The following is a 57,285-nucleotide window of genomic DNA, read 5'->3' on the forward strand; positions in this document are numbered from 1 at the left end:
TTCTTTTTATCTTTTCTTCAGCCTCTTCGTCTCTGCCTTGATTCATTTTATAGATGTATTTTTCTTTTTCTTTCGTAAAAGATTTTAATTTATCATAGCACACCTCATACGCCTCCTTTAGCTGCTCCTTAGTCGGAGCATTAGGGAGATCGTATTTTATAAAGACGTCAAGCATGGGCTCGTAGTTTTCGTAGTTGCCTAGATATGCCCAGCCGCTTTGTTCTAACGGCCTGTTTTTCTCTTCTTCTTTTATGCCTTGCAGTCCGATGCCCATTTCAAATTTTTTAGGTTTATACCCCGTGCTTAGCATTATCTCTGCCATTTGGGGTAGATTTCTATTTACTACGTAGAAAAACGGATCCGATTTATATCTAGTGCTAGACTCTACGCATTGAGGATCATTTAAGTCCGTCTCTGGACGCCCCTGATCGTATTTGTAGCGTATTGTTATGTTATTCTCGCCGTTTATGATTATGGATTCAAACCTGGAAGAATCATAATCTGTTTGTATAAATATGCGGCGATACATACTCCACCTCTTCAAATTTAACCCCTTTATCTAGTAATATCTTAGCCGTATCAACGGAGTTTAACATAATTGCATAAGCCATAGGAGATAGGCCGAATCTATCTTTAGCCCTTATATCGGCTCCTAAATTTATCAAAGCATTTGAAGTATCTACGTCGTTTCTAAAAGAGCTGTACATCAAGGGGGTTCTTTTATCTCTCATACTCACGTCTACGCTTAGGTTGTTATCTTTTATAAATTTAACTACGAAGTCCGTATCTTTTCTATCAAGAGCGGCCCTTAAAGGCACGAGCGTAGTGTTTTTCTCCTCGTCGCAAACGATATCTCTAACTCCAAATCCAAACGCCTCTATCTCCTCTTGCGTTACGTACTTAGCTAGCTCGGAGTTTGGGTCTATCTTGGTATCCGGAGTAATAGTAAAACCCGTCGGCATAGAGCTTGATCCAAATTTAACTCCCAAAAACGAAAGATAAAAGAGGACGGCGGCAAAGGCGGCGAGGGTGAATAGAAATTTAAAAAAGCTTTGCAAATTCGATCCTTTTGCTTATGACTAAATTTACGAAATCTTAGCCAAAGGGCGGTTAAATTTGAGTGAATTTGGGGGCGGGGATTTGAAAAAGCGGAAGTAAATTCGGGCGGGTTAAAATAGGGCTAAAATAAATTCATACCGAAAACGGACGGGTTTATCTAACTAAATTTAAAGCGCAAATTTGCCTGCCGGCGCGAGCCTAGCAAGCAAATTTAAGCGCGCAATCCTCAGTCGTCGAACTCTTGCGAGATAACGGGCGAGAACTCCTCCCAGCGGAGTTTGGTTTTGGCCGTAGGCATCTTGCTTTGAAACGGCTCTTTTTTCATCGAGGCTACCGCCGCGCTGTCGCCGATCGGCGCCGCAGGAGCCTCCACGCCTAGCACCGCGCGCTCAAGATCGATAAAATCGCGCAAGATAATCGCGTAAGAGGCGAAAAAGTCAGCATTTTTGTGAGCGGATAAAAATTTGATAAATTCGTCGATAAATTTGTTCGTAACGTCCGTAAATAGCTTGCTGCTGATATTTGCCGCGCCCGCTACTTCGTCGCGCAAAAAGGTGGCCGTGGCTAAAAATATAAATCCGACGTAGTCCTCGCTGTCTTTGCAGGCCTCTTTGTCTCTGCGGTACGGGCTTAGCTTCAGACACTCGATCACGCGCAGCCTAGCCGCGCCGTCGTCGCGCCCGTCCTCGTAAAATGAAGCGTTTAGCGGGATGTTTGAGTAAGAAAAGTCAAAAAGCACGTCGTTTTGCTCTCTGGCGAATTTCTCAAAGTCGAATTTGGCTAAATTTGCAAACGCAGCCTCGCTCTGAGGCGTAACTGGACTGGTCGCTAGGTAGGCTAGCTGCTCGCGCCAGCGGTCAAATTTACCGCCGTGCTTGTGAAAAAACAGCGGATAGGCCAAAAACTCGTAAAAATACGCGCGCGCCTTGGTTAAGTTATTATCCATTTAAAACCTCTTCTCTCATTTGATCCATTTGCGCTTTTATCATTACTTTGGCTTTGCAGTCCGAGCAGCAATAAAGCGTCTTTAGCTTGGCTTTGTCGCCGTTAAATTTAGGCGCCATGATCGAGGCGATCTTCTCGACGGCCTTTTTGGTCGCAAACTCTTTGCCGCACTCGATACAGGCGAAAAGCTCGTCTCTAGCTAGCTCGCTAAAGGTAAAGAAGCTAGGCTCCAGATCGATCTTGCCCGGGCGTAAAAATATCGTGTCTTTTTCCGCGCAGCTAAGCTCGCAGTATCCGCACGCGGTGCAGACGCTCGGGTTAAAGACGATGGAATTTGTCTTTTTATCGGCGACTAGAGCGGCGACGTTGCACGCTCCCACGCAGCTTAGGCATAGCGTGCAGGTGTCTTGATTTATCTCGACGCGGCCGTATCTGATGAGCTCGGTGGTGCTAACGGAGCCTAAATTTTGATCTCCGACTAGCCATTCTAGGCGTTTGGCGAAAATCTCGCGCTTAGGCAGGGCGTACTCTGCGATGGAGTGCTGCGAGCCCTCGATAAATTTAGCCTGAGATAGGGCGCTTTTTAGCTTGTCTTCGTTCCCTGCGACTAGGACGGCTTTTTCGTTAAATTTAAGCTCGTAAATTTGATTTAAAATATCCACCGCGTCTTTGGTGCCTTTGCCGATATTTTGCTCGTAGATCACGACCTGCGCGCCGCTTTCTTGAAGTAGCGTGAGCAGATGCGTCTCGCTCAAAAATCTCTCGCCGTTCACGGCAAAAGGCAGCACGTTTGCGGGTAAATTTACGCTTAGGTTTTCTAAATTCGCCTTTGCAGGCACGACTAGCGCGATCTTGCCGCGGTATAGTTTGGCTATCTGGGCAAACGAATTTCTTGGCATATCGGAGTAGTCAAGCGCGCCGCTAGGGCAGACGCTCACGCAACCGCCGCAGTTTACGCAGTCGATGTGAGAGAAAACTAGGTGCTTGGTTTCGTCCTCTTTTAGGATCGCTACCGTAGGGCAGGCCTCGACGCATCTGCCGCAGATCTCGTGTCTGCGCTCGTGGTACTGGCAGATCGTGGAGTCGTAGTGGACGTGGCTTTTAAATTTAAATTTCGGGCTTTGCGCCTCTAGCTGCGCGGCGATCTCGTCGTCGCTTTTACCCGCGATCTCGTAGCAGCCGCTTTGCTTTAGCATGTATTCGCGCGCGTTTTCTACGAGGAAAAAGTCGCAGTCCACCTCAAACTCGCCGTCCGGGCGCAGTACTAGCACGCTTAGCTCGCCTGCTGCTCCGTAGATAAATTTTATCTCAAAATGCGTCAACTCGATGGCTTTAAAGCCTTTAACTTTAAGCAAATTCGCCAAATTTTCGCGGCCGCCGTTGCTAACGATAACGACGTTTTTGCCGACGGGTTTTTCGTAGTCGATGTCGCGCGCTAGGTCAAAGGCGCTAGCTCTTGCCTCATAAAGCAAAAGCGTGTTTTTAGCCTTATCCAGCACCGAGTCCGCGGTGTTTTTTAGATAAAAATTTATCTCAGGCGCTACGACGCTTGATTTTAGTTTGGGCGAATTTGATACGAGATAGTCGCCTTCGCCGTTTATCTCGATCTGCTCGTTTAGCATCAAATTCTCGTCAAAATCGTTGTAAAAACCGAATTCTTTCATGATTTTCTCCCCCGCGCTACGCGTTATCAAAATTGAGCGCATTTTAATACTAAAGGCATTAATAGGCTCTGAATTTTTATATTTATTTTTTTTAATAAGATTAGATTTATCCAAATTTATGCTAAAATCGCGCTCGGTAACACAAATTTACTAGGAGCAAATTTGAACGAACTACGAAAACTTCCGCAGATAGATAAATTTATAAAAAACGAGCGATTTTCCGGGCTTGATATTAGCTTGTTAACCAAAGTCGCTAGGTGCGAGCTAGAGAGCCTCCGCGCTCAAATTTTAGGCGGCGGGAACTGCCCCGAGCTTGACGCCATCGTCCAAAACACGCTTGCAAGATACGAAAAGGCGTTAAATTTGAGCCTGCGTAGCCTGATAAACGCAACCGGCGTCATCATTCATACCAACCTCGGCCGTAGCGCGATCGATCCAGAAATTTTACGCCGAGCCCAGCCCGTGATTACGGGGTATTCAAATTTAGAATACAGCGTCGAAAAGGGCGGCCGCTCAAACCGCTACGACTACGTGGGCGGGCTGCTGGCGGAGCTTTTTGGCTTTGAGGACGCCATCGTCGTAAATAACAACGCAAGCGCCGTATTTTTGGTGCTAAACACCTTTTCAAAAGGCGGCGAAGTCATCATTAGCAGAGGCGAGCTAGTCGAGATCGGCGGGAGCTTTCGCGTGCCGGAAGTCATGGCAAACTCGGGCGCGATCCTGCGCGAAGTGGGCACGACGAATAAAACCAATCTGCGCGACTACGAGGAAGCGATAAACGAAAACTCCAAGCTGATTTTAAAGGTGCATCGCTCAAATTTCGACATCGTGGGCTTTAGCGAGGAAGTAGCGATGCCAGATCTTAGCGCACTGGCAAGAGAGCGAAATCTCATCGATTATTTTGATCTTGGCGGCGGATTTTACGGCGAGCTGCCTTACGGTCTGGAGCGCAACGAGCCGAATCTAAAAAATCTAAAAGAGGCCTCGCTCGTTAGCTTTAGCGGCGATAAGCTCTTTGGCTCCGTGCAGTGCGGCATAATCCTGGGTAAACGCGAGCTCATCGCAAAACTAAAGAAAAATCAGCTGCTAAGAATGCTGCGCGTAGATAAGGTGATCATCTCGCTATTGGCTGAAAGCGCGAAAGCCTACGCAAACCGCGAATTTGAGCTTATCACGACGATAAAGCAACTGTATAAAAGCGTAGAGGAGCTGGAAAACACGGCAAATTTCATAAACTCGCGGCTAAAAAATCCGCTTGAAGTCGTGCGCACTACGACCTATGTGGGCGGCGGCACGATGCCCAACAAACGCATACCTAGCGTCGCGCTGGCCGTCAAAGGAAACGCGAACGAAAGCGAGGCTAAATTTAGGAAAAATCTCGTGATCGGGCGCATCGAGGAGGGTAAATTTTTACTCGATCTTCGCAGCGTGCTAGACGCGGACGTGCAAAATTTGATAGAAAAAATCAACGAAACGGATGAAAAATGAGCTTAATAATAGGAACAGCCGGACACATCGACCACGGCAAAACGGCACTGATAGAGGAACTAAACGGCTTTGAGGGCGACAAGCTAGAGGAGGAGCAAAAGCGCGGGATCACGATCGATCTTAGTTTTTCAAATTTGAGCAAAAACGGCGAAAATATCGCATTTATCGACGTGCCGGGGCATGAAAATTTGATCAAAACGATGATCAGCGGCGCGTATGGATTTGACGCGTGCCTATTCGTCGTGGCGGCAAACGACGGGCTGATGCCGCAGTCTTTGGAGCATTTGGAGGTTTTAAATATCCTTGGCGTTCGCTCGCTCGTCGTCGCGCTAACTAAATGCGACCTAGCAAGCGCGGAGTTAATAGAACAGCGAAAAAACGAAATTTACGCCGCCGCGCAAAACTACAAAAATCTGCAAATTTTAGAGATTTTCCCGGTTAGCATTAAAGATAGCGCGAGTATCGACGAACTGCGAAATTATCTTTTCACGCTAAAGGCGGCTAACCGCGAGCAAGAGGGCGTTTTTAGATACTACATCGACCGCGTTTTTAGTCTAAAAGGTATCGGAAACGTAGTCACGGGCACCGTGATAGAGGGCACCGTGAGCAAAAACGAGAAGCTGTTTAACTATGACGCGGGCAAAGAAGTTCAGGTGCGAAGCGTGCAGAGCCACGATAAATTCGTCGACCGCGCGGGAGTTAGCAGCCGCGTGGCGCTAAATTTGACGGGTATTGAACTAAATGATCTAAAAAAGGGCCAATTGCTTAGTAAAAAGGGCTTTTTTAGGGGATTTCGCGAGATAGACGCGATCGTTTTTGCTCGCGAGCTAACGCACGGGCAGAATGTAACGTTTTGCGTCGGCGCAAAGGCCGCGCCTGCAAAAGCGCTCGTTCTTAGCGAAAAAGATGGCGGGATATTTGCGACGTTTAAATTTGAAAGGGATATGTTTTTAAAATTTGACGAGCCGTTCGTGCTCATCGCAAACGGCCGCGTCATAGGCGGCGGCAGGGTGCTAAACGCCGTGAGCGAACCGATGAAAAAATCAAGCAAAATTTCGTTTTTAAACGCGCTACTCAAAAAAGATTTCGTAAGCGCCTTTGCGATGCTAAAAGATACGCATAAAAACGGCTTTGGCATCATCTCGGCCTATCAGCGCTTCGGGCTAAATCACGAGGAGGCCGTAGCAATAGCAAAACAAACGCCAAACGTATTCGTCGATGAAAAAGCGCTAAATATCTACGATCTAAGCGCGGTCGATCGGATAAAAAGCGCGGTCAAATTTATGATAGAAAAGAACGAATTTGCGGTATTTTCGGCTACGAGCATCAGCCTAAAGCTCTCATGGGCTAGCGAAAGCATCGCTCAAAAGGCGCTTGACGAGCTAGAAAGCACGGGCGCGATAACCAAAAACGAGGGCGTCTACACCAAAACTGGCGTCGATATGAGCAAGCTAAAAATCAGGCTCGAGGAGAAAATTTACGAGATTTTGCAAAGCGGAAATTTAGCCCCCCTGGCGCCTTATAACATCTACGACGAGCTTGAGATAGACCGAGTTAGCGGCGATAACGCGCTAAAAAAGCTAACCGGAATCGGACGCGTGGTGAGGCTCGCGCATAATCTTTTCGTAACGTCAAAAGCCCTAAACGAAGCGCTTGCGAAGCTAAAAGCTATCATCGCCGCGCAAGGGTTCGTAAACGTAACGAACGCGAAAGAGGCGTTAAATTTGAGCCGAAAATACATAATCGCCTACCTCGAGCAGCTCGATCTGGATCCAAATATCGTAAAAAACGGCATGGACCGAGTTTTAAAAGCGTGATTTTTTATCTGTTTAAAAAAAGCAAATATAATCCGCGCAAATTTTTAAAAAGGAATGAAATGAAAAAAATAGTTTTGTCGCTAATGGCGGCCTCTGCGATGTTTGCGGCGTCAAACGAGCAAGTAGTCGGTTTTTACTCGCAGATGGTCGGCGAGGGCGTGAAAGTAAACGTAACCGAGCGTAAACCGATAGCCGACGGCATCGAAGCGGTCGTGGTAAATTTGAGTAACGGCCAAGTCAGCCAAGACGAGGTTATCTTTACTAAAGGCGACCTGCTTTTCCCCGACATCATCGACTTAAAGGCGCAAAAAGCCTACATGCAAGAGATAAAAAAGGAAATAGCGGCGAAAAACATCTCAAAAGTATATAAAAGCGAGCAAAAAGAAAACATCATCACTCTAGGAAACGACTCTAAAAAGCCGACTATCGTGATGTTTTCGGATCCTGAGTGCCCATACTGCCGCCTAGAGCTTGAAAAGATCGAAGCGACGCTAAAAGAAAGTAACGTAAAGCTAATCTTAACTCCTGTTCACGACGTTTCGTCTTTGCAAAAGAGCTTTTTGATATATAAAGACGCAGCAAGCGCGAAAACCGATAGCGACAAGATCAAAATTTTACGAAAATATTTCGCGGACGACTATAAGGTAGCAGATGGCGCCGTTAGCGACGCGGACGTAAAAGCGATGGATAATTTAAGACAAAAATACTCCGCCGCCGGCGTTCGCTCCGTGCCTTTTATAGTAAATTTAAGCGATCTACAAAAATAATCTCTAGCGCAAATTTGAGCTAAATTTGATAAATTTAGCTCAAAAGCCCTAAATTTTCATAAAATATACTTTTATAACTTGATATGTAGTATTGAAATTTAAGCTAAATTTTAGGTTTCCTTAACTATTTATTAAGTTTCATAATTAATCTAATATTTTTACTTCGTTTATTCTCAAAATATGCTAAATTTGCATAGTGATATTTTAAAATATGCAAGTGCCCTAAAATACGCGCCTGTAAGGCGCACTACGCCTAGGAAATATGCAAAATTTGAACAATATCTTTCTAAAAACGTCTCAAAAATTTCAAATTTGGGATTAATAAGGAGAAAACATGCAAGGATCAAGACGAGATTTTCTCAAAAAATCTCTGAAGGTCGGCGCGGTAGGCGGAACCGTATTGGCCGCTGCAGCTATCGCAAAACCGACTAGCGACGAGCTTGCTCCTGACGACAACGGCGTAGTTGTCGGCAAGTCGAGCAAAAAAGAGGTGCTTTACAAAAAAAGCAAAGAGTGGGAATACTACTATAAGATCGCTTACTAAGGGAGAAAACCATGAGTGATTCACGCATAGGAAGACGCTCGTTTTTGAAGCTTGCCGCTCTTGGTGCCGGTAGCACGATGGCATTTGGCGAAAACGAGACGTTTAGAAAGGCAACCAACGAGGAGATAAAAAATCCTTACGAAGGTTCAAAAAAGGTTAGAACGATTTGTTCTATTTGTTCGGCGGGCTGCGGTATCGAAGCCGAGGTAAAAGACGGAGTATGGGTACGCCAAGATATGGCTATGTATCACCCTATCTCTCAGGGTTCGCACTGCTCTAAGGGAATCGATCAGATCGACCTTACGAAATCAAAACAACGCATCAAATTTCCGATGAAAAAAGTAAACGGAAAATGGGAACGCATCAGCTGGGAACAAGCCGTAAACGAAATCGGCGATAAGATGCTACAAATCCGTAAAGAAGACGGTCCTGATAGCGTAGTTTTCTTGGGTTCGGCCAAATTTAACAACGAGCAAAGTTATTATTTCCGCAAATTTGCGGCGTTTTGGGGTACAAACAGCAACGATCACGTAGCACGCATTTGACATAGCGCAACAGTCGCCGGTGTGGCGAATACTTGGGGTTATGGCGCGATGACGAATCACTTCGGAGATATGACGGCAAATTCAAAAGCGATCTTTTGTATCGGTGCGAATTCGGCTGTAGCAAATCCCGTCGGCGGCATGAAGCATATGTTGCAAGCCAAAGATAGAAACAACGCAAAATTAATCGTAGCGGATCCGAATTTTACTAAAACGGCTGCGCACGCGGATCTTTACTTGCGTCAGCGTTCAGGAACGGACGTAGCTCTTATTTACGGACTTATTCACATTATCCTTAAAAACGGCTGGGAAGATAAAGAATTTTTAGAAAACAGAACCTACGGTATCGAAGAGGTTAGAAAAGAGGCCGAACACTGGACTCCTGAGCTAACTTCGGACGTTACGGGCGTACCGGTAGATAGACTCATAGAGGCTGCTAACATAATGGCGCATACGAAACCGGGAACGGTTATCTGGGCTCTAGGTATCACTCAACACTCGGTAGGAACGTCAAATACCAGAATTTTACCTATCCTTCAACTAATCCTAGGCAATATGGGTAAACCGGGCGGCGGCTGTAACATCATCCGCGGTCACGATAACGTTCAGGGCTCTACCGATATGGGTAACCTTTCAGACACTCTTCCTATGTATTACGGACTAGGAGACGCCTCGTGGAAATACTACTGCAAAGGCTGGGGCGTTGATTACGACGAGTTTATCAAACGATTTGCGGTTTCGACAAAAGAGCCGAAACAAGGCGGCGCTCCGGTAAAAAATACCGTATTTGAAGAGTATTTTTATCACGATCCGCAAAATCCGGAAGATAGAAACTGGAGAAACGAAAAAGGCTGGTCGCTATCAAAATGGTGGCAAGGCGTTCTAAAAGAGGAAAAGACTTTTACTAGCGGCAAACTTCGCGTTCTTTGGGTTCAAGGAACCGGTATCACCTCTATGGCTCACCTTACAAAAATTCAGCAAGCCGTAGATAAGCTAGATATGCTAGTAGTTGCGGAGCCGTTCGTAAACGAGGTTGCTATCCTTTCAGATAGAAAAGACGGAATTTACGTACTTCCGGTGGCTACTGCGTTTGAAAACGAAGGTCATATAAGCTCGACTAACCGCTCTGGTCAGTGGAGAACAAAAGTCGTTGAACCGCTTTACGAGAGTAAAGCCGACCACGAGGTTATGTTCTTATTTGCTAAAAAATTCGGCTTTTACGACGAGTACGTAAAAGGTATGAAGATGGCGACCGTAAATAACGAGCCAAAACAAGTTAAAGACGACTTCGTATGGCCTGACGACGCTACAAACGAGATAGCTCGCATGGGTAAATCTATCGGCTACACCGGTAGAACGGCCGAGATGTTTAGAAGACATCAGGCTAACTGGCAAAATTTCGACCCTGATACGCTAATGGGTATCGGCGGCGACGTAAAAGGCGAATACTACGGTAAGCCTTGGCCGGCATGGGACGAAAAACACCCTGGTACGCCGATACTTTATGATATGAGCAAGTCTTATGCAGAGGGCGGTTGCGGATTTAGAAATCGTTTCGGCTTAGAGCATAATGGCGTTAGTCAGCTAGCTAGCGAGGATACGACCTTGGTAGGATCGGACGTAAAAGGCGGCTATCCGCAAATTACCAAAGAAAATATCGAAAAAGTCCTAGGCATAACCTTAACCGAAGAAGAAAAAAGACTGATGGGAGCTACTTGGAGTACGGATCACAGCGGACTTATCTTAGAAAAATGCCGCGAAAAAGGCGTAGTGCCGTTTGGTAACGCAAGGGCTAGAATGATCGTTTGGGAATTCCTAGATCCGATCCCTAAACACCGCGAGCCTATCCACTCTCCGCGCTGGGATTTGGTACAAAAATACCCGACTTTCGACGATCAGGCTAGAAACTTCCGCGTCGAGACGAAATATAAATCCGAGCAGCAAGCAAAAGACTGGAGTAAGGAATTCCCTATCGTATTTAGTACATTGCGCCTAGTAAACCTAAGCGGCGCTGGTATGATAGAGAGAACGAGTAAGTATCTAGCGGCGATCACGCCTGAGATGTTTGCTAACGTTCACCCTGAGCTTGCTCTAAAATACGGTATCCAAGATCGCGATATGATGTGGATCCACTCTCCGCAAGGTACTAAGATCAAGGTTCGTTGCTACCATACTCAGATGGTTACGCCGGATAGAATTTGTATGCCGTATAACTTCGCGGGCGTTATGCAAGGCGTGAGCTTAGAGGATCGCTATCCTGAGGGCACTAAGCCTTATACGATCGGCGAAAGCTTTAATACCGTAACAAACTACGGCTTTGACCCGGTTACTCAAATTTCGGAATTTAACGCCGGGCTTTGCAGGATAGAAAAAGCGGACGGAGAGGGCTTTAACACCTTCTTCCACGAATACGGCGAAAATAGAGTCTAAGGAGTAAGAGATGGCAAGAATGAAATTTTTCGTAGATACAAACAGATGTATCAGCTGCTTTGGATGCCAGGTCGCTTGCTCTTCGGCTCACGAGCTCCCGGTGGGGCTCTACCGCCGCAAGGTGATCACGCTAAACGACGGTATAGAGGGCAAGGAAGTATCGACTACGATAGCCTGCCAACACTGCACCGACGCTCCTTGCGAGCAGGTGTGTCCGGTGGATTGTTTTTACATCAGAGCCGACGGTATCGTGCTTCACGATAAAAACAAATGCATCGGCTGCGGATACTGCCTATACGCATGTCCGTTCGGCGCGCCGCAGTTCCCTAGAGACGGGGCATTCGGCATAAAAGGCGCTATGGATAAGTGCACCATGTGCGCCGGAGGCCCTGAGGAGACGAACTCTCACGAGGAGCTTCATATGTACGGTCAAAACCGCATCTCAGAGGGCAAAGTCCCTATGTGCGCCGCCGTTTGCGCTACAAACGCGCTACTAGTCGGTGACGCCGCAGACGTGTCAAACGTATATCGCAAACGCGTTATGCTAAGACAAGCGGGCACTACTATCTAACTCAAATTCGGGGGCGACTCGCTCCCGAAATTTATCTCAAATTTTACCTCTTAAATTTACTCAAATTTCAAAGTCGGATCAATCTGATAATCAAAAAATATAGCTTCTTGATAAGGCTTATACTTGATAGCCGTTTTTATTTTCGCTAAAGTTTTTTAATGATAGAATGCGCGCGAGAAAAATATTTTTTTGGAGTTTTTATGACTAAAATTTTGAGATTTATATTCGCTTTATTTATCCCGTTTGTTCTAAATGCAGCGGATACGGACTACACGCCTGAGATACAGAGCATAAAAGATTCATTCGTAAGCATCATGCAGCAGTATAAAGAGGGCAAGATAGATGAAGCCAAAACCGCCACGCAAAATGCATACTTTGGACATTTCGAAAATATCGAAGCGGCGATCAGGGTAAATTTGGGGCAGAAAAAAGCCTACTCGATGGAGTCTAAATTCGGCAAAATCCGCAAAGCTATCATCGCCAAAAAACCGGTAGAAGAGATACAAGCTATAATGGACGATTTAAATAAAGAAATGGATGAGGTTTTGCCGGTTATAAATACCGGTCACAAGCTAGTCGGCGAGTACTCCGATCCTAAAAACGCAGACGCCGCGCAGACAGCTAAAGCACCCGAAGCTAGCCAAGCTACGGCTCAGCCTGCAAGCACCGCCGCTATAGAGCCGCACTGGCAGGTGGTTTATAGCGACATAAAAACAGCCCTTAGCGCTGCGGGCGCGGCTTACGAAAAGGGCGACAAAGACGCAGCAAAACAGCAGATAAACAACAAAGCCAAATTTGAGCTATATCGCAACACAAAGCTAGAAGAGGCTATCCGTAGATTTATAAACGGCGGTCAGGGTATTGACGGCGACATCCAAAAACGCATGGGTTCGGCGATAATAGCGATAAACAACGACGTAGCCGCCGACGTACTAAAGTCAAATTTGGAAGAGCTTGACGCGCTGATATACGAAAACGTCGCCAAGCTACCTATGGACTCGGGCTCGCTAGCTACCAACGTAGTTTTACCTGATAATGCCGAGGATGAAGCGGCTACTGATTTTGCGCCGGTGGTTGCAAACATAAAGGCAAAAATCGCCGACGCGATCAAACTTTACGCCGCAAAAGACGTAGCTAAAGCTATGAGCGATGCGCAGGATATTTACTTCGACGAGTTCGAAGGTAGCGGCATGGAAAATAAAGTAGGCGCGATAGACGTCGGTCTAAAAACTAAGATAGAAGGAAATTTCGGCGAAGTGGTCGCGCTGATGAAAGCGGGCGTGAGCGTCGAGAGACTCCAGCAAGCGGCCGATAACCTAGGCGCAAATTTAGACGCCGCGCTAGAAAAAACAAGCGGTAGTAGCTCGCCTTGGGCGCTATTTCTTTACGCGCTTACGATCATACTTCGCGAGGGATTTGAGGCGCTCATCATCGTAGCGGCCGTCGTGGCGTATCTACTAAAAACCGGCAACGAAAAGCGCATGAGTATCGTTTACAGCTCGCTTGGCGTAGCGGTCGTTTTAAGCTTTGTTATGGCGTGGATTATGAATTTGATATTTGCCGACGCTGCTGGTCAAAAAAGAGAGGTGATGGAGGGCGCGGTGATGCTTATCGCCGTGGGACTGCTCTTTTACGTCGGTTTTTGGCTGCTCTCAAACGCGGGTGCGAAAAAATGGAGCAAGTATATCCAAAGCCACGTCAGCGAGTCGATATCGGCGGGCTCTGCCAAAGCGCTTTGGTGGACGGTATTTTTAGCCGTATTTAGAGAGGGCGCGGAGACCGTGCTTTTCTATCAGGCGCTGATTTTCGACGCTAAAGATAGTGCGGGCTACTCGATGATAGCGCTGGGATTTGTAGTGGGGCTAGTCGTCTTGCTCGTTACTTACTACGTGTTTAAAATTTTTGCTATTAAAATTCCTATCAAGCCGTTTTTCTTGGCTACTTCGGCGATCATTTTTTATATGTCGATCGTGTTTGTGGGCAAGGGGCTTATGGAGTTCGTCGAGGGTAAAATTTTCGTTCCGACTAAGATCGAAGGCTTCCCGACTATCGAGTGGCTAGGCATTTATCCGTATTACGAGAGCTTGGTGCCGCAGGCTATCATGATAGCGGCGCTGATCATCGGCGTAATCATAATGAAAAATAAGCAAGCCAAAGAGGCTTAAATTTGACGTTTCTAGCTTTCGCGGGTTGCCGCGAAGCTTAAAAATAAATTTACAAACCAATTAAAGGAGAGAACATGAACAAATTTGTTAAAACAGCTTTGGCATTCAGCCTTGCTGCTTCAGTTGCCGTAGCAGGCGAGTTTCCTATCGGCGATCCGGTAGAAATCAACGGTATGGAGATAGCTGCGGTTTATCTAGAGCCGATCGACATGGAGCCAAAAGGCATCGACCTAGCTCCAAGTAAAGCCGACATCCACCTAGAGGCCGACATCCACGCTATCGAGGGAAACAAAAACGGCTTTGCGGCTGGCGAGTGGATCCCTTATCTAAAAGTTAATTACGAGCTAAAAAACCTAGATAACGGCAAAGTTAAAAAAGGCACATTTATGCCTATGGTCGCTCAAGACGGCCCTCACTACGGCGCTAACCTAAAAATGGACGCTGGCGTGGGCAACTACGAGTTAAAATTTCATATAGAAAATCCTGAAAAACAAGGCTTCGGTCGTCACGCAGACAAAGAAACAGGCGTAGGTAAATGGTTTGAGCCGTTCACCACGACTTATAAATTCCAATATACCGGAGCGCCTGCTAAATAGTTCGGGCTTAGAGCGGCTAAGTCCGCTCTAAATTTCACTTAAATTCTCAAATTTTAGGGCTAATCATGTCTATATATTTCGTCCAAGTTATCTCATCGTTACTAGGATTTGTCTTTTTTGCAGCGTTAAACAACGACAAAAAGAGCCTAAAAGCGCTGTTTTTACCCTCGGTTTTGGGTATCGCAGCGGGCATAGTCGTTTTTAAGATCGCTAGACTCACACTTCACGACGCCGGCGTGAAAATGGTATTTGACGCGGCTACTTTGGTATTTTTGCTAGTTAGCGCGCTTTGGATTTTTATCAAATTTAACCCTGCAAAGATGATAACGTTTTTCGCCTTGGGTGCAGGCTACGGCCTCACGTACGCTCACGCTGGCGCAAATTTTCCGGTATTTGCCGGCGAGCTACTCGATACGCAGTCTATCATCAGCCTATTTTTGATGATATTTGCGTTTTTGCTTTTGCTGATTTTGTTTTTCGTCGTTTCAAATTTAAAAGAATGCCTATGCAAACACGTCTTATGGACGTTTTCGCTTCTTTCGCTTGCGGTTTTGATAGTGCAGGCTCTTTCAAATACGGGGCTTGAGTTTATGCGAGCGGGCATGATACCTACATATCCGTGGGCGCTCTCGCTCGTGGCCAAGGGCATTTACTATACGACGTTTTCGCAGTATTTTTTCATCTTTTTAGTTTTAGTTTTGGCGGTTATAAATTTCAAAAAACGTCCGGCTCCGCTCTTAAAATCGGTCGTGGGTTCAAACAAATTTAGATTTAACAACGCGGCTAGAAATTTCATGGCGGCAAACTCAAAAAGCAGTATAGCTATCGTCGTTACGGCTCTGATTTTTGGGCTTTATTACGACCTGCATGCGTCAAAACCGCCCGAGATCTCAGATCCTATCGTCGTAGAACCCGTAAACAACGAGTTTAAATTCGACGTCCAAGAGCTAGCCGACAACGAACTACACCGCTACGCATACATAAACGACGAAGGCAGGGAGATAAGATTTTTTCTTTTAAACCGCTTTTCCGACCGCGCTTCGCCGATCATCGTCTTTGACGCGTGCGCGATATGCGGCGACATGGGCTACGTCAAAAAAGGCGGCGATCTTATATGCATCTCGTGCAACGTACGCATTTTCTTGCCGTCGGTCGGCAAAGAGGGCGGATGCAACCCGATACCTATGCCGTTTGAATTTGACGGCAAATTTATAACCGTTACGCTTGATACCATCCAAAGCGGCGCGAACTACTTCTCAAAAGTCGTCGAAAAAATGGTACTAGATCCGGTAAGCCGCAAAAAAGTAAGCAACATCGGCTCAAAATCTTATTTATACTACAACAGGACGTATTTCTTTGAAAACGAAAAAACTCAGGCGGAATTTGAAGCCAACCCTGAAAAATACGTCGATATAAACGGGACTTTAAAATGAAAAATATGCAACTAAGGCTCATAAAAAGCTCGATCACCGGCTCGAAGGTGCAAAAAGGAATGGCCTTTATCACCATACTTTTGGCGACGGTTTTGATCGCTTGTATGCTAAATATCACGCTAAAAATCGGCGATCAGATCGCTAGCGAGCTACGCGGCTACGGCTCAAACATCGTCGTCCTGCCAAAGGGCGAAGCGTTAGCTATCGAGATCGAGGGTAAAAATTTTACCCCGCTAAAATCGCAAAACTATCTAAACGAAGAGGATTTGCATAAGGTAAAGGAAATTTTTTGGCGAAACAACATCGTGGCGTTTGCGCCGTTTTTAAACGGCGAGGTAAAAGACGCTAGCGGCGAAAAATACCAAATCACGGGCACTTGGTTTGATAAATTTGCAAACGTAGCCGACGAGTCCGAGTTTAAAACGGGCGTGAAAACGCTGTTTGGCTTTTGGGCGGTCGATGGCAAATGGATAGAAGACGACGATACGCAAAACGTGCTCGTAGGCGAAAATTTAGCCGCGAAGCGAAATTTGAGCGTCGGCGGCGAGCTAAATTTAAACAGTCGTAGCGTAAAAATCGCGGGCGTGCTAAAAGGAGCCGGCGAAGAAAGCTATAAAATCGTAACCTCGCTAAAGCTCGCCCAAGAGCTTCTAAATAAGCCCGGCCAATACTCAAAAGCCGAGGTTTCAGCGATGACGATCCCAGAAAATGATCTATCCGTTAAGGCCAGGCGAAATTTAGATAATCTAGACAGCGCCGAATACGATATGTGGTACTGCTCGGCCTACGTTAGCTCCATAGCCTATCAGATCGAGGAGAACTACGCGGGCGTAGCGGCCAAGGCGATGATGCAGGTAAGTGACGCCGAGAGTAACATCGTGAAAAAAATCCAAAGCCTGATGGGTATCGTTAGCATCATCGCGCTTGCGGTCTCCTCTATCGGCATTACGTCGCTGATGACAAGCGAAATTTATAGACGTAAAAAAGAGATCGGCCTGCTAAAAGCCATAGGCGCGAGCAACTTTGAAATTTACGCACTTTTTGCGAGCGAAAGCCTAGTCGTGGCGTTTTTTGCGGGCATTTTGGGTGCGTTTTTGGGCTACGCGCTAAGCTACATAATCGCTTACAGTATCTTTGGCTACGGTATCGGCATCGCGTGGATCGTGCTTCCGCTTAGTATCGCTTTTGCGCTTCTTATCTCGATCGCGGGCTCGCTCGTGCCGATGAGAAGCGTCGTCAAACTCTTGCCTGCGGAGGTGCTATATGATCGCAAATAAGGGCTTTTTTTATAACGTTATCTTTAAAAGCCTGCGCTTTGGCGCGGCTAGAGTGGGCGTCATCATCGTCTCTATCCTGCTTGGCGCGTGCGTGACGGCGGCGTTTGTAAACGTATATCTGGATATCGACTCAAAAGTAACGAAGGAGCTAAAAAGCTACGGCGCAAACGTGGTTTTCGCTCCCGCAGACCCGGTTAGCGACGCGGTAAACGAGGCTAAATTTAACGAAAAGATCGCCAAAATCCCAGGCGACAAGCTAATCGGACAGAGTGGATATCTTTTCACTCAGGTAAATATCGGTCCGACGACCGCGATAGCCATGGGTGTCAAATTTAGCGATCTAACGCGGGTTAAGCCGTTTTTGGAGGTTAAAGAGGGGCAGGGCATAACGCTTGATTTTGACGAGAGAAACGCGCTAATCGGCACCGATCTAGCCAAACAAAGCGGCTTTAAGGTTGGCGACACGATCGAAGTAAGACAAATCGGCGCGAATTCGGGCGAAAAGGTAAAAATCCGCGGTATCGTGCAAGACGGCGACAAGGAGGACTCGCTGCTCATCATCTCGCTACCTCTAGCTCAAAAGATAGCAAACGAGCCAAATACGTTAAACTACGCCGAGGCCGTAGTAACGGGCAAATTTGACTACATAAGCGAGCTTGGTAAAAGCCTTAGCGACGAGCAAATTTCCGTCAAACCCGTGGCTAAAATTTCAAAATCAGAGGGCCTAATTTTGGATAAGATTAAGCTTTTGATGGCGCTTGTTAGCTTTGTTATCTTGCTCATCACTTCTATGTGCGTAAACACGACGCTAAGCGCGATTTTATTCTCGCGCTCAAAGGAGATCGCGCTGCTTAGAGCGCTTGGAGCTAGCAAGAAAAACGTGTTAAATTTATTTGGCGTCGAGACCTTCGTCACGGCATTTGCGGCGGCTTTGGCGGGCGCTATTTTAGGCTACGGCTTAGCGCAAATTTTAGGCTACGCGATTTTTGATTCGAGCATAGATTTTAGATTTATGAGTATACCGATAGCGATGGTTATCTCGCTCGTTTTTGCAGGCGTGGCCTCGATCTATCCGATCAAACGGGCGCTAGAAAACAAGATGGCCGATATTTTAAGAGGAGAATAATATGCAGTACGCGATAAGATTAAACGGGATAGAGAAAAGATTCGGCGAAGTAAGAGCGCTAGAGAGCATTACCTTTGACGTAAACGCCGGCGAGTGGGTTAGCATAATGGGTCCAAGCGGTAGCGGCAAAAGTACGCTGGTAAATATACTCTCGCTGATGGACGAGCCAACCGCAGGCACGTACATGCTAGGCGGGGACGACGCTAGTAGGCTTAGCGACGAGGAGACGCTCAAATTTCGCCGCGAAAAGATCGGGCTGATATTTCAGCAGTTTCACCTCATCCCCTACCTAAACTGCGTCGAAAATGTGATGATAGCGCAGTACTATCACAGCAGCGTGGACGAAGAGGACGCTAAAAAGGCGCTCGAGCGAGTGGGGCTTGGACACAGGCTAGATCACCGTCCGAGTCAGCTTAGCGGCGGCGAGCAGCAGCGTCTGTGCATCGCGCGCGCCCTGATCAACGATCCTGATATCTTGATAGCCGACGAGCCGACGGGCAACCTAGATGAAGCAAACGAGCGCGTAGTTTTGGAGCTGTTTCAAAAGCTGCGAAGCGAGGGCAAAACGATCCTGCTCATCACGCACAACCCCGATCTTGGGCAGTTTGGCGATAAGATCGTCTATCTAAGGCACGGCAAGATGGAAAACATCCACTACGTGAGCGACGGCGAGCGCGCGGAGGCATGCGAGAGACTAGCAAGCGAGCCAAAGGGTCAAAGCGCCTTTGCGACGGTTTAAATTTGGGAGAATTATGATAAAAAAATATATATTATTAGTCTTTGCGGCGGCGATGATAGCGGGCTGCGGAAATAGCGGCTTTGACAAGCACCACATCAGCCTAAACTCGCCAAAAGGCGTTGATACGCACTATTTTCCCGAGGGCAGGCGACTTAAAACGGACGGCAAGCCCTATATGCTCTTTTTCTTCGGGACTTCCTGCGGCGCCTGCGTAGCGCAAGCTCCGATCGTAAATGAAATTTACTCCGAATTTAAAGACAAATTCGGCGTTTACGGGATATTTGGACCCAGCCTTGGCTTTGATAAAGATATCGACATGGTAAAGCAGCACCATATCGACTACGACGTGATTAGCGACAAAGTTTCGGTTGATTATTTTAGCAAAGCAGTCGGCGGCGTGATGGGTGTGCCCGCGATCTTCGTCTTTGACGGCGAGGGCAACCTCAAAAAGCGCTTCATTGGACTCACTCCAAAAGCCACTCTAGAAAACGAGATCAAGCTGGTATTATAAATTTACTCAAACGTAAAGATTTAGTAGTAAAATACGCTTAAATTTGATCCTAAATTTGACCCGTCCGCGTTAAATTTGCGGCGGTCAAATTTGAGCGAGGAGACGCGAAATGAAACTAAAAATTTTCTCTATTTTGCTATTTGCGATTTGTTTCGTAGGCTGCGGCGAGCCCCGCACGCCCGAACTTTACGCTAGAAGCACGATGCCTATTTTTATAACAAACGGCGACGTAAAAAAAGCCTCGCGCAGCGTCTATGTTTACTTTAAAAACTCCTGCGGCTACGCAAATACGCTAGAAAACACCGTGCGAAACAAGCTACTGCAAAACGGCTTTACCCAAAGCATGGATCAAAAGAGCGCCGATATCGTGATAATGGGCGATTTTGCGAGCTTGCAGCGCTTTGAGCGACGCGAACGCCCGCGCGCGTATATGAGCATGGGCTACGGCTGGGGCGGCTATGGATACAGGCGTAGCATGGGCTTTGGCATGCTTTTTGGCGACCCGTTTGACGACGATTTTTACGACAGGACGGATTATTATCTTTACAGAGCCTTTATCAGCGTGATGATCCGCGCAAACGGCAGCGAACAAAGAACCAATCTTGAGATCGAAAGCGGCCAGAATCTTTATTCGCCAAGTTACATAATCCCATACATAGAAGAAAAGGCGGCGACGCAGATACTTAGTTTCTTTTATCCTTAGCGGCTTGTCTCGCGAGCGCTTTTGAGAGAGATTTGAAATTTTAAGTCTGCGGCAGACTACTTGTCTAGCCTTGACTTAAAATTTCTACACAACTCTCAAAATCATCTCACGATACTTTGCCTTGATTTTTTTGCATTCAAATTTGGAGTCAAATTTGTAAATTTCGGCTTCAAATTTTACCCACCGAGACCTGCACCCTGAAAATATTAATTCGAGTTTTTAAATTTGACGCATTGATTCAGGCTGTCTCTTTTCATGATTAAATTTAAAGCACCGGAACTAAGATTAAATTTGATACGAGCCTCTTTGTCTAAAATTTACATTTATCAAATATAACTTCGCTAGCGTCAAATTTGCCGCCGTCTACAAACAAAACCGTGCGAAATTTATAAATCTTATCTTAACGAAAATCAAGAAATACTCAAATATTTTTCTATATAATTATGATACAAAAAATCAAAATTATCATAAAGGATGCTAAATGAGATTAGTTATCAGTTTGTTTGCGGCTGTGACGACGCTGCTCGCAAATGGTGCAAATCCTGACGCCATAAAGCCGATAAAGGATTTTACGCCTCCGCCACCGTATACACCAAACATCGCTCAAAGCGCGTTTGCTGAAAATCAATTTGACCGCACGCCCAGGGATGATTATTTTTTCGTGACGGATTTGCTCGATAGTTCGATGGATAAATTTCACGTCGCGGGCGGCTTTTACGGCAGGACGTTTTACGGTTCGGGACTTTTTAAATACCGCGGCGCAAATTTCTACACGATTTTAAACGCGAACTTTTCTAAAGCTAACCGCTACAAAGACGGCGGCGGCAGGACGTGGAACTACGGCTACGCCAGGCAGGGGCAAAGCGCGGTCGTGGGTTTCGTGCCTAGCGAGCTAAGCGAGTTTAGATTTACGCTCGTGCACGATAACATCGACGACGACAAGCAGCCTCACCACCTCATGGATGCCGTCAAGACCGAGCGATACGTTGGTAAATTTAACGCTCGTATCGGCGCGGAGGATCTATCAAATACGCTAAATTTCGAGTTGATGCTGCGCGATGTGAGCAGAAACGCCGATAACTACCGCCTAAGAAGCACGTCGCCAACGGTCAAGGTCGAACTGGATAGAAAAATCGTGGACGCCGAGCTAAAATACGACGCGGACTTGGGCGACTTTCACAATCTAGCTGGCATCAGCTATCAGCATGATAATCACGAAGGCAAAAGGTACGTAAAACAGCCTAGCGGCTGGGTTTTTAACGGCTATAGGTTTGCCGACGTGACAAATAAGCGAACGAGGATTTTTGATACGCTGAGTTATAAATTTAGCGACGCTCACAAGCTTAGCCTTGCGCTAAACTACGACTGGATGAAGTCAAATTTAAAGGGATTAAACGAGCCTTATTTTGCGCCCGCTGCACCGCTTAGGACGGTAAAAGGGCTTATCCGTAGCGTTTATGGATATGATTTTGACGGTAGCGTCAAGCAAGACGGCCTAAGCGCCAGTCTAAAATACGATTTTACGCCAAACGAGCTAGATAGCTACTACGCGGCGCTTGAGAGCCTGCAGCGCATACCCGGCAACATGGAGCGATTTAACACGCTTTACGGTCCGATGAATAACGGCTGGGTGAGCAACCCGCTGCTAAAGCCCGAGCGCCACAACCGCGTAAATTTGGGTTTTACTTACAAGAGTGAATTTTATAAAGATTACTTAAGCTCGCGTCAGGGCGAGGATAGCTTTAGCGTGGGCGGGTACTTTATTGCAGACGACGCGCAGGATCTAGTTATCTACGATCGCCGTCACTCGGCCGCGGCCGCACCAATAAATAAAAACGCCGTCATCACGCGCAACGTCGATGCTAGAATTTACAGCGTAAATTTGCGCGGCGAGTATAATTTTGCGCGAAATTTCGGGCTAAAAACATCGTTATTTTACAACTACGGACAAAACAAAACCGACGGCAGACCGCTCTATCAGATTCGCCCGTTTGAGGCAAATTTAGCCTTTGATTACAAAGACTACGCGAGCTTTGGCAGCTACAACATCGGCACGGCGGTGCGCTACGTAGCAAAGCAAAATAGAGGCGACTTCGATAAATCCACTGGCTTTGGTATCGACAAGCGCGAAGCGGCTAGGAGCTTTACGACGATGGACGTTTACGGCGGATTTGAGTTTAAAAACAGCTGGGGCGTGAGGCTTGGCGTGACGAATATCTTTGATAAAGATTACGCCGAGTTTATCAGCGGCGATCACGTAGGAGCGCTAGATCCAGATCCGGTGGTGCGTGCGCCGGGGAGGGCTGTGTTTGTTAGCTTTCACTCTAGCTTTTAAAATTTGAGCGGCGGCTCGTATCGTGAGCGTCTTTAACGGAGCTAGAAATTTTCTCTCTCGATGAACTATATGTTCTATCTTCGATCGAAAATTTCTTCGCAACCCTTAAATCCATCTCACGATACTTCGCCTTATCGTTTTATGTTCAAATTTGAAGTCAAATTTACAAATTTGGGCCGCCGAGGCCCGTACCGCAAAAACGTAAATTTAAATTTGCGACGCTTTGCGTCAGCAAAGCTATGTCGCCACCTCTCACGTGCAGTGGGGTTGGTGGGGGTTTGGGGGCGGAAGGGGACGCTCTACTTCGCTTCGCTCGTAGCTGCAAGCAGACCGTAAGTAGAAACCCCTTCCGCCACCCAAGAAAAAAATAAATTTGAGAGCTTAAATTTAATGAACCAAGTCAATAAAAAACCAAGATTTAAATCAAGGTTTTATATTTAAATCTTGGATATAATTATCAAAAATAAGTTGAGGTGAGCTCAAATTTGCCTCGAGTAAATTTAGCATTTTCGCGGTACGGGTCTGGGTGGGTCAAATTTAGCCGTCAAATTTTACGATCAAATTTGACGCCTAGGGGCGAGCCGCGAAGCGAAACGAAATAAAATTTAAAATCTTAATACAAGGAGAAAGTTATGAACAGACGAGGATTTTTAGGACTCGGCGCGGCGCTGGGCGCGACTACGATGGCTCCTAGCCTTTTTGCGAAGGAAAACTTTACGATGTGGGGCGCGCCTGCGATCCCTAGCGTGGTAATGGCAGTAGCAAGCATGCAAGGCGAACTAGCTAAGACGCACGACGTAAAGCTGCGCATCTGGAACACTCCGGACGTCCTGCGCGCTGGCGTGGCTAGCGGCGATATAAAGGTCACTATGTCGCCCTCAAACGTCGCGGCGAACCTGCGAAACCAGGGGTTAAATTTCTCGATGTTAAATTTACTAACGCTTGGCGTTATGAACGCGATGATAAAGGACGAGAGCATAAAGACGCTCGAGGACTTCGTCGGCAAAAAAATCATAATGCCGTTTAAAAACGATATGCCCGACCTCGTGCTACGCGCGCTTTGCAAGAAACGCGGCATAGACGCGAGTAAGCTTGATATTACGTACACCCAGACGCCGCCTGAAGCGGTGGGGCTGTTTATCCAAAAGGACTACGACGTGCTTATCGTGCCGCAGCCTCTTAGCGAAGCGACGATTTTGCGCGGTAAAAAAGCGGGCGTGGCGGTGCATTACGGGCTTGATTTTCCTAAAACTTGGGGCGAGAGCTTTAATGCCAAGCCATACATCCCGATGGCGGGAATCATCGTAAACGTGGACTACTACGAGGCAAATCGCGCGCTTTTTGAAACGCTGCACGCCGATCTAACAAGCGCGCTAAAATGGATCCTAGAAAACAAACAAAGCGCGGCTAAAATCGGCGCCGAGTATCTGCCGGCTCCAGAGCCTGCGCTAGCCGGGGCTTTTGATAAGGCAAATTTGACCGTAACAAAAGCGCATGAGTTGCAAGACGACGTAATGGCGTTTTTTGAGCAAATTTTTGAGTTTAATCCAAAGCTGCTCGGCGGAAAAATGCCCGATAAGAGCCTATTTTTATGATACTTATAGATAACGTCAAAAAAGACCGCGGCGCGTTTTTAAAGGTCGCGGACTATCTTTGGGGCGGCTTTAGCGGGCTTGCGACGATAGCGCTTATTATCGCGCTTTGGCAAATCGGCAGCGAGCTGGGAGGGGAGTTTTTACTCCCCGCGCCTGGGGCGGTTTTCGTGCGGGCTTACGAGCTTTTGGCGGATTATAAAAACAGCGAGATAAATATCACTCTCGTGCGCTCGCTAGTCGGAGTCGGTACGGCCTGTGCTATCGGCATCACGCTGGGGTTAGTTGCGGGCGCGTACAGAAGCTTTGCCGCGTTTTTAAAGCCCGTGATCACGACGCTGCTTTCTATGCCGCCTATTATTTGGATCGTTTTAGCTATATTTTGGTTCGGGTTTGGAAACGCGAGCACTATCTTTACGATCATTATCACGGTTTTGCCGCTAACCTTTGCTAGCTCGATGGTCGGCATGATGAGCGTTAGCGAGGAGCTAAAGGAGATGTTTGACGCATATAAACTAGGCATTTGCAAAAAGATTCGCCACCTATACGTTCCGCACCTAACCAGCCATATCATCAGCTCTCTAAGCGTCGCCGTGGGCATGGGCGTAAAGATCGTCATAATGGGCGAGCTGCTAGGTGCAAACGACGGTATGGGCGCTAAGATCGCGAGCGCTAGAGTGATGCTAGATACCACCGAAGTGATGGCCTACGTCGTGCTTACTATCGCTATCATTATGCTTTTTGAGTATCTGGTTATCGAGCCGCTAAAGATCACGCTAATGCCGTGGAAAAGGTAGTTTGATATGCTGGAACTTCAAAATTTAGAATACGAAATTTTACGCGACAAGGTCGTGCGCGATTTTAGTTTAAAGGTCGGCGCGGGCGAAGTAGTGACGCTATTTGGCGCGAGCGGCTGCGGTAAAACCACGATCCTGCGCCTGATCTCGGGCCTCATCGATCCGCGCAAAGGCAAGATAATCAATAAATTTAATAAAACGACCTATCTCTTTCAGGAAAATCGCCTGCTCGAGTGGAAAAACGCGCTTGATAACGTGCTGCTCGTGATGGACGAGCCTAACGAAAAGGCCGTGCTAGAGCTCTTTGTTAGACTAGGACTAACGGAAAAAGACGCGCTAAAGTACCCTGACGAGCTAAGCGGCGGTATGCGCCAAAGAGTTGCTTTCGTGCGGGCGATCGTGACAAAGCCTGATTTGCTGCTGATGGACGAGCCGTTTTCGGGACTTGATTATGATATGAAAGAAATCTTGATAGACATCGTCACGCGCCGCGTAGAGGAGGGCATGAGCGTAGTGCTGGTAACTCACGATAGGATGGAGGCGGCCAGGATGTCTAGTAAAATTTGCTTTTTATCGAGCAAGGGCGCGGTGATCGAGCGCGAGCTGGAGCTTGACCGCGCCTTTTCGCAGCGAGATTTTGCCTACGCTAGCGGCGTGATAGACGAAAATTTTAAAGGAAAAATTTATTATGATTAACGACTTTTTTACCTATCCGATGAGAATTTTTTTCCTTACGAGCGCGGTTTGCGCGGTGCTAGGCGGGGCGATATTTTTTACGCCCGTAGATTTCGTTAGCTGGCATAAATTTATCTTTTTGCACCTGGTTGCAGCGCTTGCGTACGCGGGATTTTTGCTAACGGGGCTAACTGATTGGACGAATTTTGGCGGAGGGTTAAAAAAGCACGCTTGCGTTATGTTTTCGTTTTTTGCGGCGAGTTTTGTTAGCGCGTTTTTTAGCCTATTTGCGGCTCATTTTTTTATGGCGCTTTTTTGGGCGTATCTGGCCGGGCTTTGCGTTTATATGATCTGGCTTGATAGAAACGACGATCAGCTGGGCGTTTTGGCATTTTTACTCGGCATTTTGGGCTTTGAGATTTACTATCTGCTTAGCGGCGAGGAGAAATTTTTAAATTTACAAATCCACCTACACGTTATCGCCATTTTACTTATATCTTTTCGCGTTAGCGTCGTGCTTGGCAAAGAGGCGCTAAACCGCGAGTCAGGTATGCAAGATGCGGCCTTTGTGCCGAATTTCGTCTATAAAAACATCGCGATCGTTAGCGTTTGCGCGTTTTTGTTAGTTAGCCTGTTTTTTGAAGGTAGCAAGGCGGTAAATTTCGCTGCGATAGCCTGCGGTAGCGCGATTTTAGCTAAGCTAAAAGAGTGGCACTACAAGGAGCTTTTGCGTCATAGCTTCGTGATTTACTACTACTTGATGCAGCTTTTGCTGGCCGCAGCATATATTATTTACGGTGCGAGCGGGATTTTAGGGCTGGGGCTAGAGACAAATATGCTGCACGTCATCGCGCTAAACGGCATTATTTTTAGCATTATGCTTATCTTTAACATCGCGGGTCTGCGCCACAGCGGGCAGGAGCTTGAGTTTTTACGCCTTAGCAAGATCGCCTTCGCGCTTGTTATTATTGCTGGTGTTTGCAGGGGCTTTTTGGCTTACGTTTGGAGCGGATTTTACATCCATCTGCCCGCAACTCTCATCGCCGTAGCTTTCGCGCTTTGGTTTATCGATTTTTATAAAATTTTTAGAGATAACGAGTTTAGCGACGATCCGGAGTAGGCGGCTAATCCAGCGTCCTTTTATACCTAGCGAGCGATATGGCCGTGCTAACGCATAAAAACGCCAAAATCGCGGCTAGATCGTAGTAAAAATCGCTAAGCTCGGCGCTTTTTAGCCATACGCCTCTAATGATACGCAAAAAATGCGTCAGCGGAAAGCACTCGCCGATAAATCGCGCCCACGCGGGCATCCCGTAAAAAGGAAACATAAACCCCGATAGCAGCATCGAAGGCAAAAAGAAAAAATAAGTCATCTGCATCGCCTGCAGCTGGCTGCGAGCTAGCGTGCTAAAGGTAAAACCCACGCCCAAATTTGCAAGCATTAGCAAGGTGCAAGCCGTAAAAAGCGCTACCCAGTCGCCGATAGCGGGCAGTCCAAACAGCAGCCTAGCTATAAGCAAAAGCGCGCCTACTTGTAGGTAGGCTATGAGTAGGTAGGGTAAAATTTTGCCTATCATCACCTCGGCCGGGCGTAGAGGGGCGGCGAGGAGATTTTCCATCGTGCCGCGCTCAAATTCCCTCGTTACCGAGATGCTTGTTAGCAGGATCGTCGTTAGCGTGAGCAAGATACCCATGAGTCCCGGGATGATCTGGTAGCGCGTGAGTAGCTCCGGGTTGTAGCGGGAGTGCGCGCGTAGTTCAAATTCCGCCCTAGGCTGCGCGTAGCCGAGTTTATCTCTAGCTAGAGCTTGCTCAAATGCTATTTGCAGCGCGGCTGCGGCGCCCGAGTTTGCCGAGGGGTCGGTAGCGTCGGTAGCGATTAAAATTTTAGGCGTTTGGCCTCGTATGAGGTCGCGTTCTAAATTCGGCGGAAAATAGATAATAAACTGCGCCTCGCCGCTTTGCATCATGGCTTCGGCCCCGTCCGCGTCTGCGCCGACGTGTTTGACGTCGAAAAACTCCGTATTTTTCATCGCGCTAACTAGCGAGCGAGTGAGCTTGCCGCCGCCCTCTGTGATCACTACGGCTGAGGGCAGGTGGCGCGGGTTGTTGTTTATCGCGTAACCAAAAAGCAGCATCAGCATCAGCGGCATCGCGATGATCATAGCTAGCGTCGCGCGGTCTCTTAAAATTTGACGAAATTCCTTAACGACCATCGCCGCGGTACGTGAAAACGAGATAAATTTCATCGCCGCTCCTAAAATCGCTCGTCTTTATGAAGCTCTAGTAGGTGGATGAAAACATCCTCTAGGCTCGCTTTTATCGGTCTTAGGCTTAACTCGCCTTGCGGTATAGCAAGGCCTCTAACCGCCTCTTGCAGCGCGGCCCCGTCCTTTGCCGTTACGTGATAGCCGTTACCGAAAGCCGAAACGCTAAGCGCGGAGTTTGATACTAGTCGCCCGGCCGCCCGCCCGGCCGCGTCTCCGCTTAGCTCCCAGACGTTTAGATCGTAGCTAGCGATGATGTCTGACTGCGTGCCGCGGGCTAGGATCTTGCCGTAGGCGATGTAGATGAGCTCGCGGCAGCGCTCGGCCTCGTCCATGTAGTGCGTGGAGACTAGCACCGTGATGCCGTCCCGGGCTAACTCGTGGATGATATCCCAAAACTCGCGTCTAGCCTTTGGATCTACGCCCGCCGTGGGCTCGTCGAGCAAAAGTAGCTCCGGGCCGTGCACGAGGCACATCGCAAGTGCTAGCCGCTGCTTCCAGCCGCCCGATAAGCTGCCTGCTAGGTGGTTCTGACGCGGGGCGAGATCTAGGCGGTCTAGGATTTGATTTACGGCGGCTTTTTGGTTTTTGACCGCGAAGAGCCTAGCGATAAATTCCAAATTTTCCCTCACGCTAAGGTCGTCGTACCAACCGAATTTCTGCGTCATATAGCCTGTTTTTAGGCGTATGGCTTCGCTTTGGCTGCGAAAATCGTACCCTAGACAGCTACCGCTACCGCCGTCTGGTTTTAAAAGGCCGCAAAGCATGCGTATGGTAGTCGTCTTGCCGCTGCCGTTGGGGCCTAAAAATCCGCACACGCTACCCTTTTTGACTCTGATATCTACGCCGTCCGTGATGATCTTTTTGCCAAATTTTTTGGTGAGGCCTCTAACGTCGATGGCGTAGTCGCCGCTCTGCGGTCTTGGGCTTAAATTTGGAGTCAAATTTGAGCTACGGTTTGTGGTTAAATTTGCTGCGTTTGTCAAATTTGAGGGTAAATTTGCTCTACTAAAATTTACGCGAGAATTTTTACGAAGGCTAAATTTGGCTTTGACCTCGTTTGCTAAATTTAACCCGCTCAAATTTGAAATTTTTCCGGCCGATGGTGGAGCTTTGTCTATGCCGTAAATTTTACCGCCGCGTGCGTTTAAATTTTGCCCCGGCGAAATTTTGTCCAAATTTAAACGCCGAATTTGAGCGGCGATATTTTGCGCGTTCACGGCTCTAGCCTCGCTTTTATCGGTAGCGACGGGTGCAGGGCGGTTGCGTCGTTTTCGGGCACGGCTTCGACTAGATAAACAAGCGTGCTTTGCGAGGTTTGGTTGTAGATGACGGGCGGGGCGTACTCGGGAGTGGACGCGATCTTTACGATACGAGCGCTAAAGTCAGCGCATCCCTCGCAGCTAATGCGCGCTTTTTGTCCCTCGCGCAGGCTAGGCAGCCCGCCTGCGGGCACGAAAAACCTGATCTTGACCTCGCCCGGCAGCAGCAGAGATAGCACAGGCTGCGAGCTTTGGACGAACTCGCCAGTTTTATAAAATATGTCCTCGACAAGTCCGGATCTCGGCGCTAGGACGGCGGTTTGCTCTAGCCTCCACCGCGCGGCGCGTTCCTGCGCTTCGGCCGCTTTTATTTTTGCTTTTAGGCTTGTTATTTGTTCGCTTCTAGCGGGCAAATTTGCGATTTTTAGCGCGGCGTTTAGCTCGCTAACTAGGGCGTTTGCGCGGTCAAATTCCGCCTTTGCGGCGTCAAATTCTTTTTGCGAAACGGCATTTTTAGCCAGCAGCGACTTTGCGCGTTCGTAGTTGGCCTCCGCGATCCAAAGTGCAGACTTAGCTTGTTTTAGCTCGGCATTTATCCGCTCGATCTCCTCCGGGCGCTTGCCTGTGCTAAGGTCGGCTAGCTCGGCCTCTAGCGCGTCTACGTTAGCTTTTGCTGCGTCTAAATTTGCTAGCGCTTCGGCACTCTCGATCTCAAAAAGCGGCTCGCCCTCTTGTACGACGGCGCCCTCTTTGACGCTTAAATTTACGATCCGTCCGCTAACGCTAGGCGCCACGTAAAGATAATCTCCCTCGACGTAGCCGTTAAAAAACGCGCTCCGGCTTTCGTCCGCGCAGCCTGCAAAAATCAGGATAAAAAAGGCAAAAAACGCGTAAAATTTGCTCAAATTTAAACTCATTTCGCCTCCTTAAAGCCGCTGTCTCATTAGCATTATACTCCGCTTTGGTTAAATTTGGCTACATTTTAGGATGCCGCGCGGTACTCGGGAGGGAAATACTATCGGAGCGTAGGCTTCGGATAGTGCAGCAGAAGTGGTGGTTTTTTATCTCTTTTTATGAAAGAATAATTTAAATTTGGAGCAAATCTATGCGACAATTTAGTATTTTTCGAGTTTGAAATTTTCCAGATGCGCTTTATAAGCACTATAAAAACGGCAACTCAAAAAAAGAGGATAAAAAATATCCGCTTTAAGCTTTCTTTGAAGAGCAAGATTATATAATTCCCATTTTAACGATAGTAGTTATTAATATTAAATATTGAGGAGAAGAAATGAAAAAAATCATTTCAGGTGCGCTAGCCACGTCATTGCTGGCTGCTTCGGCATTTGCTTTTAGTGTAGATGGCAACCCTAGCGTCAAATTCGTTGGTTATAAGTTAGCTAACAAAACAGCCGTCGAGGGTACGTTTAAAGATCTTGGCTTTAAAAGCGCGGAAAACGCAATTTTTGCTGATTTTCTAAAAACCTTTGAGTTTAGTATCGATCCTAAAAATATCGATACAAAGTTGCCCGATCGCGACAAACGTATCGGTATGATCTTTGACGGCAACGCAATAATGGCTAAAATTGTATCCGTAAGCGGCGACGAAAAAGCGGGCGAAGCTGAAGTCGAAGTTAGCGTAAAAGGAAACTCAAAGTCTTACAAAACGCAGTATACGGTGGAAGATGGTAAACTAAAGGCTAAAATCGGCATTGATTTGTTGGCTGATTTGAAACTCAATGAGACATTTGAAAAATACGCGGCTTCAGCCAAGCCTTTTCACGGTGGCAAAAGCTATCCGGATGTAGAAATCTCACTCGAAGCTAAAATAAAATAATCCTTAAATTCGGCGCTTAAAGATCTGCTTGCGCCGAATTTTCTGCTTTATTATTATTTTTTATTCCGTAATGCCGAAAAATCGCCGACTTAAGATATAATGGGACTAAAAATTTAATCCAAGGCAAAATATGACGACTAAAGAAAATAAAAAAGGGGCGATGAGCGCGCTATTTTTGGCGTTTGCACTCTTTGCGGCGGGCTGCGCGGGATATTTTTATTACGGGATAGGCGGAACCGGCATTTTTACGATGGCCGTTGCCGTGATCTGCGCCGTTTTTTGCGTGAAAAAGATATTTCAGGTTAGCTTTCTAAGCATCGATGACGACGGGTTTTTGGTGCAAAAGGGCGGCAAGAACGCCAAATTTTACTTTAAGGATATCGAAGAGATCGGCGTTCGCATGGTCGACGCCAAGCGCAAAATCGACGTTTTAAACGTAAGATTTAAACGAGGGAAACTAGACCGCGACGCAGCTGATGGGCTCATGCAGCCTATCGGCGACGATGACGCCGTGATATACGACAAATACGAGCTATCCAAGCACGAGGTTTTTAAAATTTTAAAGCAGAAATTTGAGGCGTTAAACGCGCAAAAAAGCGAAAATAAGAAAAAGTAAAATTTGGCTAGGCCCGCTGGAGTCAAATTTGATTTTTGGCTTTGGCGACTGAAAAACTGAATAAATTTAAATACAAGATTAAAAGGCGAAAAATTTTTCGCTTAGACGAGTCGAAATTTCTACTTCGCTTCGCTTGTAGCTGCAAGCAGAAGATTTTTAAGTGGAGCGTGTATATTTAAATTTAAATACCACAAACCCGCAGGCGAAGTATCGCGAGATGATTTTAAATGTTTTGAAGTGAATTTCGTCCCAAGACTAGACATATAGTCTGTCGCAGGGCGAAATTTACGAAATCATTTAAAAGCGCTCGCGAGACAAGCCCAAATTTAGACTTCATACCTCTCGCCCGGTTTCATCTCGATAATCTCCCACGGTAAGCCCTGCTTATTTAGCTCGTCCATGAAAGGCTTAGCGTCGAAATTCTCCATATTAAATACGCCCTTGCCGCTCCAGATGCCCTTTGCCACCATCATCGAGCCGATCATTGCAGGCACGCCCGTCGTGTAGCTCACCGCTTGCGCGCCCGTCTCGGCGTAGCAAGCCTCGTGGTCGCAGACGTTGTAGATGTAGACTTGGCGCTCTTTACCGTCTTTTAAGCCACGTATCACGCAGCCGATGTTGGTTTTGCCCTTCGTGCGAGGGCCGAGGCTTGCAGGATCCGGCAGCAAGGTCTTTAGAAACTGTATCGGCACGATCTTTACGCCGTTGTGCTCGACCTCGTCGATGCGAAGCATGCCGACGTTTTCTAGGCATTTCATGTGAGTTAGGTAGCTTTGTCCAAAGGTCATGAAAAAGCGGATTCGTTTTAGCCCTTTGATGTTTTTTACTAAGCTTTCTAACTCCTCGTGATAGAGCAGGTAGCTATCCTTGACGCCTACTTTCGGGTAGTCCCATTTGAACATTATCTCCATCGGTTCGGTCTCTTTCCACTCGCCGCGCTCCCAGTAGCGGCCCTTTGCGCTCACTTCGCGAAGGTTGATTTCGGGGTTAAAATTCGTCGCGAACGCATAGCCGTGATCGCCTGCGTTGCAGTCTAGGATGTCGATCTCGTGAATCTCGTCAAAGAGATTTTGCTGTGCGTAGGCGCAAAATACGTTCGTCACGCCCGGATCAAAGCCGCTTCCTAGCAGCGCCATCGTGTTTGCGGCTTTAAACTCGCCGTCCTTCGCCCACTGCAGCTTATATTCAAATTTGGCGGTGTCGGGGTGCTCGTAGTTTGCGGTGTCGATGTATGGGATGCCAGCGCGAGAGCACGCGTCCATCAGCGTTAGGTCCTGGTACGGCAGCGCCACATTTAAAAGCAAATCGGCGCCCGTTTTTTTGATGAGCGCGACTACGGCGTCGGTATCGTCCGCATCGATCTGGGCGGTATCGATCTGCACGCCTAGGCGCTCTTTGATAAACTTAGCGATCGCGTCGCACTTGCTTTTGGTGCGGCTTGCAAGGGTGATTTTTGTAAAAACGTCCGCGTTCATCGCGCATTTTACGGTCGCGACTTGGCTTACGCCGCCCGCGCCTATGATTAAGATATTTGACATTTTGGCTCCTTTAAATTTTAGTGATTTTATCCAAAGCTTATATAAAATTTGCTTTTAGCCGTTACAATAGCGCGAAATTTTAAAGGAATTTTATGCGTAAAATTTTAATTTTTCTGCTACCGATTTGGCTACTTGGGACGAGCTGCGAGGAGGCGATAGAGCTTAGTGCCGAAGAGTTCATTAAGCCCGACCGCAACGCTACGGCTACTGCGCTAGTGAGTGAAAAGGCGGCGCAAATTTGCCTGGCTGAGTACGGCGAAGAGCATGAGAACACGATCATAGCATTAAACAACTCGGGCAGCTTTTTTATGTTTGCGGGCGAGCCGCAAAAGGCGCTCGCAGCTTATGAGCGGTCGCTAAAAATTTTACAAAAAGGGCTAGGCAAAGAGCATAAAGCGCTAGCAAAGCCCTATCACGGCGTAGCTATCGCACAGTCGGCATTGGGGAGATACGATGAGGCGATAGCGAATTTCGGCTTGGCGATCAGATGCTACGAGCTTGGCGGCGAGAAGATGCAAAAAGATCTGATGAGCTGCTACGCGGGGTTTGGCGATACGCTCTATAAAATGGGCGATTTTAACGGCGCATACGTAAAACACGCCGTTGCGTTTAGAATTTACGAATATGTTTTCGGCGCTGATAGCGTAAATTTACTGCGAGCCAAGTACTATGCGCTGATGGCTGGCGATCTGGCGGGACTCAGTAATAAAACGGAGGCGCTGCAAAACTACGAAAAAGCCCTTGAAGTCGTGAATAAAATTTTAGAAAAAAGTAACGATAAACATGCAAAAAGCCTAAAAGCAGAGGTGGAGGCAAAGATAAAAGAGTTGTAAATTTAGCGATTAAATCTTGAGGCGGGCTAAATTTACGCCTCAAATTTGACTAAGCCGCTGCACTACTCGGCGTTTAATCGCTTTGCTAAATTTGCCGCGCAAGCGAAGGCAAAATGCAGGTTGTACCCGCCGAGCATCCCCGTTACGTTTAAGACTTCGCCGATAAAGTAAAGCCCGCTAGTGCCGCTACGGCCGCAGTTTGCGTCTAGCGCGTCCGTGTCTACGCCGCCTTTTGTGACTTCGGCTCGCTCGAAGCCAAACGTCCCCGCAGGCGCAAATTCGTAAGCAAAGAGCCGCGAGATTTTCGCCGCCTCGTCCGCCTTGTACTCGCCGTAAGGCTTGTCGCTAAGCCCCGCCGCGCGTAAAAACTCGAGCGTAAATCGCCTAGGTAGCGGTAGGATAGTGCTGAGCTGTTTTTTGCTTTTTTGCGCGTTTTCGATGCTAAAATTCGGGCAAAAATTTATGGCGATCAAGCCTTTTTGCCAAAAAAGCGAAGCGTTTAGCACGGCCGGTCCGCTTATGCCTTTGTGCGTGAAAAGTATGTCGCCTGCAAATTTGCGCGGCTTTTTTTGCTCGCGGTTTGCGGCGTTTTGGGCGGCGTCTTTACCTGTGCAGCCTACGCGGATGCGGGCTGGGAAGCAAACTCCGCTTAGATTTTTGAACCAAAACTCGTCTTTTTGCACGGTAAGTCCCACGAGCGCGGGCGCGGGCGGTATGACTTTGATGCCGAAGCTTTGCGCTATTTCGTAGCCGATGTCGCTAGCGCCTAGGCTTTTGTAGCTTAGTCCGCCGCTAGCTACGACGAGGTTTTTGGCGTAAAATTTATCTTCGTTTTCGGCGAGCACTTCAAAAACTTCAGTCTGTTTGAATTTGAAATCTTGCAAATTTTCGCTATCAAATTTTGCTTCTTCGGCAAAAGAGGCTTCCAAAATTTTGCCGTTTTCATCTATCGAAATTTTCCTCGCGCCTTTTACGCAAACGCCGCAAAATATTTGCGCTCCGCTTTGTCTAGCGCGCTTTAAAAGCACGCCCAAAACGTCTTTTGCGCCGCTTTCGCAGAAAAATTGACTCTGCTTTTGCTCGTTAAATTTCAGCTCGCCCAAAAATTTTAAAACGTCTTTGAAGTCTAGATTTTTTAGGATATTTTTGACGAAATTTGCGTCGCCGAGGTAGTTTGACGCGTCTATGCGGCGGTTTGTGACGTTACACCTGCCGCCGCCGCTAGCTAGGATTTTCTTGCCGGGAGTTGCGTTTTTCTCGAGTACGGCGACGCTTTTACCGCGTAAATTCGCCGCCAAAAATAGCCCTGCCGCGCCCGCTCCGATTATCAAAACGTCGTAAATTTTGCAAATTTTAGCCATCATAAAACCTTAAAATTTACGCGCGGCAAAGCTAGCTAAAATCAAAAGCTATTTTTTAGCGCTAGGAATTTTTGCTCTTGCGCTTCGTCTAGTTTCATTTTTTCGTTGCGATTTACGAAAAGCTTAAAGATCACGTTGTGATCCGCGTCGTAAAAGTGCAGGCTGTGTCCGAGAAATCCCATAAATTTAGTACTCACAAAGCCGATACTTGCGATAGATTCTTCTTTGAGGTGACCGCCCAAAAAGCCTGTTTTATCGGTGAAATTTAAAAACCCTTTCGCCTTTTTAGGCATAGGCACGCTAACCTTGATCTCGATGATAAACTCGGGCGTATTTTTGATAAAAAGCATCTCGCCCCAAGTGCTGACTTCTTCGAAAATTTTCATCAAATTTTCTGCGCCGACCTCCTTAAATTCGTCATCGCCGCGGTACTGCAAGATATCGTATTCGCGTACGTTTAGCTGTTTGGCCGCGTCGTAAACGGACATCTTTTTGTCCTCGAAAAGCTCGTCGATTTGTTTTTTTAGATCGCTCATTTTTGTCCTTTTTTGAAATTAGATTTTGATAATAATATTTAAAAATAGCTAAAAATCGGCTAAATTTACGCGCTCGGCGTCGTTGCGTTATCAAACGGCGCGCAAGCCGAAGTTTCGGCGTTTTGCGCGGGACGGATTTAGCAAATTCGCTCCGTCCGCAAAGACCCCTAAACGCCTAAAATCTGCTTTATTTCCGCCTCGTTAGTGAGCTTGGAGTTGTATTTCACGACGAGATTTTGCGCGTTTTTGTAGCACTCCACGACGCCTTTTTGCTTCTCGACCTCGGCTAGATCGGCATCCGTGTCAGACGGCAGATAGATATTTTTAAAGATATTGGGGTTATCTAGCCATTTTAGCGCGATCAGCCACACGACGCAAAGCACCGTCACGACGGCGGAAAGCGCGCTAAGGCCGTAAAATTTAAGCAAAGTACCGCCGCCTATGCCGCCGATAAAGCTTCCCATGTAGCCAAAGGCGTTAAAGATGCCTAAAACCGCGCCTTTTTGGCTTACTTTGCTAAATTTGGACGCCATGGATTGCAGGATCGGTTCGTGCAGGTTAAAGCCGATAAAAAATATAATCACGCCCGCGTAAAACAGCGGCTTGTGTCCGAGCGAGAGCGCGAAAAGTCCGTAGCAAACGACGAAAAGCGAGACGCCGATGACTAAAATTTGCTTTGTGATTCGCTTTGTTTCGCCGATCGCGCCGCCGATACCCATCGCGATAAAGCCAAACACCGTCGCGACCGAGTAGATGCCGCTGAGGTCCTTTTTGTCCATGCCAAAATACTTCACGATAGCGATCGGAATCACGATAAAGGCCGCCGACATCAGCATTTTTTGCATGAAGTTGCTGATGTTCATGAGTAGTAAATTTCTGTTTGATAGTAGCTTCACGGCCGGCATTTTGGCCTGTGAGTGCGTAAATTTAGGCTCCTCGCCAACAGCCGTGTATAAAAGCACAATACAAACGACCGTAACTGCGATCGAAAGGTAAAAAAGGCTTGAAAGGCCGTATTTGGCGCTAAGTATCGGCGAAAGTATCATAGAAAGCGTAAAGCTAATGCCGATAAACGCGCCCATCATCGCCATCGCGTGTCCGCGCACTTCTTCTTTGGTCATATCGCTCATAAGCGCGATCGCCACTGCTCCTATCGCACCCGCGCCCTGGATAAATCTACCAAAAATCATCATATAGATATCAGTCGCCACGGCGCAGATCGCAGCTCCCACGATGAAAACCAACAGCCCGATCAGCATAGAGTTTTTACGCCCGAAGCGGTCCGAGACGTAGCCGAAAACCACCTGAAACGTGATCTGCGACATCGCGTAAACGCCGATAAGAACGCCGACTAGAAACTCGGTCGCCCCTTCAAGCTCGAGCGCGTAGACGCTGATAACGGGCAAAATGATAAAGAGTCCGAAAAACCTGCTGCCGATGATAAAAGATAACGGTAATGCGCTTTTTACTATCATAAATTTCCCTTTTAAAGGAGTGATTTTACCCGAATTTTGATAATACGTAAATTAAAGCCGAATTTGATAAAATGCGCGGATTAAAAAATAGCATAGCGAAGTATTTTTGGATTATTTTTACGGTTGCGTAGATGAAATTTTGCGTAGGCTAGGCACGTAGCCTGCCGAGCGAAATTTTAGCAAGCTACGTAAAAAGAACCAAAAAGACAAGCTAGAAAAAGGAAAAATTTTGAAAATAGTTTTAGCAACGTCAAACTCCGACAAAGTACGCGAAATAAAAGATTTTTTAAAAGGTTACGAAATTTACGCACTACGCGAAATTTGCGAGCCCTTTGAGATCGCCGAGGACGGCGCGACTTTCGCCGCAAACGCGCTAATCAAAGCTCGCGCCGTGCAGGCAAAACTGCGCGAGCTAAATTTGGCGGGCGAGTTTATCGCGCTAAGCGACGATAGCGGCATCAGCGTGGAGGCTCTTGGCGGCAGGCCCGGGATTTATTCGGCGAGATTTAGCGATATGAACGAGCGCGGGCAGATAACGGGCAAAAACGCGACCGATGCTAGCAACCGCGCAAAGCTGATCTCGGAGCTAAAGGCGCTAAATTTGACTAGCTCGCCCGCGTTTTACACCGCTTGTATCGCGGTTAGCTCAAAGCTTGGCGACTTTACGGCGCACGGCTTTATGCACGGCACTGCGATAAACGAGGAACGCGGCAGCAACGGCTTTGGCTACGACAGCCTCTTTATTCCGCGCGGCTTTACGCAGACTCTGGGCGAGCTAGATGAGGGCACAAAGCTAAAAATCTCGCACCGCTCAAAAGGGCTGGAGCTCATAAAATACGTGCTAAAGAGCCTTGAGAGGAAATTTGGGCGCTAAGCTCGGAGCGCAAAAGAGAAAGTAAATTTGCGGGGCAAAAGTCCGGCTAAATTTGCCGTCCCTTAACGCTAGCGCTGTATAATCGCGCAAATTTGAAATTTGAGATAAAGATGAATCTGGTTTTATTTGACTTTGACGGGACGATCACGCGCGACGACTCGCTGCTGGAGTTTATCGCTTACGTCGTGGGATTTAAGAAATTTTTTCGGGGGATTTTTTGGCTTTCGCCCGTTTTGATCAGCTATAAGCTAAAAATTTGCAGCAACAACTACACTCGCAGGCGACTGATGACGCACTTTTTCGCGGGTATGAGCGCGGATAAATTCGCTCAAATTTGCAAAAAATACTCAAACACGCACATCGAGGATATCGTGAAATTTTCCGCGATGGCAAAGATCGCCGAGTATAAAGCAAACGGCGACAAGGTCGTGATCGTGACGGCGTCGCTCGAGGACTGGCTAGCTCCGTGGTGTCAGGCGCAGGGGCTAGAGCTACTGGGCACTCGCATCAAGAAAAAGGGCGGCGTGATAACGGGCGAGATAGACGGCGCCAACTGCTACGGCGCGGAGAAGGTGCGCCGCGTGCGCGAGGCGTATGACACGGACGCCTTTGAGCGCGTGATCGCATACGGCGACAGCAGGGGCGACAAGGAGATGTTGGAGTTTGCCGACGAGGCGCATTATAGGGTGTTTGAGTGAGCGGGTTAGCGACCAAGAAAACTGCAAATTAGTCGTAAATTTAGAAGCTTTAAATTTGAGAATTTGCATGGCAAAATTTAGCTCTAGCGTATTTTTGCGGCGCGGCAAATCGGCGCGCGCGGGCTGAAATTTGGCGCCGGAATGTTTGAGCCGAATTTGCTAGGCGCTTTTTAGCTAAGCTTAAATTTGTTCGTCCTTGCCGTAACGGCTCATATAAATTTGACCCGGCACACGTTTAAACCGTGTCAGCGTAAATAAAAATAGCAAACTCGGCGCTATTTGTTTTAGCTTAAATTTAGGCCGATTTACGGCCTTTTCTTTGTGAAAATGCGCTACTCTTGTAGCTCAAATTTGAGCGTTAAATTTACCCGCGACCGCAAAGCCGGGCTCAAATTTAACCCCAAATTTAAACCATTTTCAGCACTTCGACTATCTCGCCCTTTGCGATAAATTCGGTCTCTTTTGGGATGATTAAAAGCGCGGCATCGTTTGTGAGATTGTTTACGATCGCCGAGCTGCCGAGCTTCTTGCCGTCTAAATTTACATAAATTTTTCCGTCACGATTTACTAAATTTACCGCCGTAAACTCCAAAAACGGCGAGCGCTTTTTGTAGTCCTCGTCCATGATCGCCGTGATTTTGGGCTCGCTAGCGCCAAACCACGCGTTTAGTAGCACGCGCACGTAGAGCACGCACATCACCATCGCCGAGTACGGGAAGCCCGGCAGCGCAAAAATGTATTTTTCGCCAGCTTTTGCGACCTTGATGTGGCGGCCCGGTTTGATTGCGGCGCCGTCTATTATGATGTCGAAATTTTCGCCCAGCGCGCCCTTGACGAAGTCGTAGTCGCCCATGCTGATGCCGCCCGTGGTGACGAGCACGTCGGCTGATTTTAGCGCGCGGACAATGGCGTCTTTTACGAGCTCGGCGCGATCGCGAACTATCTCGCACAGTACGGGTTCGCCGCCCATTTTGCGCACCATGGCCGCGATTCCTACGTGGTTTGAGCTGTGGATCTGCGCGGCGTTTTCTAGCGGTTCTCCGAGGTCTTTTATCTCGCTTCCCGTCGCTAGCACCGCGACTCGCGGCCGCACGAATACGCTAACGTTAAAGATCCCAAGCTCGGCTAGCAGCGCAGTCTCGGCGTAGCCTATCGTCGCGCCTTTTTTGATTAGGATTTCGCCTTTTTTGTAGCTTTCGCCCACTTCGCGCACGGCAAAGCCCCTCGGCACGGGCTTTTTAATCACGACCTTGCTACCTACGACCTCGACGTTTTCGACCGGGATTAGCGTGTCGGTGCCTTCGCTCATCAGCGAGCCGGTGAATGTTTTGACGCATTTTACGCCCTCGACCTTTAGGCCTTTATCGCTACCTGCGGGTAGGTCGGTAATGAGCTCAAGCTCGCTTAGGTTCTCTTGCCACGCAAACGCGTAGCCGTCCATCGCCGAGACGGGACGCTCCGGGTAGTTATCCTGCGCCGCGATATCTACGGCGATACGGCGATCAAGTGCTTGCGTGAGAGTGACCTTTTCTACGCGGTCCCAGGGAGCCAGCGTCGAGTGCAAAATTTCAAGAGAGGATGCGTAACTCATAAATTCTTTCATTTTTTATCCTTTTTTGATTCCCCGGCTCGGCTGGATTTCAAATAGTTTTCGGCTAGGATACTCTGGTCACGGACGACCGGTCCGCTCCCGTCGTATCCGCCGCAAACTATTTAAACTACACACAATCCGTCTGGAATATTTCTGCCGATTTTACTAAATTTAATCGTAAATTATGCTAATAAAGCATAGAAGTTTAAAAACGCGCGAAGTTTAATATGTATGTGCAAGCCGAGGCAAAGCCGCTCCCGTCTAAAAAACGTAAATTTGAAAAGCCGAAAATATTAGCCAAACGTGCCGGCTTGGGTAAATTTTAAAATTCGGCCGAAATTTAAAGTTCGCGATTAATCTCCCGTCAAATTTTATTAATTTTTTATTTTAACATCAGTAAAATACAGCTTAAGAAATCGGGTCGATTTTACCTTTTCAAAGGACACTTCATGAATTTTTCAAATTCAAAATGGTTTATCGTTTCAGGTGCGGCGCTCGGTGCTTTAGGCGCGCTACTTGTGTATTTCGGCAACCCCGGCAACATGGGCGTTTGCGCGGCTTGCTTTTTACGCGATACGGCGGGAGCGCTCGGCTTTCACCGCGCAGGAGTCGTGCAGTACGTGCGCCCGGAGATCATCGGGCTTATTTTGGGCGGCTTTTTAGCTAGCGTGCTTTGGACGAAGGAGTTTAGCGCGACTACTGGCTCGTCGCCTTTCGTGCGCTTTTTTCTAGGATTTTTCGCGATGATCGGTTGCCTCGTGTTTTTGGGCTGCCCGTGGAGGGCGTTTTTGCGTGTGGGCGGCGGCGATATGACGGCGATTGCGGGAGTCGTCGGTATTTTTGCGGGCGTGTGCGCGGGCGTATTTTTCAAAAAGCTCGGCTACGGACTCACGCACGAGACTAAAACTCAGGCCGCGATAGGCGTTTTGCCGACGGTTATCGGTATTTTGCTGCTTGCCGCGCTTGCGTTTGGACTAAAGCTCGGCGAAAACGGCGCGCTTTTTAGCTCCGCAAAAGGCCCGGGCTCCATGCACGCTCCTATCCTGATCTCGCTTGGTTTTAGTATCGTCGTGGGCGCGCTAATGCACAAAAGCAAATTTTGCAGCGTCGGGGCGTTTGGCAGGCTTTTTAAAAAGGATTTCTCGATGTTTATGGGGATCATCAGCATCGTGGTCTTTGCTAGTATCGTAAATTTAGCTCTCGGGCAGTATAAATTCGGCTTTGAAGGCCAGCCTATCGCGCACAACGACGTGCTTTGGAACTTCCTTAGCATGACGCTAGCAGGGCTTTGCTTTAGCCTGAGCGAAGGCTGCCCAGGCAAGCATCTCGTGCAAATGGGTACGGGCAATCTAAGCTCGGTAATCTTCGTCATCGGTATGGCGGCGGGGGCGGCGGTAGCGCATAACTTCTTGCTCGCCAGCTCTCCGAGCGCCATAACGGCGGCGGCTCCGTGGGCGGTGGCGATAGGGTTTGTTTTTGCGGTTTATGTGGGATTTTTTCACAAAAAGGCCGCTTGATCCCATAAATGAACGGATTTTAGAATAAGTTTTTCTATACCCGCTTCGGTTACGGACGACGAGTCCGCGCCCTTGCGGGTAAGAAAAAATTATTTAAACTACGCCTATTCCGTCTTGAATATTTGTAGCACATCTTGCTAAATTTGTAAGTTTTGACATTTTCGCGGTGTGGGTCTGGGTGGGTCAAATTTAGCTTAAATTTAAAATCAACCACAAGACAAAAATACGAATAAAATATTAAATTTTGCAAGTTTCTCTATGTGACCAAAAGCAAAAAAACTAGGATAATATCGATTTTATAGATATTTAATGCGCCTCGGCGTAAAATAGATTTAAAATTTATTTTAGGGAAAAAGAAAATGAAAAAAGTAATTTTTTGTTTGGTTGCGGCGTATTCTTTGGTCTCTGCCGCTTCGTTTAACGAGGCGCAGATACGTGAATTTGAGCAAAAGTGCGAGGTCGGAGACGCTATTATATGCGGTAGCGTCGGGATATCGTACTATATGGGCGATAACGGTTTTATGAAAGATTACGAAAAAGCCGCGAAATTTTTTGCGAAAGCTTGCGACGGAAATAACTACAAAACCTGCTCGAATCTCGGGTTTATGTATTCTACCGGCCAAGGCGTCGTTATAGACCCTGATAAAGCCGCGGAGTTATACGTCAAGGCTTGTGAGGGCGGAGACGTTTTTGGTTGTCAAAACGTAGGAGCCATGTATCTTAAGGGCGAGGGCGTAAAAGCAGACGCCGTAAAAGGGCTAGGCTATATAAAAATAGCTTGCGATAAAGGACTTTGGGGTGCTTGCTCAAATTTTGCGCTTGCTAACGAGCTTATCGGTCAAAAAAACAAGTCGGAAGTATCTTTTAAAACAGCCAAAGAATACTTCAAAAAAGCGTGCGATCTGGGCAAAAACGACCGCAGCGCGCAGGTTATTGAGGAGCAAAAGAAGATATGGCTACAGGCGTGCGAGAAATACGAGACTCTAAAGTGATTTCAGGTTTGCAAATTGAGCTTAAAGGTATTGGTAAAAGCGCATTTTGTCACTACCTGAGTGTCGTTTCAAACTAAAATTTAATCAAATTTACGAGTCTACATAAAACTAATAAAAAGCGGCGCTACGCTAAAAGTCCGGCACCTTTGATCGCTTGGCTGCGCTCTTTTGCGTAGATGCGTTCGCCTCCTATGATGTCGTATTTCCAGATCGGCGCGTTAGCCTTAAAGTCCTCTACAAACTCGTTTATCAGCCGCAAGGCGACCTTTCTTTGCGGGCTAACGACGCCTGCGACGTAGGAGCTCTCGTGCACCGGCACGTCACCTCGCGAATGCGCAAAAAGCACGTATGCGCCCAGATCCTTTGCTTTTTGCTCCCAGCCCGCTAGCCATTTGCGCAGGATCGGCTCGTAGATATCAAAGCTAAGCGCGCTTATGCCGCTTTCCTCGCGCACGATGCCCGTAAACGTGATGAGCGCGCCGCAGTTTTTGTCCTTAAACTCGTCGTACCAGGCGTTTGTGATCGCCTTGGCGTCGAGGCTTCCTTCAAAAATCTGCATCTCAGCCTCCGCAAACCGGCGGTAAAATGGAAATTTTATCCCCGTCTTTTAGCGGCGCGTCAAGAGAGCTCGCTATCTCGTCGTTTACGGCGACGGCGCAGATTTTTAGCCACTCGCCGAGCTGTGCGTATTCGCCTAGTTTTTCTTTTACTTCGCTTAAATTTGCCGCTTCCAGCTTTAAATTATGCATCTTTATCGGGCCCAAAAACTCGATTTCTACCATAAATTCGCCTTTAAAATTAAATTTTTTTCTTGATTTTACTTAAAAAAATATTTAGATATACTTACGCGAAAATTTAAATGAAAGAGCCGTAATGAACGAAATATTAAGCAAAATAAAAACACCCGCCTACGTCTGCGAAGAGGCCAAGGTGCGCGGGAATCTCGAAATTTTAAAACGCGTCAAGGATGAAAGCGGCGCGAAGGTGCTAGTCGCCCTAAAAGGCTTTGCATTTAGCGGCGTGATGGGGCTTGTCGGCGAATACCTAGACGGTGCGACGTGCAGCGGCCTGCACGAGGCTAAATTTGCCGCAAAATACGCTCGAGGCGAGATACACACGTATTCTCCCGCTTTTAAAGACGAGGACATAGATGAGGTGCTCGCGCTCTCAAAGCACGTGGTTTTTAACTCCTTTGCACAGTGGGCGAAATTTAAGCAAAAGGCCCTAGCTGCGGGCGTTACCTGCGGCCTTCGCGTAAATCCGGAACTCTCCGTCGCGCCGACTGACGCTTATAACCCGTGCGGCAGGTATAGCCGCCTAGGCATCACTCGTTTAAATTTTGACGCAGACGCGCTTGAGGGTATCACGGGGCTACATTTTCACGCGCTTTGCGAGGAGAGCGCGCAGAGTCTGGAGACCGTGCTGATGGCGTTTGAGGAGAAATTCGGCGAGTTTATCCCGCGCATGAAGTGGATAAATTTCGGCGGCGGACATCACGTGACAAAAGAGGGCTACGACGTGGATCTGCTCATAAATTTGATCAAAAGCTTCCGCGCAAAATACGGCGTCGAGGTCTACATAGAGCCCGGCGAGGCGGTGGGCTGGCAGACGGGATTTTTGGCAGCTTCGGTGCTTGATTTCGTGCAAAACGAAAAAACCATAGCCATCCTAGACGTCTCGGCCGAGGCGCATATGCCTGACACCGTGCTGATGCCGTACCGACCGGCGGTGCGAGGCGAGAGCAAAGGCGGTAAATTTATCTACCGTTTCGGCGGAAATACCTGTCTAGCAGGCGATATCGTGGGGCTTGACGCTGGCGAGCCGGATTATAAATTCGACGCGCCGCTAAGCGTGGGCGATAAGATAATCTTTGAGGATCAGATCCACTACACGATCGTAAAAAACACGACCTTTAACGGCATTAAGCTGCCTGATTTGCTGCTTTTAAAAGAAAACGGCGAGCTTGTAACCGTGCGGGAATTCGGCTTTGAAGAGTACGAGAGGCGAAACTAAATTTGACGCCAGGAACAGTGTCCTTTGGGGTGTAAATTTGATATTTTGAGGCGCCGTTTTTGGCGATAAATTTAATCAAATTTTGCGGCGATCTTTTATTTGGCTTGCGCCTAGTGTGCGGCTCCATAAATCTGTGCCTTTTTAGCGCCAAATTTAAAATTTGTATTATCGCTTGCCAAATTTGTCGCAAATTTAATCACAAACGAAGTTAAATTTAAGATAAATAAAATCTAGCTTATATAAATGAATTAATATAGCGGATTATAAATTTGACCCCGATTTTGATAAAAATGCGCCATAACCGCCTAAAAAAGCGATGTTTCGGCGCTAAGCTTGCATTACGTTATTTTTTGATATAATTTCACGAAAATCCGCGAAAATTTAGCCTTTGGCTGGATGCCGACCACGACGAGCTTTTTAAGGCGGAAAACAAAACCAAAGGGAGATAGCATGACGAGAATTTTTAGTTTGCTTTCGGTTTTCGCCTGTTGGGCCTTCGCTATCGAGGCGAGTCCTAGCACGAACCAATACCAGAGCAATATCTGGGCTGCCGGTAGAATCGAAAACATTAAGCCTTACGAAGACGGTTTGGGGCCGATTTTCACGTTTATTCAGGGCAACGACTACTTCGCGATAGCGGCTTTGTCGCTTATTTTGGCTGTTATCGGCGCGTTCGTTCTGCACTTTTTGATCATCGGACCGAAACACTTCAGCCACGACGGCAAAAAAGTCTATGCGTTTAATATGATAGAGCGCGTATCTCACGGCGCTGCGGCGATCGCATGGATAGTGCTCATACCGACCGGCGTCATCATGATGTGGGGTGCGGAGCTTGGCGGCGGTGCGTTTGTTAGATTTTGCAAGGATATCCACGGACTGGCTACTATTTTATTTGCCGTTTCGGTGCCTCCGATGTTGATAGCTTGGACCGTGAGGATGCTGCCTGCGGTTTATGATATCAGATGGATGCTGATCATCGGCGGATATCTCTCAAAAGTTAAACGTCCCGTACCTGCTGGCAAATTTAATGCCGGCCAAAAGGCGTGGTACTGGGTAGCTATCCCTGGTGGTATCGTGATGATACTAACCGGCGCAGCGATGTTTTTCCTTGACTTTAGAACCCCAGACGTTGCAACCTGGCTAGGCGTATCTCAGATCGAAGTTTTAAGAGCTTCTGCGCTAGTTCATAATGTTCTTGGTATCGTTTGCGCGGTATTTTTCCTAGTACACATCTACATGGCGGCTATCGCGATACACGGCGCTATCTGGTCGATGATAACGGGCTATAAAGAAGAAGAAGAGGTTTACGTACTCCACCACTACTGGTACCAAGAGCTCATCTCTAAAAACAAAATCCCGGTATCTGAATACGAAAAAACTTATCCAAAATTAAAATAATAAAAAAGGAGAAATTTTTCTCCTTTTTGCCTCAGAGGCGAGTTTGCAAGCCTCTTTTTTATACGAAATTTAAAATCTTTTAGATAAAATTCCCACTAGACTTCAGGTTGAAGAGTAATAAATTTAAGGAAAAATCATGCAAATCGATTGTAGAAATTTAGCTTGCCCTGAGCCGGTCATCAGAACCAAAAACGCGCTTGAAGGCTTAAAAAACGGCGAAAAGCTTGAGATTTTAGTAAATTCCATCGCTCCTAAAGAAAATATCAGCCGCTTTTTAAAAAACCAAAACGTCGAATTTAACGTTGAGCAAAACGGCACCGAGACAAAAATCACCGCCGTTAAGGGCGAATCCAAACTTGAGCTAACGAATTTTGACGAATTTGTCTGCGAAATCACGCCAAAAACCAAAAAAACGGTCGTTTATCTAAACGAAGAATACGCCGGAAGCGGTAACGTGGGCGTTAGCTTGCTATCTAAATTTTTAGGCGCGCTTTTGCAGGTGGAAAAACCGGAGTACGTCATTTGCGTAAATAACGCCATCAAAATGACGACGAACCGCGCTCATCCGAGCTTTAAACCGCTTAAAGATTTAGAAGCTGCGGGCGTCAAAATTTTAAGTTGCGGCAGCTGCCTAGAGGCGTACAAACTCGTAAGCGACCTAAGCGTCGGCGAGATGTCAAACGCCTACGAAGTCATGCAAATTTTAACTACGCACGAGCAAATCAAACTATGATTTATAACGACAAACGTCTCACGAAATTCGTCCGAGCGGCGGGTTGAGCAGCCAAGCTTGACCCGTCGGGTCTAAACAAAACTATCGGCGATTTAAATTTAGCTCACCCAAATTTGCTCTCAAACATCGGCACGAACGAGGATGCGAGCGTCTTTAAGATCACTGACGACATCGCGCTCGTGCAGACGCTGGACTTTATCACGCCGGTGGCGGACGATCCGTTTATATTCGGTCAGATCGCGGCCGCAAACAGCTTAAGCGACGTGTTTGCTATGGGCGGCAAGGTGCTAAACGCGCTAAATATCGTCGGTTTTGACAGCTGCAACCTAAGCGGCGAAATTTTGGGCGAAATTTTGCGCGGCGGACAGGATAAAGTCGCCGAGTGCGGCGGCGTGATCGTGGGCGGACACACGATAGAGACGCAGCAGATGTATTACGGACTTAGCGTCACGGGCGTCGTTTCGCCAAACTCTTTTTGGTCAAACAACGCCGCGCGAGAGGGTGACGCGCTCATACTCACAAAGCCGCTGGGAACGGGCGTTTTAAGTACGGCGATCAAGGCCGATTTGCTAAATTTGACCCAAATCGAACAGGCCGTCGAGACGATGCGGCAGCTAAATTTTTATGCCGTGGACGCGCTAAAAGGCATCAACGTAACGGCTGCGACCGACGTTACGGGATTTGGTTTTTTAGGGCATTTAAGCGAAATGCTAAATGATAAAATCAGCTTTGAAATTTACCCTGATAACGTGCCCGTGATAGCGGCCGCGCGCGAGTTTGCCGATATGGGTATCATCCCCGAGGGCAGCTACAAAAACCGTGAATTTGCATGTAAATTCGTTAACGGCGATGCGGATATCTTGCTTTACGACGCGCAGACTTCGGGCGGACTTTTGCTAGCCGTGCCGCAAAGCGAGGCAAATTTGGCTCTGTCTCGTCTAAAAGAGGCTGGTTACGAGAGCTCGGCAGTCGTCGGCGTAGCTAAAAAACGCGGCGAATACGGCATAAATTTACGCTAATGGGCTTTAAATTTAAGCTTGCGAGCTTGGCGTAAATTTGACGGCTTTAAATTTGGTCAAATTTTAGATGGTTTAAAATCAGCCGAAACGGCGGTCAAAAACAGCAAGCCTAATCAAATTTATTTACAAAAATCACTAAAACAGCCAAGTTTTCTAAATATAAATTTAGTCAAATTTGGGCTGCTAAAATTCGTAACAGCCAAAATCCTTAAAAATAAAATTTAGTAAAATCTTGCAAAATAAAATCATAAATTTACAGCTAAGCTCGCCCTTAAAATTCGTAAATTTTACTGTTTTATCGCGAGCCAAACCCGTCAAATTTCTAAAAATATCTCCCCAAATTTTAGAGCAATCTGCAATGTATTATCAAAAATATCTCAAGATTTAAGCAAGAATATAAAAGAATTAAATTAAAATTACAATCTAATCTTAACGAAATAAAGGAGATAAAATGGAATTTTTATCGTTTCTCTTTCTGGCTATAGCCGTTTTTATAGCTTGGAAAAAGCCTGAAAAAGAGGGCTTAGCGTTTGGCGCATTTGCCGTGGGGACGGCGATTTGCTTTATTATGTTTTTCATCGCCAGCTGGACGTCCCTGCTGCCTTACGCGGCATACTAGGAGGGCCGGATGAGTTTTTTTAACGAGAAAAATTTCGACTTCGTCATGGCTACCGCGGTCTTGCTCGTGCTTGCTATCCCAGTCGGTATCGCAAACATTTATCTTGGCTACGTCATCGGAGAGGGCCCTTGCACGCTTTGCTGGTGGGAGCGCATCGGTATGGTCGTAGTTGGCGTCGCGGGCATCTTGATACTGCGCTACGGCCTAAAGGCGCGCTATATAGCCGCCGTGCTTTTCGGCGCTGCATACGGTATTTTTATGACGCTAAGACACGCGAGTTTTAGCCTATATAGAGACGTAGGTATGGGCTTTGGCGGCGATATATTCGGTGCGCATACTTATACTTGGGGTATTTTGGTGTATTGGATCGTGGTCGTAGCGATGGGGCTGATGATGCTTTTTGCCAAGGACAAGGTCGTCTCGGGCGATATCGCGCGCGCAGATACCAGGGTCAAGCCTCTTAACGCGTATTCAAAATTCGTGATCGCTTTGAGCCTATTTGTCATCCTATCAAATGCCGTTCAGGCGCTCATCTCGGCAGGCATCCCGCCGTATAGCGGCAAGGGAGATCCTGAGCGCATCAGCCTAAACAACACTTGGACCTCGGGAGTTTGGAAAAGGTTTGAAAAGCCGTTTTCATTCACCGGCGCAAACGTCGTCGAGGATCCGTTTATAGCGGGCGAGCCAAAAGATATAAGCGTCAAATTTAACTCCGATCCAAGCGCCGGCGCTTTTACGGACGTGAAGCCTGCGCTTAGCGTGAAAAACAGCTTCCCGCTTCCTTTTGAGACAAAGGGAATTTTTGGCAAAGGCGTAACGAGCGGCCTAGCGTATAACGCTAAAAACGATACTTTCGGTATCTCAAACACCGAAGGCGGAGTTTATTTTACGGACGCAAATTTTAAAGAGATCGCTCATGCTATCATCGACAAGCCAAACGGCCGCAATATCAAAAAGGCCGTCGCATCGACCTTTGTCGGCGATATGCTGGTGACTACAGGCTTTAACAAAACGACATTTGCCGTTAAACCTGCCCAAAATGTGGATGCGTATCACGAGTGGAGATATTTTAGAGAGAGCACCGGTCGGCTCGAGTCTGCGTGGAAATTCGACCGCCCTGCGCTTCTAACTATAAGGGCGAAAAAACAATACGTCCTAACGCTCGCAAAAGATCCGCAAAGCACCTATATGTATATGATCACGGTACCAAACGAGCGCGCTAAGAACTTGATCCTCATCAAAGTCGATAGCAAAGACAAGATGCTAAGCGGCGAAACTATCGTGACGTCAGCCCTCGCGCTAAAAGATAAACGCGATCTAAAGGACTACTACGTCACGGCTGGCGACGTCGCGGGCGGTAAATTTTTGGCCTACTCCAAAAACTACAACACCTTGCTCGTGATCGACCTTGCCGACGCAAAGGTGATAGACGCCTACGCGATGCCGCAAATCGGCGATATCTCGGGTATGGCGATAAAGGGCGATACCATCTACGCTCTAGCGCATAAGGACGGCAAAGTAAATGTCGTGGAGCTAAATAACCCTTTGGCTCAGTAAATTTAGCCCAAAATAACAAATTCGTCCGCTTTGCGCGGGCGAATTTGCCTCTATCCTGAATTCTTTTTAAGCTTAAATTCGGTCAAATTTTATATAATTTAGCGTAACCATAAAAACCAAAGGAGCGAAAATGAATTTTTTAGAATCTATGAAATTTCGTCATGCGTGCAAAGTTTTTGACGAGAACAAAAAGATCAGCGCGGGCGAGTTCGACTTTATCCTGGAGGCCGGCAGGCTAAGTCCTAGCTCTACGGGGCTTGAACAGTGGGACTTTTTAGTCGTGCAAAACAAGGAGCTTAGAGAGAAAATCAAGGCTGTTTCGTGGAATCAAGTGCAAATCACCTCTTGCTCGCATTTAGTAGTCATCCTTGCTAAAGTCGCCGAGGTTAAAAGCGTGGGCGAATACGTGGAAAAAATGATCGATCGCCGCGGTGACAAGGCGCCGGAGATGATCGCCGCGAGGAAGAAATTTTACGGCGATTTTCTAGGCGGCCGCTTTCACGGCGATGACGAGCTGGTATATCACTGGTCGAGCAAACAGTGCTATATCGCGGCGGCAAACATGATGACCGCGGCGGCGAGCCTTGGCATTGACAGCTGCCCGATCGAGGGCTTTGACGAGGCGGCTTTAAATAGAATTTTAGGCCTTGATACGAGCAAGCAGCGCGTGAGCCTCATCGTGCCATTTGGCTACCGCCTAAACCCACAGCCGATAAAATACCGCCGCGAACTAAGCGACGTCGTGAAGTGGATTTATTAAATTTAGCAGCTACGTAAATTTGAAATTTGACACGGTCGGCGCGAGCTTTACGCGGTTTTGACGCCGGCTATAGTTTAAATTCGAGTTTTGTTGCTCAAATTTGAGGCAAATTTAAATTTGCCTAGACGGCGAAAATAAAAAACGAACCGATAAAATCTACGTCGATAAAGAAAGCGCGCACCGCAGACGACGTAAAGGCGCCAAGCGCGGTTTGTCCGCGTTTCTAGCGATTTTGACGATTTTGCGGTAAAGTTTTGCGGCAAAATACCGTTTTGTATCTAGGTCGGACAGTAAAACGTCGGCGGGTTTGGCGAAATAACCGTTCGAGGCAAAAAAGACGGCCGCGCGCTTATTTCGCGCGATATTTTATTTTATACGAGCGAGCATTTGGCCGCGCTGTACGGTGAAAGTCGGTGTAAGCTAGTTGGGGCGCGCCCGTATTTATTTTGCGAACGGCTCGGCAAATTTGCTCAAATTTAAGACGCAAAATTCGGCGAAACTTCAAATTTATAGATTCTACAAACTCCAAATTTTAAGAATTTCCGACCGTGAAAATTTACGGAGCTTGCAAATTTATCCAAACTCAAATTTGACTAAAAATTATCGCTCTGCCCGTTTAGTAGCTTATCCACGACGTAGACGGCAATCTTTTTGGCGCCGTTCATGCTGATGTGCATACCGTCGTCCTTGCGTAACGGCTTTTTGTCGGCGCCTTCTTTTAGATATTTACCGTTATCGCAGATCGCGCCGCTGATGTCGATGTAGCGCGCGCCGTATTTTTGCGCCGCGTCCTTGTAAATCAGGTTTAGCGCCTTCATTTTTTTGTCGAATTTCTCGCTTTTCATACACGGCACTCCCAGCCACACGACCTGTGCGCCGTGCTGCCCTGCGATCTCGTAGATCTCGGCGATCCTGCCCTCGTAGGCCTCGCGCCACGCGTCGGTGCCAAAGTCCAGCGCCTGTTCGTCAAATGTATAACTATAAGCGTCGTTTGCGCCAAAAAGCGCGAATATCAGCAGATTTTGCGGGCGATTTTCTAAGCTAGCTAGCGCCGTTTTTAGCTCCTCGCTCCAGTCGTAGAATTTCTTATTGGTTAGTCCAGTGCTTGCTTTTGCCATATTTTTGATTGAGATTTTGCTCGTTTTTAGCGCGTTTTCAAAGCCCCAGCCAAAGCCTTGCATTATGGAGTCGCCTATCAAGATGACACCCAAATTTTCGTTTAGTTCGATATCAAAAAACGCGGATTTGCTTGTTTTGCTCGGAGCGCTCGGCGTTAAATTTGAGGCTAGCGAGCCGTTTTTATCTAAATTTGAAACTGTTTTAGTAGGCGCTTGAACGCTTTGAGCCGTTAAATTCGCTTCTTTTACCGGACTGATACTAGGCGTTAAATTTTGCGCATTTTGGGCGTTTAAATTTGACGGTTCGGTTTGCGATACTGTTAAATTTTGCTCCGTTTTAGCGCTCGTTGCGGTCTGTTTTTTATCGCCCGAAAAAATACCCGTAAATTTATCAAAAGCCGATTTTGCGCTCTGTAAGCCGTCCTCGGCGATGTTTATAAATTTATCGCTCAGCGCCATCGCGCGCTCGTCTGCGATGAAAAAATCCTTTTGATATTTGGCTTCGTAGTAGTTTGACAGCGGTCGCAAAAATAGCGCAATCAGCGTAAAAAACGCGAGAAATACCCCAAAAAACGCTCTCATTAAAATCCTTGATATATAAAATTAGGCATACCAGACGGCATCAAAAAGTAAATAATTATCCCAAAAATCGCCAAAAAAACGGCTGAAAAAATAACGTTTATATTCTCAAAAAATTTAACCAAAATCGGATAAACGTCAAGCGCGGCGTATAAAAATACAAAAGCAAAAACGCCCGCAAACAGCGCGCAAATCGCAAGAAGCTCGCCGTCCGAGTTTCTAAAAACCGCCCCGATATATCGCACCGCCCCTTCAAAATCCATCGTGAAAAACACCCAAACCATGCTCACGAAAATAAACGTCAAATATCGTCCTAGTATGGCCGAATTTAGCCATTTGCGCTCGTCGGTTAAGTTTAAAAACACGACGCCAAGACCGTGGATGAGCCCCCAGAGCAAAAAGCTAAGCCCCGCGCCGTGCCAGATGCCCGAGATTGCAAAGACTAGCATCACGTTTAGCTGTGTTTGCGCTTGCGTGCCGCGACTGCCTCCCAGCGGGAAATAGACGCACTCTTTGAAAAAATTCATAAGGCTGATGTGCCAATTTTGCCAGAAAATTTTTAAATTTCGCGCCGTAAAAGGGCGGTTGAAGTTTTGCGGCAAAACAAAACCGCACATGAGTCCTAGCGCCGTCACGAAGTCCACGTAGCCGCTAAAATCGGCGTAAAGCAGTACGCTGTAGCCAAAAAGCGCGCCTAAAAGCTGCGAGGCGGGCAGTGTGGGTGCGGCAAAAACGGGATTAACTATCTCGAAAAGATGGTTTGCGACGATGAGCTTTTTAAAAAGCGCGGAGCATAAAAGCGCGAATATAACGGGGCTAGCGCGAAAAACCTTGGGTGAATTTAGCGTCTCGAAAAAGGGCTTTGGCCGCAAAATCGGACCCGAAATAATCGCGGCAAAAAAGCTAAGAAAAATCAGCGTATCAAAGTAGCCGGGCGCCTCTAGCTCGCCGTCTCGCACGGCCTTTAGCAGCAAGATGCTCATAAACGAATAAAACGAAATGCCAAGCGGCAAAATGATGGTTTCTAGTCTCATGACGCCGAATTTGATCGTAAAATACCCGCCGTATTTAAAAAACGCAAGCGCGCAAAGCACAAAAATAACGCCCGCGGCGAACGGAATCGCTGAGTCCTTGCTCTGAGCTGCCCTCACAAAAAGAAAAACCGCGGTGCTAAAGATAAAATTTATGATTAGAAATTTAAGCCCGAACGAGGCTAAAAATAGGTAAGAAAAGGCGAGTAAAACGGCTTTTTGCAGGTGCGGGCGCGCGTTTAAAAAATAATAAATCGGCCAAAAAATAAAAAAGCACAAGCCAAATTCTATGGAAAAAAGATTCATATCCCGCCTAAATTTTTGCGTAATTATATAAAAAAATTATTTTGGGTTAGGTTAAATTTGCGTTTGACGGGAATTTAAAATTTGACTTGCGGTTTTACTCGCGTGCGTTTTAAAATTAGCATCAAATTTGGGTTTTTAATTTGAGTTTAAAACGGCTCAAATTCGCGTCCAAATTTGAGCCCTAAATCTCTCGCCCTCTTGCGAAAATCAGCTAAAATTTAAAGCCGCTCTATCGCCACTAGCACGTTTGCCGCGTCGTTTGCGGGCTCGGCTACGTCGTTAAATCTTTTTACGACTTCGCCGTTTTTGATGATCAGCGTTTGGCGGCGGTAAAATTTCTTGCCGTCGTTCGTGATAAAAGTTTGCAAATTTAGCGGTGATTCTAGCTCGAAGTTTTCGTCGCTTAAAAAGATAAAATTCGCGCCTACGCTTTGTTTAAATTCATTCATCTTTTCTACGCTTTGAGCACTGGCGGCTATTAGCGTAAAGCCTGCGGATTCTAGCTTTGCAAGGTTTTCTTGATAGGCTTTGCACTGAAGCGTGCAGCCGGTTAGCCCCTTTAAATCCTTTAAATTTTCCGGTAAAAACTTCCCGCTCTCGCCCATTTTCGGATATGTAAAAACGATGCAGTTTTTGCCGTCTGTTAGCTCGCTAAATTTGACCGGATTTGCGTTTATATCTTTCATTGCGTCCTCTTTGCGTGTGAATTGTTGAAAAAATAGACTAAAAATAGCACTGCAAAGCTTATAAACAGCATAATTGCCGAATAAACGTGCGCCTTTGTATAGTCCATGAGCTCGACGGCCTCGTAGATGGCGATGCTAGCGACTTTGGTCTTGTCCCCCACGCTGCCGCCTATCATCAGCACGACGCCAAACTCGCCCAAAGTATGCGCAAAACTCACTATGAGCGCGGTTAGAAGCGAGGGTTTGATGTTTGGCAAAGCGACTCTAAAAAGCGTCTCCCATTTTCCTTTACCCAGCGAGTAGCTCGCCTCAAAAAGGCTCTTTGGCAGGCTCGCAAAGCCCGCCTGAAGCGGCTGAAACATAAAAGGCAGCGAGTAAATGCAGCTAGCGATGATGAGGCCTGAAAAGTTAAAAACCAAGCGGATATCAAAGGTTCCCTCAAAAAATTTGCCCAAAAAGTTGTAAGGCGAGAGAAAAACAAGCAGATAAAATCCAAGCACTGAAGGCGGCAGCACGAGAGGCAGCGAGATCACGGCCTCGAGCACGGGTTTAAATTTAAAACTCGCTCGGCTAAGCCAAAACGCAACCGGCAGCATGAGAAAAAATAGGATCGCAGTCGAGATAAAAGCAAGCTTTAGCGAGAGGTAAAAGGGCGTAAAGTCGATACTCATTTTGGCTCGCTTTGCGCGTAAATTTGATCGTTTCGCTCGTCAAATTTACCTGATTTCGCACCGTAAAATTCGTCGTTTTCGCTACCGTTTTTTTGTAAATTTAGCCCAAACGCTTTGGCGCTTATCGCCGCTTCGTCGCCTGATTTTAAATTTGCGGCTTCCGCGGCGCTTAGCGCTACTTCGCAAAGCTGCTGACCTACGGAGACTACGGCTACGTAGATGGCGTCGCGCTTTGAGATCTCTAAAATTTTAGCCGGCAGGCTAAATTTCTGCGAGCCGCTGCGTCTCAAAAATATTTCGCCCGGCCCGCCTTCTTGCGTTATTTTGCCTCCGTCAAGCACGAAGACTTTGGACGCGAGTTTGTAAATCTCCGCGACGTCGTGGCTAACCAAAATCGTCGTCATATCAAACTCGGCGTGCACCTTGGCAAGGTAGTCTTGCAGTTTTTCGCGCATGGCGTTATCAAGGGCTGAAAGCGGCTCGTCGAGTAGCAAAATTTCGGGCTTTCGCATGAGTGCGCGGGCTAGGGCGGCGCGCTGCTTTTGACCGCCCGAGAGCTGCGAGATGGCGGCGTTTTCTAGCGAGCTCATCTCGACGAGACCCAGCAGCTTGCGGGCTAAATTTAGGTCGTCGTTTGCAAAAAGCAGATTTTTCATCACGTTCATATTTGGAAAAAGCGCGTAGTCTTGAAATAAAAACCCGATATTTCGGCTTTGCGGCGGAGCGAAGTTTTTACCCTCAAAAAGCGTTCTTCCGCCTGCTTTTATCGTTCCGCTATCAGGCGTTTCAAAGCCCGCGATTAGGCGCAAAAGCGTGGTTTTGCCGCTGCCGCTTTTACCGTACAAGGCGACGAATTCGCCCTTTTTTACGTTCAAATTTACGTCTAGATCAAATTTCCCGTTTGCGCCGTTTAGGCTTTTTATGCAGTTTAGTTCTATCATGCGATGTAGAGCGAGGTTGCCTTGACGTAGGCGTAAATTTGATCGCCCGGCGCTAAATTTAGCCGCTTTAGCGATGCCGTAGAGATGATGCTTTCAAACTCAAATTTGTCCGCGTTTAGATGTAGCGAGCTTGTGATCTTGCCTTTTTGGATGTCTGAAATTCGCGCTTTTATCTCGTTTGAAACAGAGCAGTTTAAAAGCGGGGAAGTAGCGACGAATACGCCCGAGCTTTTAAAATTTAGCAAAACTTCGTCGCCGATTTTTAAATTTTGTAGATTTTCCAAAGAGAGCATTTTTAGGCTTAAATTTTCGGCGCTAAACTCAAAAACGCTAACACCGTCATTTTGCTCTATCGCCGAAATTTTAGCCTTTATCATTTAGATGTTGTATCCAAATTTTCTAAAGATTTCCTTCGCGCGGTCGCTTCTGATGAAGTCGTAGAAAGCTTTTGCTTCAGGATTGTTTTCGCCGTGTTTTAGGATAACCATGCCTTGGTCGATCGGAGTGTAAAGCGCAGGATCTATAAGGATGAAGTTTTTGCCCTCTTTGTACTCGGCCATTTTTTTATCGTACATCGCAGAAGCCGCGATAAATCCTACATCCGCAGCGCTTAGAGCTTGGCTTAGAGCTTCGCCGATAGATTTTGCTAGGATCACGTTTTTTTCGACTTTATCGTAGATGCCC

54 protein-coding genes and 1 pseudogene (1 of these 55 only partly in view) are annotated in these 57,285 nt (G+C 47.2%); 33 read left to right on the forward strand and 22 right to left on the reverse strand.

All coding sequences use genetic code 11. From position 1 onward, the window contains the following. From RWM02_RS02610 to RWM02_RS02625, 4 genes and pseudogenes are all read right to left on the reverse strand, one after another. Positions 1–544: pseudogene (locus RWM02_RS02610) on the reverse strand (hypothetical protein); the annotation flags it as partial. Beyond that, entirely contained in the window at positions 495–1,058 is a 564-nt protein-coding gene (locus RWM02_RS02615) for an ankyrin repeat domain-containing protein (protein WP_314068918.1), read from the reverse strand. The pseudogene RWM02_RS02610 and the gene RWM02_RS02615, both read right to left, overlap by 50 nt. 227 nt (positions 1,059–1,285) lie before the next feature. After that, positions 1,286–2,005: a formate dehydrogenase-specific chaperone gene (locus RWM02_RS02620; protein ID WP_314068919.1), complete on the reverse strand. Its 720-nt coding sequence runs from the start codon at positions 2,003–2,005 to the stop codon at positions 1,286–1,288. Further along, positions 1,998–3,668: a 4Fe-4S binding protein gene (locus tag RWM02_RS02625; RefSeq protein ID WP_314068921.1), complete on the reverse strand. Its 1,671-nt coding sequence runs from the start codon at positions 3,666–3,668 to the stop codon at positions 1,998–2,000. The genes RWM02_RS02620 and RWM02_RS02625 overlap by 8 nt, the downstream gene beginning before the upstream one ends. Before the next feature lie 162 nt (positions 3,669–3,830). Between RWM02_RS02625 and selA the strand changes: the two genes are divergently transcribed. From selA to RWM02_RS02700, 15 genes are all read left to right on the forward strand, one after another. Beyond that, entirely contained in the window at positions 3,831–5,156 is a 1,326-nt protein-coding gene (gene selA, locus RWM02_RS02630; protein ID WP_314068923.1) for an L-seryl-tRNA(Sec) selenium transferase, read from the forward strand. Next, on the forward strand, positions 5,153–6,973 hold the full coding sequence (selB, locus tag RWM02_RS02635) for a selenocysteine-specific translation elongation factor (protein ID WP_314068925.1): 1,821 nt from the start codon (positions 5,153–5,155) through the stop codon (positions 6,971–6,973). The genes selA and selB overlap by 4 nt, the downstream gene beginning before the upstream one ends. A gap of 59 nt (positions 6,974–7,032) precedes the next feature. Next, a complete protein-coding gene (locus tag RWM02_RS02640; RefSeq protein WP_122863134.1) occupies positions 7,033–7,740 on the forward strand; it encodes a thioredoxin domain-containing protein in 708 nt (235 codons plus the stop codon). A 334-nt stretch (positions 7,741–8,074) separates the two neighbouring features. After that, positions 8,075–8,284 (forward strand): twin-arginine translocation signal domain-containing protein, encoded by a 210-nt coding sequence (locus tag RWM02_RS02645; RefSeq protein ID WP_002948952.1) that lies wholly within the window; start codon positions 8,075–8,077, stop codon positions 8,282–8,284. A gap of 11 nt (positions 8,285–8,295) precedes the next feature. Next, positions 8,296–11,256 carry a formate dehydrogenase subunit alpha gene (locus RWM02_RS02650; RefSeq protein ID WP_314068928.1) on the forward strand — a complete coding sequence of 987 codons (2,961 nt, stop codon included), beginning with the start codon at positions 8,296–8,298 and terminating at the stop codon, positions 11,254–11,256. Between the two features lie 10 nt (positions 11,257–11,266). Beyond that, on the forward strand, positions 11,267–11,827 hold the full coding sequence (fdh3B, locus tag RWM02_RS02655) for a formate dehydrogenase FDH3 subunit beta (RefSeq protein WP_002948963.1): 561 nt from the start codon (positions 11,267–11,269) through the stop codon (positions 11,825–11,827). Between the two features lie 200 nt (positions 11,828–12,027). Beyond that, positions 12,028–13,992: an FTR1 family iron permease gene (locus tag RWM02_RS02660; RefSeq protein ID WP_314068930.1), complete on the forward strand. Its 1,965-nt coding sequence runs from the start codon at positions 12,028–12,030 to the stop codon at positions 13,990–13,992. Positions 13,993–14,066: 74 nt separating this feature from the next. Next, on the forward strand, positions 14,067–14,588 hold the full coding sequence (locus RWM02_RS02665; protein WP_185897431.1) for an iron transporter: 522 nt from the start codon (positions 14,067–14,069) through the stop codon (positions 14,586–14,588). A 65-nt stretch (positions 14,589–14,653) separates the two neighbouring features. After that, positions 14,654–16,021: a Fe-S-containing protein gene (locus RWM02_RS02670; RefSeq protein ID WP_314068932.1), complete on the forward strand. Its 1,368-nt coding sequence runs from the start codon at positions 14,654–14,656 to the stop codon at positions 16,019–16,021. Continuing rightward, positions 16,018–17,298, forward strand: a complete 1,281-nt coding sequence (locus tag RWM02_RS02675; protein ID WP_314068934.1) for an ABC transporter permease — start codon at positions 16,018–16,020, stop codon at positions 17,296–17,298. Before RWM02_RS02670 ends, RWM02_RS02675 begins: the two co-directional genes overlap by 4 nt. Next, a complete protein-coding gene (locus RWM02_RS02680; protein WP_314068936.1) occupies positions 17,285–18,424 on the forward strand; it encodes an ABC transporter permease in 1,140 nt (379 codons plus the stop codon). The genes RWM02_RS02675 and RWM02_RS02680 overlap by 14 nt, the downstream gene beginning before the upstream one ends. 1 nt (position 18,425) lies before the next feature. Then, positions 18,426–19,163: an ABC transporter ATP-binding protein gene (locus tag RWM02_RS02685; RefSeq protein ID WP_297940070.1), complete on the forward strand. Its 738-nt coding sequence runs from the start codon at positions 18,426–18,428 to the stop codon at positions 19,161–19,163. A gap of 13 nt (positions 19,164–19,176) precedes the next feature. Then, complete coding sequence (locus RWM02_RS02690) at positions 19,177–19,674, forward strand: TlpA family protein disulfide reductase (protein ID WP_122873229.1); 498 nt, start codon at positions 19,177–19,179, stop codon at positions 19,672–19,674. Positions 19,675–19,783: 109 nt separating this feature from the next. Then, complete coding sequence (locus tag RWM02_RS02695) at positions 19,784–20,377, forward strand: hypothetical protein (protein WP_314068940.1); 594 nt, start codon at positions 19,784–19,786, stop codon at positions 20,375–20,377. Between the two features lie 481 nt (positions 20,378–20,858). Then, positions 20,859–22,712: a TonB-dependent receptor domain-containing protein gene (locus RWM02_RS02700; RefSeq protein ID WP_314068943.1), complete on the forward strand. Its 1,854-nt coding sequence runs from the start codon at positions 20,859–20,861 to the stop codon at positions 22,710–22,712. Here RWM02_RS02700 and RWM02_RS02705 read toward each other — a convergent pair. After that, a complete protein-coding gene (locus tag RWM02_RS02705; protein ID WP_269472423.1) occupies positions 22,702–22,827 on the reverse strand; it encodes a hypothetical protein in 126 nt (41 codons plus the stop codon). The two genes, RWM02_RS02700 and RWM02_RS02705, sit on opposite strands and share 11 nt — an antisense overlap. A gap of 517 nt (positions 22,828–23,344) precedes the next feature. On the opposite strand from RWM02_RS02705, the gene RWM02_RS02710 reads away from it, so the two are divergent. The 4 genes from RWM02_RS02710 to RWM02_RS02725 are packed head-to-tail and all read left to right on the forward strand — an operon-like array spanning position 23,345 to position 26,896. After that, complete coding sequence (locus tag RWM02_RS02710; RefSeq protein ID WP_314068946.1) at positions 23,345–24,307, forward strand: ABC transporter substrate-binding protein; 963 nt, start codon at positions 23,345–23,347, stop codon at positions 24,305–24,307. After that, positions 24,304–25,101: an ABC transporter permease gene (locus RWM02_RS02715; protein WP_314068947.1), complete on the forward strand. Its 798-nt coding sequence runs from the start codon at positions 24,304–24,306 to the stop codon at positions 25,099–25,101. Before RWM02_RS02710 ends, RWM02_RS02715 begins: the two co-directional genes overlap by 4 nt. Positions 25,102–25,107: 6 nt before the next feature. Next, positions 25,108–25,797 (forward strand): ABC transporter ATP-binding protein, encoded by a 690-nt coding sequence (locus tag RWM02_RS02720; RefSeq protein WP_314068949.1) that lies wholly within the window; start codon positions 25,108–25,110, stop codon positions 25,795–25,797. After that, positions 25,790–26,896 carry an NnrS family protein gene (locus tag RWM02_RS02725; RefSeq protein ID WP_314068951.1) on the forward strand — a complete coding sequence of 369 codons (1,107 nt, stop codon included), beginning with the start codon at positions 25,790–25,792 and terminating at the stop codon, positions 26,894–26,896. The genes RWM02_RS02720 and RWM02_RS02725 overlap by 8 nt, the downstream gene beginning before the upstream one ends. A gap of 4 nt (positions 26,897–26,900) precedes the next feature. Here RWM02_RS02725 and RWM02_RS02730 read toward each other — a convergent pair whose 3' ends face one another. Genes RWM02_RS02730 through RWM02_RS02740 form a run of 3 tightly spaced genes read right to left on the reverse strand, consistent with a single transcriptional unit; the run spans position 26,901 to position 30,222 of the window. Continuing rightward, positions 26,901–28,025 carry an ABC transporter permease gene (locus tag RWM02_RS02730; protein WP_314068953.1) on the reverse strand — a complete coding sequence of 375 codons (1,125 nt, stop codon included), beginning with the start codon at positions 28,023–28,025 and terminating at the stop codon, positions 26,901–26,903. 8 nt (positions 28,026–28,033) lie between these two features. Beyond that, positions 28,034–29,263, reverse strand: a complete 1,230-nt coding sequence (locus RWM02_RS02735) for an ABC transporter ATP-binding protein (protein ID WP_314068954.1) — start codon at positions 29,261–29,263, stop codon at positions 28,034–28,036. Continuing rightward, positions 29,260–30,222, reverse strand: a complete 963-nt coding sequence (locus tag RWM02_RS02740) for an HlyD family secretion protein (protein ID WP_314068956.1) — start codon at positions 30,220–30,222, stop codon at positions 29,260–29,262. The genes RWM02_RS02735 and RWM02_RS02740 overlap by 4 nt, the downstream gene beginning before the upstream one ends. Positions 30,223–30,593: 371 nt before the next feature. Here RWM02_RS02740 and RWM02_RS02745 point away from each other — a divergent pair, with 371 nt between their 5' ends. After that, positions 30,594–31,139, forward strand: a complete 546-nt coding sequence (locus RWM02_RS02745; RefSeq protein WP_314068957.1) for a YceI family protein — start codon at positions 30,594–30,596, stop codon at positions 31,137–31,139. A gap of 130 nt (positions 31,140–31,269) precedes the next feature. Beyond that, entirely contained in the window at positions 31,270–31,755 is a 486-nt protein-coding gene (locus tag RWM02_RS02750; RefSeq protein ID WP_314068959.1) for a molybdate transport repressor, read from the forward strand. A gap of 326 nt (positions 31,756–32,081) precedes the next feature. Here RWM02_RS02750 and RWM02_RS02755 read toward each other — a convergent pair whose 3' ends face one another. Beyond that, complete coding sequence (locus RWM02_RS02755) at positions 32,082–33,293, reverse strand: saccharopine dehydrogenase family protein (protein WP_314068961.1); 1,212 nt, start codon at positions 33,291–33,293, stop codon at positions 32,082–32,084. A 92-nt stretch (positions 33,294–33,385) separates the two neighbouring features. Between RWM02_RS02755 and RWM02_RS02760 the strand changes: the two genes are divergently transcribed. Further along, the gene (locus tag RWM02_RS02760; protein ID WP_314068963.1) at positions 33,386–34,126 is read left to right on the forward strand and encodes a tetratricopeptide repeat protein; all 741 of its coding nucleotides are present in this window, start codon (positions 33,386–33,388) and stop codon (positions 34,124–34,126) included. Positions 34,127–34,188: 62 nt separating this feature from the next. Here RWM02_RS02760 and RWM02_RS02765 read toward each other — a convergent pair whose 3' ends face one another. The 3 genes from RWM02_RS02765 to RWM02_RS02775 form a co-directional block, all read right to left on the reverse strand. Next, positions 34,189–35,487 (reverse strand): BaiN/RdsA family NAD(P)/FAD-dependent oxidoreductase, encoded by a 1,299-nt coding sequence (locus RWM02_RS02765; protein ID WP_314068965.1) that lies wholly within the window; start codon positions 35,485–35,487, stop codon positions 34,189–34,191. A 41-nt stretch (positions 35,488–35,528) separates the two neighbouring features. Further along, positions 35,529–36,023: a heme utilization cystosolic carrier protein HutX gene (gene hutX, locus RWM02_RS02770; RefSeq protein ID WP_314068966.1), complete on the reverse strand. Its 495-nt coding sequence runs from the start codon at positions 36,021–36,023 to the stop codon at positions 35,529–35,531. A 167-nt stretch (positions 36,024–36,190) separates the two neighbouring features. Further along, positions 36,191–37,495 carry an MFS transporter gene (locus RWM02_RS02775; protein ID WP_314069058.1) on the reverse strand — a complete coding sequence of 435 codons (1,305 nt, stop codon included), beginning with the start codon at positions 37,493–37,495 and terminating at the stop codon, positions 36,191–36,193. Positions 37,496–37,727: 232 nt separating this feature from the next. Between RWM02_RS02775 and RWM02_RS02780 the strand changes: the two genes are divergently transcribed. Further along, positions 37,728–38,372 (forward strand): non-canonical purine NTP pyrophosphatase, encoded by a 645-nt coding sequence (locus RWM02_RS02780; protein ID WP_314068968.1) that lies wholly within the window; start codon positions 37,728–37,730, stop codon positions 38,370–38,372. A gap of 92 nt (positions 38,373–38,464) precedes the next feature. Next, complete coding sequence (locus RWM02_RS02785; protein WP_314068970.1) at positions 38,465–39,070, forward strand: HAD-IB family hydrolase; 606 nt, start codon at positions 38,465–38,467, stop codon at positions 39,068–39,070. 406 nt (positions 39,071–39,476) lie between these two features. On the opposite strand, the gene RWM02_RS02790 is transcribed toward RWM02_RS02785, so the two are convergent. Then, the gene (locus RWM02_RS02790; protein WP_314068972.1) at positions 39,477–40,673 is read right to left on the reverse strand and encodes a molybdopterin molybdotransferase MoeA; all 1,197 of its coding nucleotides are present in this window, start codon (positions 40,671–40,673) and stop codon (positions 39,477–39,479) included. Positions 40,674–41,110: 437 nt separating this feature from the next. On the opposite strand from RWM02_RS02790, the gene yedE reads away from it, so the two are divergent. Then, entirely contained in the window at positions 41,111–42,178 is a 1,068-nt protein-coding gene (gene yedE / locus RWM02_RS02795) for a YedE family putative selenium transporter (protein ID WP_314068974.1), read from the forward strand. A gap of 359 nt (positions 42,179–42,537) precedes the next feature. Then, the gene (locus tag RWM02_RS02800) at positions 42,538–43,170 is read left to right on the forward strand and encodes a tetratricopeptide repeat protein (RefSeq protein WP_314068976.1); all 633 of its coding nucleotides are present in this window, start codon (positions 42,538–42,540) and stop codon (positions 43,168–43,170) included. 124 nt (positions 43,171–43,294) lie between these two features. Here the strand turns inward: RWM02_RS02800 and RWM02_RS02805 are convergent, their stop codons facing one another. Continuing rightward, positions 43,295–43,729 (reverse strand): molybdopterin synthase catalytic subunit, encoded by a 435-nt coding sequence (locus RWM02_RS02805; RefSeq protein ID WP_314068977.1) that lies wholly within the window; start codon positions 43,727–43,729, stop codon positions 43,295–43,297. A gap of 1 nt (position 43,730) precedes the next feature. Next, a complete protein-coding gene (locus RWM02_RS02810; RefSeq protein WP_122862513.1) occupies positions 43,731–43,952 on the reverse strand; it encodes a MoaD/ThiS family protein in 222 nt (73 codons plus the stop codon). Between the two features lie 91 nt (positions 43,953–44,043). Here RWM02_RS02810 and nspC point away from each other — a divergent pair, with 91 nt between their 5' ends. The 7 genes from nspC (at position 44,044) to RWM02_RS02845 (ending at position 51,269) form a co-directional block, all read left to right on the forward strand. Next, positions 44,044–45,183, forward strand: a complete 1,140-nt coding sequence (nspC, locus tag RWM02_RS02815; protein ID WP_314068979.1) for a carboxynorspermidine decarboxylase — start codon at positions 44,044–44,046, stop codon at positions 45,181–45,183. Positions 45,184–45,633: 450 nt separating this feature from the next. Next, on the forward strand, positions 45,634–46,581 hold the full coding sequence (locus RWM02_RS02820; RefSeq protein ID WP_314068981.1) for a formate dehydrogenase subunit gamma: 948 nt from the start codon (positions 45,634–45,636) through the stop codon (positions 46,579–46,581). Between the two features lie 136 nt (positions 46,582–46,717). Next, complete coding sequence (gene yedF, locus RWM02_RS02825; protein ID WP_314068983.1) at positions 46,718–47,314, forward strand: sulfurtransferase-like selenium metabolism protein YedF; 597 nt, start codon at positions 46,718–46,720, stop codon at positions 47,312–47,314. Beyond that, positions 47,311–48,333: a selenide, water dikinase SelD gene (selD, locus tag RWM02_RS02830; RefSeq protein WP_390887718.1), complete on the forward strand. Its 1,023-nt coding sequence runs from the start codon at positions 47,311–47,313 to the stop codon at positions 48,331–48,333. Before yedF ends, selD begins: the two co-directional genes overlap by 4 nt. A 451-nt stretch (positions 48,334–48,784) precedes the next feature. Then, positions 48,785–48,952, forward strand: a complete 168-nt coding sequence (locus RWM02_RS02835) for a hypothetical protein (protein WP_002949057.1) — start codon at positions 48,785–48,787, stop codon at positions 48,950–48,952. Between the two features lie 9 nt (positions 48,953–48,961). Next, a complete protein-coding gene (locus RWM02_RS02840; protein ID WP_314068985.1) occupies positions 48,962–50,509 on the forward strand; it encodes a disulfide bond formation protein B in 1,548 nt (515 codons plus the stop codon). 130 nt (positions 50,510–50,639) lie between these two features. Beyond that, positions 50,640–51,269, forward strand: a complete 630-nt coding sequence (locus RWM02_RS02845; protein ID WP_314068988.1) for an NAD(P)H-dependent oxidoreductase — start codon at positions 50,640–50,642, stop codon at positions 51,267–51,269. A 593-nt stretch (positions 51,270–51,862) separates the two neighbouring features. On the opposite strand, the gene RWM02_RS02850 is transcribed toward RWM02_RS02845, so the two are convergent. The 7 genes from RWM02_RS02850 to modA form a co-directional block, all read right to left on the reverse strand. After that, positions 51,863–52,969 carry an SGNH/GDSL hydrolase family protein gene (locus tag RWM02_RS02850; protein WP_314068990.1) on the reverse strand — a complete coding sequence of 369 codons (1,107 nt, stop codon included), beginning with the start codon at positions 52,967–52,969 and terminating at the stop codon, positions 51,863–51,865. After that, positions 52,969–54,303: an MBOAT family O-acyltransferase gene (locus RWM02_RS02855; RefSeq protein WP_314068992.1), complete on the reverse strand. Its 1,335-nt coding sequence runs from the start codon at positions 54,301–54,303 to the stop codon at positions 52,969–52,971. Before RWM02_RS02855 ends, RWM02_RS02850 begins: the two co-directional genes overlap by 1 nt. 218 nt (positions 54,304–54,521) lie before the next feature. Next, positions 54,522–54,989 carry a redoxin family protein gene (locus RWM02_RS02860; RefSeq protein ID WP_314068993.1) on the reverse strand — a complete coding sequence of 156 codons (468 nt, stop codon included), beginning with the start codon at positions 54,987–54,989 and terminating at the stop codon, positions 54,522–54,524. Beyond that, positions 54,986–55,660 carry a molybdate ABC transporter permease subunit gene (gene modB / locus RWM02_RS02865; protein ID WP_314068994.1) on the reverse strand — a complete coding sequence of 225 codons (675 nt, stop codon included), beginning with the start codon at positions 55,658–55,660 and terminating at the stop codon, positions 54,986–54,988. The genes RWM02_RS02860 and modB overlap by 4 nt, the downstream gene beginning before the upstream one ends. Next, on the reverse strand, positions 55,657–56,601 hold the full coding sequence (locus RWM02_RS02870; protein WP_314068996.1) for an ABC transporter ATP-binding protein: 945 nt from the start codon (positions 56,599–56,601) through the stop codon (positions 55,657–55,659). The genes modB and RWM02_RS02870 overlap by 4 nt, the downstream gene beginning before the upstream one ends. Next, the gene (locus RWM02_RS02875; RefSeq protein ID WP_314068998.1) at positions 56,598–56,978 is read right to left on the reverse strand and encodes a TOBE domain-containing protein; all 381 of its coding nucleotides are present in this window, start codon (positions 56,976–56,978) and stop codon (positions 56,598–56,600) included. Before RWM02_RS02875 ends, RWM02_RS02870 begins: the two co-directional genes overlap by 4 nt. Then, a protein-coding gene (gene modA, locus RWM02_RS02880) for a molybdate ABC transporter substrate-binding protein (protein ID WP_314069000.1) crosses the window boundary here: on the reverse strand, positions 56,979–57,285 show its end. It continues 440 nt past the right edge of the window; only the last 307 of its 747 coding nucleotides appear in the window; its start codon lies beyond the right edge, outside the window — the gene reads right to left on this strand; it ends in the stop codon at positions 56,979–56,981.

The organism is Campylobacter showae, from assembly GCF_963515975.1.
GTDB lineage: Bacteria > Campylobacterota > Campylobacteria > Campylobacterales > Campylobacteraceae > Campylobacter_A > Campylobacter_A showae_F.

What these genes read in the sequence shown, in the direction of transcription:
- RWM02_RS02620 (WP_314068919.1), bottom strand. Translation starts at nt 2,005, where the DNA reads ATGGATAATAACTTAACCAAGGCGCGCGCGTATTTTTACGAGTTTTTG.
- RWM02_RS02625 (WP_314068921.1), bottom strand. Translation starts at nt 3,668, where the DNA reads ATGAAAGAATTCGGTTTTTACAACGATTTTGACGAGAATTTGATGCTA.
- selB (WP_314068925.1), top strand. Translation starts at nt 5,153, where the DNA reads ATGAGCTTAATAATAGGAACAGCCGGACACATCGACCACGGCAAAACG.
- RWM02_RS02640 (WP_122863134.1), top strand. Translation starts at nt 7,033, where the DNA reads ATGAAAAAAATAGTTTTGTCGCTAATGGCGGCCTCTGCGATGTTTGCG.
- RWM02_RS02645 (WP_002948952.1), top strand. Translation starts at nt 8,075, where the DNA reads ATGCAAGGATCAAGACGAGATTTTCTCAAAAAATCTCTGAAGGTCGGC.
- fdh3B (WP_002948963.1), top strand. Translation starts at nt 11,267, where the DNA reads ATGGCAAGAATGAAATTTTTCGTAGATACAAACAGATGTATCAGCTGC.
- RWM02_RS02660 (WP_314068930.1), top strand. Translation starts at nt 12,028, where the DNA reads ATGACTAAAATTTTGAGATTTATATTCGCTTTATTTATCCCGTTTGTT.
- RWM02_RS02665 (WP_185897431.1), top strand. Translation starts at nt 14,067, where the DNA reads ATGAACAAATTTGTTAAAACAGCTTTGGCATTCAGCCTTGCTGCTTCA.
- RWM02_RS02670 (WP_314068932.1), top strand. Translation starts at nt 14,654, where the DNA reads ATGTCTATATATTTCGTCCAAGTTATCTCATCGTTACTAGGATTTGTC.
- RWM02_RS02675 (WP_314068934.1), top strand. Translation starts at nt 16,018, where the DNA reads ATGAAAAATATGCAACTAAGGCTCATAAAAAGCTCGATCACCGGCTCG.
- RWM02_RS02680 (WP_314068936.1), top strand. Translation starts at nt 17,285, where the DNA reads ATGATCGCAAATAAGGGCTTTTTTTATAACGTTATCTTTAAAAGCCTG.
- RWM02_RS02685 (WP_297940070.1), top strand. Translation starts at nt 18,426, where the DNA reads ATGCAGTACGCGATAAGATTAAACGGGATAGAGAAAAGATTCGGCGAA.
- RWM02_RS02690 (WP_122873229.1), top strand. Translation starts at nt 19,177, where the DNA reads ATGATAAAAAAATATATATTATTAGTCTTTGCGGCGGCGATGATAGCG.
- RWM02_RS02695 (WP_314068940.1), top strand. Translation starts at nt 19,784, where the DNA reads ATGAAACTAAAAATTTTCTCTATTTTGCTATTTGCGATTTGTTTCGTA.
- RWM02_RS02700 (WP_314068943.1), top strand. Translation starts at nt 20,859, where the DNA reads ATGAGATTAGTTATCAGTTTGTTTGCGGCTGTGACGACGCTGCTCGCA.
- RWM02_RS02705 (WP_269472423.1), bottom strand. Translation starts at nt 22,827, where the DNA reads ATGGATTTAAGGGTTGCGAAGAAATTTTCGATCGAAGATAGAACATAT.
- RWM02_RS02710 (WP_314068946.1), top strand. Translation starts at nt 23,345, where the DNA reads ATGAACAGACGAGGATTTTTAGGACTCGGCGCGGCGCTGGGCGCGACT.
- RWM02_RS02715 (WP_314068947.1), top strand. Translation starts at nt 24,304, where the DNA reads ATGATACTTATAGATAACGTCAAAAAAGACCGCGGCGCGTTTTTAAAG.
- RWM02_RS02720 (WP_314068949.1), top strand. Translation starts at nt 25,108, where the DNA reads ATGCTGGAACTTCAAAATTTAGAATACGAAATTTTACGCGACAAGGTC.
- RWM02_RS02725 (WP_314068951.1), top strand. Translation starts at nt 25,790, where the DNA reads ATGATTAACGACTTTTTTACCTATCCGATGAGAATTTTTTTCCTTACG.
- RWM02_RS02730 (WP_314068953.1), bottom strand. Translation starts at nt 28,025, where the DNA reads ATGAAATTTATCTCGTTTTCACGTACCGCGGCGATGGTCGTTAAGGAA.
- RWM02_RS02740 (WP_314068956.1), bottom strand. Translation starts at nt 30,222, where the DNA reads ATGAGTTTAAATTTGAGCAAATTTTACGCGTTTTTTGCCTTTTTTATC.
- RWM02_RS02745 (WP_314068957.1), top strand. Translation starts at nt 30,594, where the DNA reads ATGAAAAAAATCATTTCAGGTGCGCTAGCCACGTCATTGCTGGCTGCT.
- RWM02_RS02750 (WP_314068959.1), top strand. Translation starts at nt 31,270, where the DNA reads ATGACGACTAAAGAAAATAAAAAAGGGGCGATGAGCGCGCTATTTTTG.
- RWM02_RS02755 (WP_314068961.1), bottom strand. Translation starts at nt 33,293, where the DNA reads ATGTCAAATATCTTAATCATAGGCGCGGGCGGCGTAAGCCAAGTCGCG.
- RWM02_RS02760 (WP_314068963.1), top strand. Translation starts at nt 33,386, where the DNA reads ATGCGTAAAATTTTAATTTTTCTGCTACCGATTTGGCTACTTGGGACG.
- RWM02_RS02765 (WP_314068965.1), bottom strand. Translation starts at nt 35,487, where the DNA reads ATGGCTAAAATTTGCAAAATTTACGACGTTTTGATAATCGGAGCGGGC.
- hutX (WP_314068966.1), bottom strand. Translation starts at nt 36,023, where the DNA reads ATGAGCGATCTAAAAAAACAAATCGACGAGCTTTTCGAGGACAAAAAG.
- RWM02_RS02790 (WP_314068972.1), bottom strand. Translation starts at nt 40,673, where the DNA reads ATGAAAGAATTTATGAGTTACGCATCCTCTCTTGAAATTTTGCACTCG.
- yedE (WP_314068974.1), top strand. Translation starts at nt 41,111, where the DNA reads ATGAATTTTTCAAATTCAAAATGGTTTATCGTTTCAGGTGCGGCGCTC.
- RWM02_RS02800 (WP_314068976.1), top strand. Translation starts at nt 42,538, where the DNA reads ATGAAAAAAGTAATTTTTTGTTTGGTTGCGGCGTATTCTTTGGTCTCT.
- RWM02_RS02805 (WP_314068977.1), bottom strand. Translation starts at nt 43,729, where the DNA reads ATGCAGATTTTTGAAGGAAGCCTCGACGCCAAGGCGATCACAAACGCC.
- RWM02_RS02810 (WP_122862513.1), bottom strand. Translation starts at nt 43,952, where the DNA reads ATGGTAGAAATCGAGTTTTTGGGCCCGATAAAGATGCATAATTTAAAG.
- nspC (WP_314068979.1), top strand. Translation starts at nt 44,044, where the DNA reads ATGAACGAAATATTAAGCAAAATAAAAACACCCGCCTACGTCTGCGAA.
- RWM02_RS02820 (WP_314068981.1), top strand. Translation starts at nt 45,634, where the DNA reads ATGACGAGAATTTTTAGTTTGCTTTCGGTTTTCGCCTGTTGGGCCTTC.
- yedF (WP_314068983.1), top strand. Translation starts at nt 46,718, where the DNA reads ATGCAAATCGATTGTAGAAATTTAGCTTGCCCTGAGCCGGTCATCAGA.
- RWM02_RS02835 (WP_002949057.1), top strand. Translation starts at nt 48,785, where the DNA reads ATGGAATTTTTATCGTTTCTCTTTCTGGCTATAGCCGTTTTTATAGCT.
- RWM02_RS02840 (WP_314068985.1), top strand. Translation starts at nt 48,962, where the DNA reads ATGAGTTTTTTTAACGAGAAAAATTTCGACTTCGTCATGGCTACCGCG.
- RWM02_RS02845 (WP_314068988.1), top strand. Translation starts at nt 50,640, where the DNA reads ATGAATTTTTTAGAATCTATGAAATTTCGTCATGCGTGCAAAGTTTTT.
- RWM02_RS02850 (WP_314068990.1), bottom strand. Translation starts at nt 52,969, where the DNA reads ATGAGAGCGTTTTTTGGGGTATTTCTCGCGTTTTTTACGCTGATTGCG.
- RWM02_RS02855 (WP_314068992.1), bottom strand. Translation starts at nt 54,303, where the DNA reads ATGAATCTTTTTTCCATAGAATTTGGCTTGTGCTTTTTTATTTTTTGG.
- RWM02_RS02860 (WP_314068993.1), bottom strand. Translation starts at nt 54,989, where the DNA reads ATGAAAGATATAAACGCAAATCCGGTCAAATTTAGCGAGCTAACAGAC.
- modB (WP_314068994.1), bottom strand. Translation starts at nt 55,660, where the DNA reads ATGAGTATCGACTTTACGCCCTTTTACCTCTCGCTAAAGCTTGCTTTT.
- RWM02_RS02870 (WP_314068996.1), bottom strand. Translation starts at nt 56,601, where the DNA reads ATGATAGAACTAAACTGCATAAAAAGCCTAAACGGCGCAAACGGGAAA.
- RWM02_RS02875 (WP_314068998.1), bottom strand. Translation starts at nt 56,978, where the DNA reads ATGATAAAGGCTAAAATTTCGGCGATAGAGCAAAATGACGGTGTTAGC.